This window comes from Staphylococcus canis (assembly GCF_016238445.1).
Classification (GTDB): Bacteria; Bacillota; Bacilli; order Staphylococcales; family Staphylococcaceae; genus Staphylococcus; species Staphylococcus canis.
In genome coordinates this window covers 1-57,671 of the sequence record NZ_JABANU010000010.1, presented here as the reverse complement: position 1 = coordinate 57,671, position 57,671 = coordinate 1, and the positions used below count along the sequence as shown (strand labels likewise).

The window sequence follows — 57,671 nt, the reverse complement described above, 5'->3', positions numbered from 1 at the left end:
AATTGACTGCTATTTTGAACATCCTGTGTACTTTCAGGGCCACTCTCTGTTTTCATTCTATAGCCGACAATCATGTGTTGCACATGTGCAAAATCAACTGCATTATTTTCAATTAATCCAGCTCGTACTTTTTCTACGGATTCTAAATTTTTCTCACCATTATCAATTGTTACATTCGTCTTTAATAATCCGCGATTATACTCTGAGATACCACGTTCGCCCCAAATCATGCGAATTTGATTGAGTGGACTATCATAAAAAACCGGTCGTCCGTCTTGAAACATTTGATACGTAATTTCACCTTTTTTGGCATTGGTTTGGAATAAACGAAAATCGTCGGTAAATCCACCATGCTTATTAATAAAATCAATCGTACGTGGAATACTAACCGTCATATTTCGCATACTTAAATCATCTTCTGATAAGTTAGAGTAACTGTATGTTTGTTTTTCGATATCGTAATTCACAACACCTGTATTATTGTTGTACGTCATATTGCCACTATTTGCGGTACGGACAATCGGTGTATCATCGAATAAAATCGCATTTAAATCTTCAATGCTGATACTGTTAAAAATCGTACGATACGACTGAATATGTTTCGGCTTTTGTGGCGCATAGAGATACGTTGCTTCGTTCAACGTTGCGCGGTTTGTCATTACTGCGGTATATGGCACTAGATTCTGCTTCATGCCTTGAAGTTTTTGTTTCATCGTTTTAGTCGAAATGGATGTCGTCAGTTTAATAGCACGTTGACGATTTTCTTGTAAGGCATAGATTACCACGTCATCTCGACTATCTAAATCAAAGACCAGTCGATCGAACATGAATTGCTCCGGCACTTTGGCTGAAATATCAAATATATCATTCAGGTACACTGTCAGCGGGGTGTCTGTCGGGTAGTCTAAAACAAGCAAGTTATCACTTAATTCACGTAGTAAGATGACTTGCTCATTTTGAATATCCTCGACTTTGGTAATCTGTTGATCTTGTAATTCATTCAGCAGTTCATGAACCTGTTTATCTGCTGGAAGGCCATTAAATTTAGAGCCTGTGACATGAATCATTTGTAGCGGTGTGATCACCTCATCAAAATCATGATCAAACCTTGGCCCAATGGCTTTTGTTGTTTGATCTTGACTTGACGTATCCGCATCTGTTAAGTCCGGAGAAAAGTTCCATATTTTAAAAGTTAAAACCATACTTGATGCGACAAGAAGTATAAGCAGAATGGTTTTGATAATTTCTTTAGTCCGCATCCCAATCACCTTCATCTATCACTTCACATGGAAGTGTTATGAATACTGAAGTGCCTTGACCTTCTACACTATTCGCCCAGATGCGTCCATTATGTGCTTCTACGATTTCTTTTGAAATAGCGAGGCCTAGTCCTGTACCACCCATTTTTCTTGTTCGCGCTTTGTCCACACGGAAGAAGCGATCAAAGATTTTATCCACTTTATTAATTGGAATACCAATACCATTATCTTTAATTCGAATCGTCACGCGTTTATGCACTGGATTTTGTTTCACGTGAAACTCAACACGCTTTTGACCACGTGAGTATTTAATTGCATTCGTAATGACATTATCAAACACTTGCGTCATCTTGTCAGGATCAATTTCCGCAAAAATCGCTTGTTCTGGAATGTCTCGTACAAATGTAGTATCTTTGGTTGCCATTTCATGACGATTGATGATTTTTTGAATAAACATATTAAAGTCTATAATCTCTTTTGTGATAGATTCTGACTCATTATCCATTTTTGACAGATGTAATAAATCGTTAACCAAACGAATCATACGCTCTGTCTCTTCACGTGTCACAGATAAAAATTGTGGTGCGATACTTTCATCTTGCCAAGCACCCGCTTCAAGCGCTTCGATATAACTATTCATTGAAGTGAGTGGTGTACGCAATTCGTGTGAAACGTTTGCGACAAATTCACGACGTTCACGTTCAATTTGTTGTTGCTCTGTAACGTCATGTAATACTGCAATATACCCTGTAACAAATCCAGTATTTTGGACAATCGTACTGAAATTTGCACGGACAATAATGCCTTCTTCTTCATTAATATCTAGTAAGACGCTATCATTATTTTCATTTAAATCATCTAATGTAAATTCACCATGAACATCTAATACTTCGAATAAATGATGCCCTTTAACGTCTTCTTTCGCTTTTCCTAACATTTTAAGCGCCATATCATTAATAATACGTATACGGCCTCTGCGGTCTGTCGCAATGACCCCATCGCTCATGTGCGTGATTACAGAATCAAGACGGCGCTTCTCACTTTCGGTATTCGCTTGTGCTTCTTGAACACGTTTTGAGAGATTATTAAAAGCAAGGGCGAGTTCTCCGATTTCGTCATTACCGTAGATTTTCACACGTTGCGTATAGTTCCCTTTAGACATCTCTACGGTCTGATTACGCATGTCAGTGATAGGTTTTGTAATTGTACGTGCAATGAAAAATCCTAGAATAATCGTAATAAAGAGTGAAATCGCCGTACCTACAATGAAGATTTGATTAATGTCATTTAATTGATCGTAAACTTGATTAATATCCGATTCAATATAAATGTTACCAATTAAACCATCTTTCGTAATGACAGGGACGTTTTTAATCCATACACGTTGTTTGCCTTTACCATAGTCTTTTAACACCATATTCGCGTTTTCCTGTTTTAAAGACAGTGCTTTTTGAATCGAACTTTCATTTGCTTTTTGATTAATCAAATGACGGTTCGATTGTTTAGACGTTGCTAAAATGACTTGATCCGCATCAATAAAACGAATTTCAATCATTTCATTACGGTTGGCATATTCATTTAGTAAGTTTTGGACATCTCGCGTTTTCGTTGAGGAGTCGCTAGCATAAATTTTTTCAATACTTAACTCAATTTGTTTCGCATTTTGTGAAATATTGGTTTTGAATGTATTGGTCATTTCTTTTTCAAGACTGTTTGTAAAGTAAAGCCCAATAATTTGCATCCCAATTACAATCAATAATACATATACGACAACAAGTTTCGTGTGTAGCGATTGAAACTGTTTTAACCACTTCATACATGCGACCCTCTAATCATGTTGTTGCAAGAAATATCCGACACCACGGCGTGTCACGATATAATCTGGATGTGATGGATCATCTTCAATTTTTTCACGTAAACGGCGAATCGTCACATCAACGGTACGGACGTCACCAAAGTAATCGTAGCCCCAAACCGTTTGAAGTAAATGTTCACGTGTCATTACTTGTCCCATATGCTTTGATAAATAATGGAACAATTCAAACTCTCTATGTGTTAAATCAATATCTTCACCGCGTTTTTTAATTGAATAAGCGTCTGGATAAATGACAATATCTTTAATTTTGATTTCATTAGGTTGAGATGACGCTTCATGTGATGGTTGTGCATAATGACGACGAAGGTTCGCTTTGACACGTGCAATTAATTCACGCGTACTAAATGGCTTTGTCACATAGTCATCCGCACCTAGCTCAAGACCTAAGACTTTATCAATTTCTGAGTCTTTCGCTGTTAACATAATAATCGGCATATCGTATTTTTTTCGGACATCCCGGCAGACTTCCATACCGTCTTGACCTGGTAACATAATGTCGAGTAATACGATATCTGGTTCTTGTTCATAAATTAAATCCACCGCATCATTACCGTCATATGCGACGTGGACTTCATATCCCTCTTTTTTAAGATTAAATTCTAATATATCTGCAATTGGTTTCTCATCATCTACTACGACAATTTTTCTCGCCATAAGACATGACCCCATTTCTGTAAAAGTGCAATATTATACTATGACATTTGGCATAATACTCTATCTTATAATGTATCACTAAAATGTAATGAATTCTATCTTTTTACTATTACACAATCAAACAACCAATTTCTAAAAAAAGCCGTATACAATACACGCAATAAAAAGGCTAGACAGTGTTAAAAGATTGCTTAGAAATCCATTAACTTCGGCCTAACCTCGTTAAATACTATTCTTTTCGTTTCTCATCGTCGCTATCGACTAAAAATCCTTTTTCAGCTAAGTCATGCACTGCATTATCAAGTATTTTTTCAGAATCCGCTGATATGGTATGCAAGTGAATTAAATCTGTTAATCTCGCAAGCATTGTACCATCATACTTTTCCATATTATCAACAAATGTCGCTACGTGCGCTAATGTTTCAATCATCAACTCAGCTTGAATCGTACCGTATACAGGGTGTTCGACTGATACATTATCAATCATCGCCCCATTTTCAATAATGGTTGTTAATTCTTCAGTAATTTCACTTTTTTCATGTTGGCACATGATAATGCGTTTATACGGCTTTCCTTGTGGTTCTGGATTCATATAATAGCCTTTACTTGATGAGAAAATAGCGTGGTTTTGTGTTTTTAAATATGAAATATCTTTCACTATCACTTGTCTGGAAACGCCAAAATGTTGGCTTAATTCATGGCCTTTAATCGGTTGATCCGCTTCTTCTAAATAGCGTAACATAGCCATCCTTCGTGTATCTGCAGCATTCATTGGGGTCCTCCTTCATCCGTCCATTCTGCGCAATGCGTCAAAACATGCGTCAATGTCTTCTAATGTTGTCAAAGCTGAGAAAGACAATCGAATGTATTGATGCACTTCACCTTGTAACGCATTTATTTTTTGCGTGACACCTTCACTAAGTAGTATACCATGACCGCATGCTGTGCCTGTAGAGATACAAATATTTCGATTCGACAAGCTTTGCATCACATATTGTCCTTCGAATTTTGATGTCAGTAAGCCTAAAATGTGAGGGGCTTGTGTATCATACGATAACGCACGATATCCTAACGTTTGTGCCCTTTGAGACGCATGTTGATGTAATTGTGTTAAGTGCGTATCATCTACATCTTCTGAAAGTGCTTGTACAGTCGCAAGAATACTAGGGACGTCAATCGTGCCGTTACGTACACCTTCCTCATGAAAATAATGTTCACGTAAAGGATGAATGTAAGCATAATCTATGAGTAATATGCCGGTCCCTTTTGTACCATGAAATTTATGACCTGAAAAACTATAAGACGTCACACCGTTCAAATCAAGTGGCTTGACTTTATGCACTGCTTGTACGCCGTCAACATGAAGTGGAATATGGCGTGCTTCAGCAATTTGAGTTAGCGCAGGTATAGGCAGGATATAACCCGTTTCAGAATTGACATGTTGCGCAATAATCAACACTGTGTCTATTGTTAATGCAGTTTGAAATGCATCTAAGTCCAGTTCCCCATTTTCTAACATCGGTATCGTACGCACTGTAATATGCGTGTCGTATGCATCAAGAGCAGCTGCTATGGAAGGATGTTCATATGGCGATACCCACACTTCGCCTGACGTGACGTCTTTTAAATATAAATCTATCGCAATTTGATTCGCATGTGATCCACTCGTTCCGAATAAACACGTTTGTTGTGTTTGAAAATATTGCTGAATGTACTCACGTGCGTTACGCAGTGCATCTCTCACTTGTTCTCCACCAATATGTAAACTCTCACTATTAAAAAACAGCGCTTGTTGTGCTTGAGTATATACGTCTAATGCACGTTTAGACGGCTGTGTCGTTGCCGCATTATCTAAATATATCATGTTTATAATCCCCTCTTGCCTTTACATTTTAAATATGTGAAAATCATTGTATACTTTTATGTTAACACAATTGTAAATCTTATTGTAAATAGAGGTGTAAACTATGCACGTTATTGTAATTGGAAGTGGCATCGCGGCATTAGCTTGTATAAGACAATTGCCTAAAGACGTTCATGTCACTTGCATTACGCAAACACAACATACTCAAAACAACAGTTATACGGCTCAAGGTGGTATATGTTTTTCAAAATATGAAGGAGATAACGGTCATGCGCACTGTGAAGATACGTTTTTAGCCGGCCATCGCTATGGTGACCGCATCGTCATCCAGTCTTTCATTACGAAAAGTCACGCTATTATTCAAGACTTAATCGATGAAGGTCTACCCTTTGACCGTGATGCGTTTGGCGAATTGACATACGGTATGGAAGGAGCGCATAGTCAAGCACGTATATTGCATGCAGGTGGGGATGAAACAGGTCGTCAGATTATGACACATCTGGCTTCACATCTTGATTTAGAGCACCTTACGCTTTACGAAAATGGAACTGTTGTCGATATTTTGAAAAATGAAGCTGGTGAAGCATGCGGTGTACATGTGTTAGATGCTAAGGGTGAGCGTCACGATATTGAAGCTGATGCTGTTGTATGTGCAACAGGTGGCGTGAGTCATTTATTTACACCAAACTCTAACCCAAATGCCTCACTATCCACTGGGGCAATCCTTGCGTTTCATCACGATATACCGCTTCACAATATGGAACTCATTCAATTTCATCCCACACTCCTCGGCACACCTAAACAAGCCTATGGTTTAATATCTGAAGCAGTTCGAGGAGCTGGGGCGATCCTTGTTAATGACGCAAACGAACCATTTATGAATCACGTTCATCCTATGCAAAGTCTTGCACCAAGAGATATTACGAGTCGAGCTATTGTCGAACAACAAACGAAAGGTCATCAATGCTATTTAGACATTCGTCCAATCACAAACTTCAAGAAGCAATTTCCGACCATTACACGTGCACTAAACGCATATGATTCTAAACTATTAACGACACAACGTATTCCTGTTACACCCGGCGCTCATTACACAATAGGCGGTATTAGCGCACAACTTAACGGGCAAACCACGCTACCGCGATTTTTTGCGATAGGTGAAGCAGCATGTACACATTTCCATGGTGCCAATCGTTTGGCAAGTAACTCTTTATTAGAAGGTTTAGTTATGGGAACAGCATGTGCAGAGTTTATCGATTCAACCCTTACACCCGTTGCGCAACCCACACACCATGATTCACTTAAAATTCCAGATATTTCATCTGATATCGTAAATGCCCTACAAGCTCAAAGTTTTTCAGTACTTGGCGTGATGCGTAATGGCACTTCAATGCGAACATTTTTAGACCGTCTCGACACTACCCTCGATGACGCGCCACTTACTGAAACTATTACAAAAGCACGATGGGAACGCTACTGTACAGTAAAACTGATGCAAATCATTACACAAGCTGCATTAACACGATCCATATCATGTGGCGTACATTATCGCACAGACGCAACATCACATCATGATAATCATTTTAATGAAATCACTGAAGTTATAAATGGAGGAAAAAGACATGTTAAATCGACTACTCGTCAGAGAGAAGTTGCAACAATTTTACATTGAAGATAATCAACAAGGCGATCTTGCTATTCGTATTTTTGATACGCATGAAACAGGGACTTTAACACTGTTAGCTAAAGAAGCAGGTATTTTTTGTGGTACTACAGTGATAGAAGAAGGGTTTCGTTTACTTGAACCACAAGCCGATATTACATTTGAAGTTGAAGAAGGTGAAATTCTTACACCAAATACCATTATTGCGCATATTAAAGCACCAGTTTATGTATTACTGACTATGGAACGCATTGTTTTAAATTTAATTCAACGCATGTCCGGTATCGCAACAGCTGCACATCACCTAACATCTCAAATCAAACATACATCAACGCGTCTTGTTGACACACGTAAAACAACACCGGGACTTGCAATATTTGAAAAGTATGCTGTAACGGTTGGTGGAGGACTCAACCACCGTCGTTCACTGAATGATGGCTTAATGTTAAAAGACAATCACATCGCGTATAGCACATCTATGAATGAAGCCATCGACAATGCTCGAAAACATCTCGGGCCGATGGATAAAATCGAGGTCGAAATCGAGAATGAAACCATGCTTCAAACTGCTATTGAAGCAAACGTGGACTTGATTATGTTTGATAATCAAACGCCTGAGTGGATTCAGTCTCACATCCATCTCGTCCCAAATACGATTCAAACCGAAGCCTCTGGCAATATTAATGAAACGAATATTAAAGCTTACGCAGAAACTGGCGTAGATTTTATTTCTGTTGGCGCACTGTTTTATGGCCAAAAAGCACTCGATATTTCAGCAAAGGTTGTGATATAAATGTTTAATCCAGTACAAACTACTATTCAATCCATTCCAGAACGCTATTTAAAAATGTCTCAAGATGAATTAGTCGAACATATCCGTCAAATTAAAGAGGATTTAGGTCCCCGTTTATTTATGCCAACACATCATTATCAAAAAGATGAAGTCGTGCAGTTTGCTGATATTACAGGAGATTCATTAGAACTTGCGCGTATTTGTAAAGAGAATGACGAAGCGGAATACTTTGTGTTTAACGGTGTTCATTTCATGGCAGAAACCGCTGATATTTTAACACATGCCCATCAAAATATTTATTTACCAGATCTTACTGCTGGATGTTCAATGGCCGACATGGCTAACATCAATCAAGTATTACATTGCCATGACGTTCTTACTAATACCTATCACTTTGACATTTTACCTTTAACCTATGTAAACTCAACGGCTGCGATTAAAAAATACGTAGGTCAACATGATGGTACGTGTCTAACCAGTGGTAACGCAAACGCTGTTGTTCAATGGGCACTCGATCAAAACAAAACCATTCTCTTTTTACCTGATCAACATTTAGGTCGTAACACAGCTTATGCCCTTGGTGTGCCTTTAGAACACATGGCAGTATGGGATCCTATTCAAAAACGTTTAGAATATGACGGTGATCTCAAAGACTTACGCATTATTTTATGGAAAGGTCATTGCTCAGTACATGAAAAATTCCATAAAGTGCATATCGATCAAGCACGTGAAAAAGATCCAGAAATTAATGTGATCGTTCATCCAGAGTGTACTTTCGATGTCGTCCAAGCAGCAGACTATGCGGGCTCTACACGATATATCATTGAAACCATTAAAAACGCACCTAAAGGCTCTCGTTGGCTTATCGGTACCGAGATGAATCTCGTCAATCGCTTAAAAGCGACCTACACGGACATTGAAATCGAATCATTGAATCCATTAATGTGCGCTTGTTTAACGATGAACCGCATTGATTTGCCACATCTTGCATGGTGTCTAGATAAAATACTCGCTGGCCAACACGATAACATCATTAAAGTAGATGAAGAAACAACATATTACGCTAAAAAAAGCTTAGATCGCATGTTAAGTATCGTTTAATTAGCAATAAAAGAGTATACGAAACGGTCTAAACAAAGGGAAAAGAAAGGAGTTAGGCATCATCACCTAGCTCCTTTTAAACTTCTATTTTAAAACTCTATACTTTTAACGGTTGGTGAAATATTCACTAGCCGTTATTTTCATTTTTGAAAGACTAATATTTAAATATGAAAATAATAACGTCTTTATTAAACAACATTTTTTGCTTTAATTGCATTATCTCCTTGCCAACCACCGTTGACAAAAGAGCCAACATATAAAAAAAGCGACAAAGCTATTCACATAACTTTGTCGCTATTGTAGCGGTCCCGACGGGAATCGAACCCGCGATCTCCTGCGTGACAGGCAGGCGTGTTAAACCGCTCCACTACGGGACCAAAAATGGTGACTCCTACGGGACTCGAACCCGTGTTACCGCCGTGAAAGGGCGGTGTCTTAACCGCTTGACCAAGGAGCCTCTCTCAAACACAAGATTGATTATAGCATCCCTATTTTGAATTGACAAGCCTTTTTTGATTTTTTTTGCATAATTTTTTATAGTATCTTTAAAGGAGGACAATATATGATTGCACAATCCGATTCAGACATAGCGTATAAACCTGAAAAACCCCGTAAGATAAAGCAACTGAGTAAACGTTTCTTTTTTATTACGTTAGGTGCATTGCTTATGGCAGCAGCTTTAGAATTATTTTTAGTACCGAATGAAATTTTAGACGGGGGGATTGTTGGTATCTCGATTATTTTATCTCATCTTATCGGATGGAAATTAGGGATTTTTATTTTCATTCTCAATCTACCTTTTTTCTTTCTAGGTTATAAGCAAATTGGTAAAACTTTTGCGATATCAACACTATATGCCATTGCAGTGTTATCGATAGGCACTGTATTACTGCATCCTATTCCACCAGTCATTGATGAGAAATTTCTCGTTACGATTTTTGGTGGTGCCATTCTTGGTATCGGTGTAGGTATCGTACTTCGTTATGGTGGCTCTCTAGACGGTACTGAAATATTATCAATTTTAGTTCAATCTCGCTTACCGTTTTCAGTCGGTGAAATTGTAATGATCATTAATTTTTTCATCTTTACAGTTGCAGGCTTTGTTTTCACATGGGAAAGTGCCCTTTTTAGTGTTGTTTCCTATTTTATTGCGTCTAAGATGATTGATACTGTTTTACTCGGTTTCGATGAATCGAAATCAGTGTGGATTATTAGTGATGCTTATCAGGAAATTGGAGAAGCCATTAATTCACGCCTAGGACGTGGTGTAACGTATTTGTATGGTGAAGGCGCATATACTGGCGAAAATAAACGTGTCATTTTTTGCGTAATTACACGATTAGAGGAAGCAAAATTGAAAGATATCGTAACAGATATTGATCAAAGTGCCTTTTTATCGATTGGTAATGTTTCTGAAGTACGTGGTGGTAACCACAAAAAACGTGATATTCATTAATCAAAGTAATGCATATCATATCTAATGACTCGTATGTTTGATGCTTCTATATGATGTTTATGATGACTATGATGATAGACATGATGTAGAAGGATTCAATCAATTAAAGAGCGGTGAAGTTGGCTTCTTAGTGCCTTACTTCACCGCTTTCCTTATATATAAATTGGTACAGGTTAGTCTTCCCGGACTATTGCCGTCAGTCTAACCTCATACTTATTAAAGCCATAATTGCTCAACAACATTAGTCTGACTACGGTCTGGGCCTACTGAGAAGATAGAAATGTGCACACCACATAATTCTGAAATGCGTTCTAAATAGCGTCTCGCATTATCAGGAAGTTCGTCTAATGATTTAACACTTGTAATATCTTCTTCCCAACCTGGTAGTGTCTCAAAAATTGGTTTACAACGTTTAAGATCATTTAAATTCGCTGGGTATTCAGTGATTTCTTTACCATCTAATTCATATGCTGTACAAATTTTAACTTCTTTTAATCCTGTTAAAACATCGATAGAGTTAATAGATAAATCTGTAATACCACTTACACGGCGTGAATGACGTAACACTACTGAATCAAACCAACCTACACGACGCGGACGACCTGTAGTTGTACCATATTCACGACCGACTTCACGAATGTGATGACCATCTTCATCAAATAATTCTGTAGGGAACGGTCCATCGCCGACACGTGATGTATAAGCTTTACATACACCTACAATTTTAGATACACATGTTGGTCCTACACCAGCACCTACTGTTACATTACCTGCAGTTGGGTTACTTGATGTTACGAATGGATATGTACCGTGGTCGATGTCTAACATCACACCTTGTGCGCCTTCAAATAATACGCGTTCATTAGCAGCAATCGCATCATCCAATACTTTTGCTGTATCTGTCACATATGCTTTAAGACGTTGACCCGCTTCATAATATGTTTCAAAAATCTCGTCAAATGATGGTGCAGCTTGATTAAACATCCCTTTAAAGTAATCGTTTTTATATTCTAAGTTAGCTTTTAAACGCTTTTCGAAAATTTCTTTATCGAGTAAATCCGCCATACGAATTCCAATTCTTTGTGCCTTATCAACGTAAGCTGGACCAATACCTTTTTTAGTTGTACCGATTTTATTATCACCACGACGTTCTTCTTCAAGTTCGTCTTGTTTAATGTGATAAGGTAAAATCACGTGAGCTCGGTTTGAAATACGTAAGTTGTCTGTTGTAATACCACGTTCATTTAGACCGTCAAGTTCTTTTAATAATGCGACTGGATCGACGACCACACCATTTCCAATTACGGCTAACTTATCTTTATAAAAAATACCAGATGGTACAAGATGTAATTTATACGTTTCACCGTTAAATTTGATTGTGTGACCTGCATTGTTACCGCCTGAAAAACGTGTAATCACATTTGCTTGTTCTGCTAAAAAATCAGTTATCTTACCTTTTCCTTCGTCTCCCCATTGTGTCCCAACTACTACGATTGATGACATAAGAGCACCTCCAAGTTTTCTCAATTAACCAAAGTGTATTTTACCAGTAGCTTAACAGGAATGCAACTCAAAAAACGAACATTATAAAAGTATATCAATTTATATTTCATGAATATATAAAATATCTTATAACCCAAGAGACATCAACGTTTTAGCGTAATTTCAACACTTTTTTTAAATAGTTAAAGACAAACATAACCAAATTCAAGCGGATAAAACAGAAATAAAAACCGTACATTTTTAACGAATAGTTATAAATAGTACGGTTTTAACGATATAAAATATTTTTTATGCCATGTCTGCATGTGCATAATCGATGTCAGTAAATTTGTTATATTGTTTCATAAAGTGAAGTTTTACAGTGCCGGTTGGACCGTTACGCTGTTTTGCGATAATGATTTCAATTTCACCATTTTCATCATTAGTTTGAGGTTCAAAACCACCATCATCATCGTCCTCTTCATCGTCACCTCTATTGTAATAATCATCGCGATATAAAAAGGCAACGATATCCGCATCTTGTTCAATTGATCCAGATTCCCGAATATCACTCATCATTGGACGTTTATCTTGACGTTGTTCTACACCACGTGATAATTGACTTAATGCAATGACAGGACATTCAAGCTCACGAGCGATAGCCTTTAACATTCTTGAGATCTCTGATACTTCTTGTTGACGGTTATCTGAATAACGTGATCCACTTCCTTGAATCAGTTGCAAGTAGTCAATGACAATCATATCTAAACCGTGCTCTTGTTTGAGTCGGCGACATTTGGAACGAATATCAGTAATACGTATCCCTGGTGTGTCATCTATAAAAATTTTAGTTCTTGATAATTTTCCGACCGCAACGGTAAATCGATTCCAATCCTCTTCTGTCATCGTACCTGTACGTAAACGATTCGAATCTACATTCCCAGAACTACAAATCATACGCGTTGCTAATTGGTCCGCTCCCATCTCTAAAGAGAAAATCCCTACTGTATATTGATCTTCGTGTGTCGCTACTTTTTGAGCGATATTAAGAGCGAAGGCAGTCTTACCTACAGATGGACGTGCCGCAAGAATAATTAAATCATTACGGTTAAAGCCAGCAGTCATTTGATCAAGATCCCTATAGCCTGTAGGAATTCCTGGTGTTTGACCACTATTTTGATCGAGCATCTCTGCATTATCATAAACTTGACCTAAAACGTCACGGATATCTTTAAATCCTTCACTTTCACGTGTCGATGAGATTTCTAAAATACTGCGCTCAGCATCATTAAGTACGGTATCAAGATCTAACTCACTGTTATAACCGTCTTTGACAATGTTATCTGCAGTATGAATCAATTTACGCTTAATCGCATTTTTAAATACGACATCTGTGTAATATTGAATATTTCGTGTTGTCGGTACATTCGAAGTGATTTCTGCGAGATACTGTGGTCCGCCTACTTCTCCAAGTACGCCATCTTGTGTGAGACGATCCAACACTGTCACGATATCAATATTATGGCCGTCTTCACTCAAATTCATCATGGCACGGAAAATATGTTGATGCGCTGCACGATAAAAAGACTCTGGTAACAATATTTCCTGCGTCGATGACATTAACTCAGGATCAAGAAATATAGCACCGAGTACAGATTGCTCCGCTTCATGGCTATGCGGCATTTGGTTATTTTCAAACGAACCGTCCATGTTCAGACCTCCTCATACAATTCATTCTCTTTATTTTAACATTTTTTAATAGCTCATATTATCATAATTTATAACACTCTTGTATCAAAGTATCATGTTAACGGATGAACCAATGATAACTGCATTTAAAAAATGGATGCATCATCCATATACATTTAAGCATATGGGATGATGTCATCCATATATGATGATCAGTTATTTTTCAACTGTGTGAACACGAATCGTACCTTCAACGTCTTTGTGTAGTTTTACAGGCACGTTTGTATATCCTAATGCATGAATTCCATTTGGTAAATCCATTTTACGTTTATCAAGTTTAATACCGTGTTGTTTGTTTAAAGCATCAGCAATTTGTTTTGTACTTACTGAACCAAACAATTTACCACCTTCACCTGATTTAGCTTCTACTTCAACTTCAAGTGATTTTAATTGTTCTTTTAATGCTTTTGCATCTTCAAATTCTTGTTGTTTTTCTTTTTCAATACGTTTATTTTTTTGTTCTAATTGTTTAAGGTTACCTGGTGTTGCTTCAACCGCAAAGCCTTTTTTCAATAAGAAGTTTTTAGCATAGCCTACAGGGACTTCTTTAACTTCACCTTTTTTACCTTTACCTTTGACGTCTTGTGTGAATATTACTTTCATGTTTCGTCACTCCTATCCAGTTGTTCCTTAATTGCGTCTTGTAGTTGTTGGATTGCTTCTTCTACTGTTACATTTTTAAGTTGAGTTGCAGCGTTTGTAAGATGACCACCGCCACCAAGCGCTTCCATCGTTAATTGAACATTAAAGCCACCTAATGAACGGGCAGAAATACCTACAAGATGGTCTTCACGCTTTGCAATCACATACGATGCCTCAACACCATCTAAACTTAACAGTTCATCCGCTGCTTGTGCAACAGTAACAGGGTGATAAATTTTATCTTCAGGACCATGAGCAATCGCAATACCATGATCCTGTAACTTAACCGTTTGAATTAACTCAGAACGATTGATATAAGTTTCAATGTCATCTTTTAAGAAATGTTGTGTCAATATCGTATCCGCACCATGTGCTCTCAAGTAACTTGCAGCATCAAATGTACGAGAACCTGTACGTAATGTAAAGTTTCGTGTATCAACAATAATACCTGCGTACATTACTGTTGATTCTAAACGTGTGAGACGTTGTTCTGTTGGTTGATACTCAAGGAGCTCTGTCACAAGCTCAGCAGTTGAACTTGCATAAGGTTCCATATAAACCAACAATGGGTTCGCAATAAATTGTTCACCACGACGGTGATGGTCTATAACTACTTTACGATTTGCTTTATTTAAAATGTTTTCATCAATTACCATCTCTGGCTTATGCGTATCTACAATGACTAATGTTGTTTTAGAAGTCATCATATTCCATGCATCATCTGATGTAATAAAACGCTCTTTTAATTCAGGTTTTTGGTCGATTTCGTCCATCACACGTCTTAACGTTGGATCAATATCAGATTCATTTAGAACAATGTATGCGTCTAAATTATTCATCATCGCAAAACGCGTCACACCAATCGCGGCACCAATAGCATCTAAATCAGGACGCGTATGCCCCATCACAATCACGCGGTCACCTTCAAGTAAGATATCTTTTAACGCGTGTGAAATAACACGAGCTCTTACGCGTGTTCGTTTTTCCATTGGGTCAGTCTTACCACCATAAAATCGAACGTTGCCATTAATATTCTTAATCGCCACTTGGTCACCACCACGACCTAACGCTAAGTCTAAACCAGATTGAGACAACTCACCTAAATCAATAAGATTTTCAGAACCTTCACCGATACCGATACTTAACGTCAGTTGTGCACGGTAACCCACGCTTTTTTCACGCAATTGACTCAGAATATCAAATTTCGATGCTTCAAGTTCTTCCAAAATATGCTGGTTTAAATAAGCTACAAATTGGTCTGAACTGTATCGTTTAAAATATACATTATGCTCTTGTGCCCATCGACTAATCACACGTGTGACCATTGAGTTAATTTCTGAGCGTTGTGTATCATTCATATTTTGTGTGATTTCATCATAGTTATCTAAGAATAATGTCGCAATAATTGGCTGTGAATCATCAAATGCCTTTTGGATTTCCGCTTCTTCTGAAATATCAATGAAATATAGAATGTTTTCATCTACTGAATGTTGCACACGATACATGTGTCCACCATCTTCTATTTCAACTTCTTTCATTTTATCCAACTGTTTTAAAATATTAGGGTACACTTCATTGATGGGATCAGTAATGACATTACGTTCAATACGGTCTGCCATAAACTGATTAACCCAATCGATTTGATTATTGTCATCTAAGATAATTAAACCAATCGGCAACTCTTTAACAGCTTTATCACTTCCAGCTGAAATCTTACCACTCAAATGATCTAGATACCGATCAAAGCGATGTAACACTCCTCTTAATAAAAAGGCACCCGCAACCAACATGATAAACATCACAATGGTAGCAATCGTCGCATACAATTGATTAAAGAAAAATGCGGCGCCGACAAGTACAATAGCGACGAATGCGATAATGATAAAAGGGATCGCTATTGCTTTTTTCATAGAATGACGATTCATTTTGTCACCTCTTATTATTTTTAATCATACGTTTTAAGTTCAATCCTAAATCTAGTAATCCAATTAAACGTGTCAACGGATAGAATATAATACCTACAATAATAAAGATAACTGACACAGCTTTTGGCATACGTTTTAACATGCTCACATAATGGATAAAGCTAAGTCCTTGAATTACCATTAATAGTCCTAGCACAATTTGAAAGTTGAGACTAATACTATTAGCAGTTGTTCCAGATTCCGTCAAAATACCAACTAATAATGCTAAAGCATAAATACCAAAAACTGAACGCTTCACTTGCCAAAAATAAAGCGGTCTAAAAACTGGTGTTGCAATTTTGAACTTACGCAAAATCGGAAACACAATTAATAATGAAATAATAAAAAATATTGCAATCATAACAACAATAAGGCCAGGTAATTGAATCGCTAATTGTTGAATTGAAGTTTGCAACATTTCTTGTGTTTGCGCGTCCAAACTTTCAATTTGTGTTGTTTGCTCTACAGCATTTTTATATGGTGTTAATAATTCATGCGCATAAGGTAATTGCCGCATACTCTGTAAAATCATCATTGCGATAAGTGTTAAAATACTTGTCACTAACGTTGATATATATAAAATACGCTCTTTAGATGCACGTTTTTGTAAAAGATAACCTATTATAGCACTCACAACTAATACAATAATCATGAATGTCATTAAATAAAGATTACCCGTCAATGTTGATACAACAATTGTGATTAACGCTGCAATGCCGAATGACTGCACTGAGCGGTGCCATAAAATAATACCAGGTAATGTTGCGAATAGTGTAAGTACGATACCTAGTACTGGCACGAAATACATTGCTAAAACTACGACTATTAACGCTAATGTTCCTAAAATCGTTGCTTTAGGCTTGATTTGTGAAAACAATAATGCCACATCCAAACTCGTTTATAGTATAAATTTTATTTTACAAGATTTGTAACATGAATACAATTGCTTGTTATTTTATTACAATACTGTCATAAGCTGTTACAATATCTGTATTTGTAAGTTAAAACGAATAGGTACCAGTGTAATCTAAGTTTCTTTAAAATTAGTTATTCGCATGTCCTAAAAATAATACGCTAACACACGTTAAAGAGGTTGGATTTAAAGTGATGCCTCTGTGGCAACGTGCCATTAGCTACACTATACCCGACCTCTTAACACAATATACCTATTGTCGCTTACAATTTGATATATAAGATTATAACAAAATTGTAATATTCAAGTCTAAGTTTAACGTCGAAATCTCGAAACTTTTAAGAAATGGTAAAGATAGGGTGCCCAATCATTAAAATTCAATAAAAATCCATCATGTCCCACGTTATCTGTTATAAAGAAGTGTCTATGATATTGAAAAGATTCCCCAAGTTCCATGATTTGATCGTTTGGATAAAGTAAATCATCCTTAAACCCGAGTGTGAGCACTTTTGTATCTAGCGATTGAAATGTTTCTGTAACGTCATGACGTCCCCGGTAGATATTATGACTGTCTAACACACCAAGTAACGATAAATAACAATTAATATCGAAATTCTTTTTGAATTTATCACCTTGATATTTTTGATACGATACGACTTCATCAGGATTAAATCGCGTATCATAATTTTTAGAAGATCGATAAGTTAAAAACCCGATTTGACGCGCGATACTTAACCCTTCCTTACCGCCAATATGTATCGCTTGGCGTGCAATTTCATTAAACGCACGACTGTAAGCTGACGTCTTTGCTGTCGCTGCTAAAATCACCGCTTTTTTCACTTCAAATGTTTGATTGTATAACAGTTCTAAGACTTGCATACCACCTAAAGAAGCTCCGATTAAAACGTCAATTTTTTCAAATCCTAATGCTTTTAAACCGAGTTCTATTGCACGCACGATATCACGCATCGTAATGTCTTTTGGAAAATCAGGATCAGTTAATGAAGAACTAGAACCAAACGGACTGCCAATCACATTAAAAGTTAAAAATTGATAGTCGTGAAGCGGCATATAGCCTCCATCAATAATTTCACGCCACCATCCCGGATTATCATGTGTGCCATAAGTAAGATGATTGCCAGTTAAAGCATGGCAGACTAAAACTAAAGGTTGTCCACGATAGCCCACATATTCATAACGTAATTGTAAATCTTCAATACGTTCACCAGATTCTGTTTCAAACGGACCAAGGTGTAACGTATCTACTGTATAATTTGTCACAGTACAACGCCTCCTTAATTCAATAAAAAAGTTGTATACCTATTAATACGGCATACAACTTAAACAGTGTAAAATCTATTATGACTTATCATTCGAATCATCGTTGGTTGTAGCACCGTACTTATATTCATAAGTGGTTGCTGAAGTGTCATCAGGCCAAATCCCTCAACTTCTCTTAATAAGTATATGTTATTGTTATCTCCCTATGATACATGACATTCTCTTGTTTTTCAATCTATTTTCTGAATTCACTGAAATCAACTTATAAGTCACACTACCTTCATAGTGACCGAACTGTAACTTCCGTGTTATAAACATTGTTATATCAAGGATTTTAAGCTTTACTTGATTATTTACATCCGAGTTTTTGAAGGTAGTCTAAACACACAAAAAAGAGGCCGAGTATCACTCAACCTCTTAAGAATATATTATTTTGGTTCGATTTTTGTTTGACCACCCATAAACGGTACAAGTGCTTCTGGAATAGTAATAGAACCATCTTCATTTTGGTAGTTTTCAACAATAGCTGCAAATGTACGACCAACTGCTAAACCTGATCCATTTAATGTGTGTACATATTCTGGTTTTGCATCTTTGTCACGTTTGAAACGGATGTTCGCACGGCGCGCTTGGAAGTCTACACAGTTTGAACAAGAACTGATTTCTTTATAGTCATTATAACTTGGTAACCAAACTTCTAAGTCATATGTTTTACTTGCGCCAAATCCAATATCACCTGTTGATAAGATCACACGACGGTATGGTAAGCCTAACTCTTCTAAAATTGCTTCTGCGTTACCAGTCATTTCTTCTAATGCATCCCATGAATCTTCAGGTTTTTCAATACGAACCATTTCCACTTTATCGAATTGGTGTAAACGGATTAAACCACGAGTATCTCGACCAGCAGAACCCGCTTCACTTCTGAAACATGCTGATTGACCTGTGAATTTTTCAGGTAATACACCTGGTTGGATAATTTCTTCTCTGTAGTAGTTTGTTAATGGAACTTCTGCTGTTGGAATTGTATAAAGCCCTTCTTTTTCAACTTTGAATAAGTCTTCTTCAAACTTAGGTAATTGACCTGTTCCATACATCGCATTGCCATTCACAAGTTGAGGCACCATCATTTCAGTATAGCCATGTTCTGTTGTATGTTTTGTAATCATATAGTTCATTAAAGCACGCTCTAATTTCGCACCTTCATTTGTTAAGAATACAAAACGCGCCCCTGATACACGTGCTGCACGGTCAAAGTTAGCCATTTTTAAGTCTTCAACTAAATCCCAGTGTGCTTTTGATTCGAAATCAAATTCACGTGGTGTACCCCATTTTTTAACTTCAACATTGTCAGAATCATCTTCACCTTCTGGTACATCGTCATGAATTAAGTTTGGAATACGTGATAATTGATCTGTTAATTTTCGTTCTGTTTCTTTCAATACATCGTCAATTTCTTTAATTTTATCGCCAACTTTACGTTGCGCTTCGATAGCGTCATCTGCATTTTCTTGATTACGTTTCTTTTCAGCAATTTCTTGAGATGCTTTATTACGTTCTGATTTTAATTCTTCTGTTTGTTGAATAAGTTCTCTTCGTTTTTCATCAAGTGCAATGACTTCATCAACGACCTTTGGATCGTCTCCACGTAACGCAATTTTTTCCTTTACTTTTTCAGGTTCATTTCTAAACAATTTGATATCTAACATTGATTTGACATCCTTTCACTCATTATCAAAATTTATAATCAGGTGAAACAAATAAAAAAACCACATCCCTCGCACAAGGGACGTGGTTTGACGTGTTGCCACCCTATTTAACAGACTTATGTCTGCACTCTCACAAAGTTAACGGTTTGACCCGAATTGTTCACTAAAGTGGGTAGATTTCATATAGTTATGTCTATTTGTTTTCACCGGCCACAAACTCTCTGTATTCGTAACTATATTACTTAGTCCACAAACAATTAATTATTCTGAATTTAATTTAAATATATCAGAGAACATCTCTTTTAGCAAGTTTAATTTGAATATGCTAATTTTTGTAAATACTTCGCCACATTTTCGATATCTTGATGAAATTGGCGATCTTCTGTAATAGATGGTACCACTTTTCGGAATTCCTCATATTTATCTTTTGTAGGTGGAGATAATTGTGCGACTCCTTTAAGTTCAACTGCTTGTAACGCAATAATTGCTTCAATTGAAAGCACACGACGTACATTTTCTAAAATTTGATAACCATGTCTAGACGCAATCGTTCCCATTGACACATGATCTTCTTGGTTAGCAGAAGACGGAATGGAGTCTACACTTGCTGGATGCGCTAATGTTTTATTTTCTGATACTAAACTTGCGGCTGCATATTGCATAATCATTGCACCACTTTGTAGGCCTGGTTCTGGACTTAAAAAGGCAGGTAAATCTCCATTTAACTGTGGATTGACTAAACGTTCAAGACGACGTTCAGACACATTAGCAAGTTCACTTAAGCCAATCTTTAAAAAGTCTAACGCAAACGCTACAGGTTGTCCGTGGAAATTTCCGCCAGATATTACGAGTGTTTCATCATCTTCATCAAATATCAGTGGATTATCATTCGCTGCATTCATTTCAAATTCTAACTTCTCACACACATAATTCAGAACTTGAAAACTTGCGCCATGAATTTGTGGAATACAACGTAAAGTGTAAGGGTCTTGAACGCGAATTTCACCTTGTCGTGTTGTGAGTTTTGAATCTTCTAGCCAGTCTGACATACGTCTTGCCACTTCTGTTTGTTCATCAAAATTACGGACACGATGTACCGCTTCATGATATGCATCTGTAATCCCATTAAGCGCTTGATGGGTAAGTGCTGCAATCCACTCTGATTGATACGCTAAATCTTCTGCTTCAATATATGTAATTACGCCTTGTGCAGTCATTGCTTGTGTACCGTTAATAAGCGCTAATCCCTCTTTTGCTTGTAGTTGAAGCGGTGGTTGATTTAATTGTTTTAAGACATCCCGGCTGTCTAACTGTTCCCCATGATAGATCACTTGTCCTTCTCCAATTAATGCGAGTGCAAGATGTGACAGAGGTGCTAAATCACCTGAGGCACCCAGTGACCCTTGCTGTGGAATAACTGGAATAATACGTGCGTTAATAAAAAAGACCAGTTGATCAACGAGTGCTGTCGTTACACCAGAGTGGCCTTTAAGTAATGTATTTAATCGTAATACCATCATAACTAGCGCTACACGATTATCAAAAGGTTGACCCATTCCACATGCATGGGAACGAATTAGATTCATTTGAAGTTGATTATATTGTTCTGGATCAATACGAACATCACTAAATAAACCAAATCCTGTCGTAATCCCATAAACTGTTTCTTTGTTCTCGATAATACGTTCGACAGTCGCACGGCTTTGTTTGACACGCTGTCGTGCTTCTTCTGAAATGCTGACATGTTGATTTTCGCTTAAAAATCGACGTATTTCAGCTATCGTTAATTGTTCACCTGTAAGCATTAAAGACATGCTTTACCCCTCCATTTCTCTCTTTTAATTAAAACGCTTTCATTAATTAAGTATAAGGGTGCGAATAACGTTAAACAATAGGATGAGCGATATCCGTAACGCATTATCACGTTACCTGTTTAGTACCTTAAAATCCTGTATGTTCTCTATTGACGAAAATGAAATCCAGGTATAATATATCTTGTTGTAATAATTGAAAGACAGATAGGAGGGACAAACATGGAATCTTTATCAACGGTAAAAATTCCTAAACGTAAGCAAGAAACACATAAAGGAGACTATGGACGCATTTTACTTATCGGGGGTAACGCTAATCTAGGTGGAGCAATTATGCTTGCTGCACGCGCATGTGTCTATAGTGGAAGTGGTTTATTAACAGTAGCGACACACCCAACAAACCACGTTGCGCTACATTCACGTTGTCCTGAAGCCATGGTCATTGATATTAACGACACTAAAAAACTTACAAAAATGATTGAGGTTGCAGACTGTATCTTAATTGGACCCGGTTTAGGTCTTGATTTTAAAGGCAATAATGCGATGACATTTTTACTTCAAAATATCCAACCGCATCAAACGCTAATTATCGATGGCGATGCGATTTCAATTGTAAGTAAACTTAGACCAGAGAACCCTCCTTGTAATGTCATTTATACACCACATCCTAAAGAATGGGAGCGACTCAGTGGTATTCCAATTGAAGAACAAACATACGAACGCAATCGCGAAGCTGTGGATCGTTTAGATGCGACAGTGGTGCTAAAAAAACATGGGACTGAGATTTTCTTTAAAGAGGATGAGTATAAACTAGAAATAGGGAGTGCCGCTATGGCAACAGGCGGTATGGGCGATACACTTGCTGGTATGATTACGAGTTTTGTCGGTCAATTTGACGATCCCATTGATGCTGTAACGAGTGCAACTTATACACACAGTTATATTGGCGAAAAATTGGCTCAAGATATGTATGTCGTACCACCTTCAAAACTTATCGATGAGATCCCATACGCTATGAAAAAGTTAGAACAAGATTAAATGATGATAGATGAAAAAAAACGAGGTCTGAGACAACTTCTGTCTCTGTACCTCGTTTTAAATTTAAAAGATATTTATGATTCTGTATCTTCTTGATCTGCCGCTTCAATGTCTTCATTCACTCGATCCATGAAATCTTGACGTAATTCACGTGGTGCTTCATCGTCTGACTCTGTATGAATCGTCTGACCTGGTGTATCCGCATCTTCAACAACCTGTTCATCTGATGTTGGTCCTAAATGTGGCTCACCTTCTTGCACTTCTGGTTCTTCAATATCTTCAGGTTCTTTTTTAACTTTTGCCACTGTTGATACAAATTGGTCCTCATCTAAACGAATTAAGCGTACCCCTTGAGTTGTACGTCCAATTGATGAAATATCTTGTACTTCCATACGAATAATGACACCATGATCAGTAACAATCATAAGGTCTTCGTCACCTTCTACGGTAGTAATACATACTAATTTGCCGTTACGCTCATTCAATTTAGCTGTTTTCGTACCAAGACCACCACGTTTAGCTAAACGATACGCCTCAATTGGTGTACGCTTACCATAACCTTTTTCAGTCACAACTAAAATTTCATCCGAATTATCGTCATCTGCAACACCTAGACCAATGACTTCATCGTCCTCACGTAAACGAATACCAATCACACCTGCTGCTGTACGACTCATCGCGCGAACTTCAGTTTCTTTAAAACGCACTAATGAAGCTTGCGCTGTACCAATAACAATATGTTTTTCGCCATCTGTTAATCGCACTGCAACGAGTTCATCATCTTCACGGAATTTAATCGCAATTTTACCGTTTCTATTAATACGATTAAAATGATGGAGTTCAGAACGCTTAATATAACCTTTCTTCGTTACAAAAACTAAGAAGTCTTCAGCTGAGTCGAGATCTTTGACGGCTATCATAGTACTGATAGATTCATCTGGATCAAGCTCAATCACGTTTACAATTGGTATCCCTTTAGACTGACGGGAGAGTTCCGGCACCTCATACCCCTTCAACTTATACACGCGTCCTTTGTTCGTAAAGAAGAGAACATGGTGATGTGTGCTTGTTGTCACAACTTGACTCACAAAATCATCTTCAAGGGTGTTCATACCTTGTATACCTCGACCGCCACGATGTTGTGAGCGATAAGTTGATACTGGAAGACGCTTGATATAATTATTATGACTTAATGTAATCACAATTTGTTCTTCTGGAATAAGATCCTCATCTTCAAGATGATCAATACCACCAAGTTGAATTTCAGTACGGCGTTCGTCACCATACTTTTCTTTAATTTCGATTAATTCTTTACGTACAAGATCTAGCAATTTTTCCTCATCAGCGAGAATGGCTTCTAATTCCGAAATATAAGCAAGTAGTTCGTTATACTCTTTCTCAATTTTATCTCGTTCTAAGCCTGTTAGACGTCTTAAACGCATATCTAAAATCGCTTGCGCTTGACGTTCAGACAATGTAAAACGTGACTGAAGCTCTGCCATCGCCGTTTTATCAGTGTCTGACTCTCGAATGATTGTAATGATTTCATCAATGTGGTCTAAAGCAATGCGTAAACCAGCTAAAATATGTGCACGATCTTTCGCTTTTTTCAAATTGAATATTGTACGACGGCGTACAACTTCTTTTTGATGTTCTAAGTAATGATGTAAAGCTTGTTTCAAATTAATCAGCTGTGGACGTCCATTCACAAGCGCAATCATATTTACACCAAATGAGGATTGGAGTGGTGTTTGTTTATATAAATTATTTAATATCACACTTGCATTGGCGTCTTTACGGACATCTATTACAATGCGGACACCTGTTCTTAAACTTGTTTCATCACGTAAATCTGTGATGCCCTCAATTTTCTTCTCACGTACTAAATCTGCAATTTTTTCAATCATACGTGCCTTGTTAACTTGGAAAGGAATTTCAGTTACAACGATACGTTCACGACCACCGCCACGTGATTCAATCTCAGCTTTTGCGCGCATTACAATAGAACCACGTCCTGTTTCGTAAGCGCGACGAATACCACTCTTACCTAAAACGAGACCTGCTGTTGGAAAATCAGGGCCTTGAATACTTTCCATTAACTCTGTAATCGTGATTTCTGGGTTATAACTTAAATTCAAGACACCATCAATCACTTCCGTCATGTTATGCGGTGGGATGTTTGTAGCCATCCCAACCGCAATACCAGAAGCACCGTTGACTAATAAATTTGGAAAACGAGAAGGGAGTACCACTGGCTCGCGCTCGTTTCCGTCATAGTTATCCGTGAAATCAATCGTGTCCTTATTGATATCACGCAGTAGCTCTAAAGCAAGTTTTGTCATACGCGCTTCAGTATAACGCATCGCAGCTGCACCATCGCCATCCATTGAACCAAAGTTACCTTGTCCATCTACTAGTGGATAACGGTAACTGAAATCCTGAGCCATACGTACCATCGCTTCATAAATAGATGAGTCACCATGCGGGTGATATTTACCCATAACATCCCCAACGATACGCGCGGACTTCTTATAAGGTTTATCCGGTGTCATACCTTGTTCATTAAGACCGTACAAAATACGTCGATGTACCGGCTTCAAACCATCTCTTACATCTGGCAATGCACGAGATACAATTACACTCATCGCGTAGTCTAAAAACGATTCTCGCATCTCTTTGCTGATATTTCGTTCATTAATTCTTGATTCAGGTGTTTCAGCCATCAAGAGGTCCTCCTTCTCATATTGCTATGCATTCTAAAAATCTAGGTTCGCATAGACCGCATTATCTTCAATGAATTGACGTCGATTTTCTACAATATCCCCCATTAACATTTCAAACGTTTGGTCCGCCTCAATCGCATCTTCTAAACGCACTTGCAACATCGCACGATTTTCAGGGTTCATCGTTGTTTCCCATAATTGATCCGCGTTCATTTCTCCTAAACCTTTATAACGCGCAATAGACCATTTTGGAGTCGGATTCAACTCTGCTTTTAACTTTTCTAATTCTCTATCGTTAAACACATAATACTTTTGCTTACCTTGTGTTAACTTGTATAACGGTGGTTGTGCGATGTACACATAGCCCGCTTCAATCAACGGACGCATAAAACGATAAAAGAATGTTAATAACAACGTACGGATATGGGCACCATCCACGTCCGCATCTGTCATAATGATAATTTTATGATAACGTGCTTTTGAAATATCAAATTCCCCACCAATACCTGTACCAAAAGCTGTTACCATCTGACGAATCTCATTATTATTTAAAATCTTATCTAGACGTGCTTTTTCAACATTCAAAATCTTACCACGTAACGGTAAAATCGCTTGCGTACGTGAATCACGACCGGACTTTGTAGACCCCCCGGCAGAGTCACCTTCGACTAAGAAAATCTCACTTTCAGATGGATCCTTACTTGAACAGTCCGCAAGCTTACCTGGTAAACTCGAAATATCTAACGGAGACTTACGTCGCGTAACCTCACGCGCTTTTTTCGCCGCAATACGAGCACGAGAGGCCATAATACCTTTTTCGACAATCACACGACCCACTTGTGGATTTTCATATAAAAAGCGTTCAAATAGCTCTGAAAAGATACGATCAACAATTTGGCGTACTTCTGAATTACCGAGTTTTGTTTTTGTTTGTCCTTCAAACTGTGGATCTCCATGCTTAATGGATACAACAGCAGTTAAACCTTCTCTCGTATCTTCACCTGATAAACGCTCTTTATCATCTTTAATAATTTTACTTTGCGTACCGTAGCTATTTAATACACGTGTCAGTGCGCGTTTAAATCCATCCTCATGCGTACCACCTTCATATGTGTGAATGTTATTCGCATACGTTAATAAATTCGTTGAGTAACCCGCGTTATATTGTAGCGCAATCTCAACTTCTACATCATCACGTGTTTCATGAACATAAATAGGCTCATCATGCAATGGTTCTTTCTTTTCGTTTAAAAGATCTACGTAAGACTTAATCCCACCTTCATAGTGGTATGAGTCTTCTCGAATCTCTTCATCGTCACGTTCGTCTCTAAGCGTAATTTGAATACCTTTATTTAAAAACGCTAACTCACGAATACGTTTTTGTAATGTTTCGTAGTCATAAACAGTAGTTTCTTGAAATATCTCTTTATCCGCTTTAAATCGAATCACTGTACCTGTTTTTGATGTCTCTTCTATCTGCTTTAAATCAAACGCAGGTACGCCTCGCTCATAAGCTTGATGATGTACGTGACCATCACGATGTACAAACACTTCTAAGCGTTCACTGAGCGCATTAACGACTGATGAACCTACACCGTGGAGACCTCCAGATACTTTATAACCGCCTCCACCAAACTTACCTCCAGCATGTAGTACAGTCAGAATAACCTCAACCGCTGGACGTCCCATTTTTTCTTGAATATCGACAGGGATACCACGTCCATTATCAGTTACTTTAATCCAGTTATCTTTTTCGATGACGACATTGATTTCGTCGGCATAGCCCGCTAATGCTTCGTCAATACTATTATCTACAATCTCCCAAACAAGGTGATGTAATCCACGTTCTGAAGTTGAACCGATATACATTCCTGGTCGTTTTCGTACCGCTTCTAAGCCTTCTAAGACTTGAATCTGACTTGCACCATAACTTTCTGAGTTGTTCACATCAGCCAATGCTTTCACCTTCACTTTCTAACTAATTCATTATATTTCCACTCGAAATTCTATATATTTTTGCATTTTTCATAATTTCATGATCAATTCCATCAACAGAGGTCGTCGTTACAAATGTCTGTACCTTATGTTGAATCGTACTAAGCAAATGTGTTTGTCTAGAGTCGTCTAATTCACTTAAAACGTCATCAAGTAATAAAATGGGGTATTCCCCCACTTCCTGATGCATTAATTCAATTTCTGCTAATTTGATTGATAGCGCAGTTGTGCGTTGTTGTCCTTGTGAACCATATGTGTGTGCATCCATATGATTCACTTGAAACGATAAGTCGTCCCGATGCGGTCCATGTAGACTCACACCACGCTCGATTTCACGTGTAAGATACTCATCTAACAGCGCTACCACATCTCGAACTAAGACTTCCTCGTCATCCGTACCCTCTTCTAACTTAAGACTTGGTAAATATTTTAAGGTGAGTTGTTCATTATCGTTCGTAATTCCTTGATGAATCGGCATCGCGAGTTGTTCAAGTTCTTTAATAAACTGCGCACGTCGCTTTGTTACTTTAATGGCATAAAGTGCAAACTGTTGATTTAAGACTTCAAGCATGGTCGTATCTTTAGTTTTATTGAGCTGCAATTGCTTTAAATAATGATTACGTTGCTTGAGTATGCGTTGATATTGTGATAAATCATTTAAATATAGATTTGAAATTTGACCTAACTCCATGTCTATGAAACGTCGTCTTACTTGAGGGGAACCTTTTACGATATTCAAATCTTCCGGCGCAAATAACACAACGTTCAAATGTCCAATGTATTGCGTGAGTCGACTTTGTTCTAAGTGATTCACTTTAACTTTCTTGCCTTTTTTTGTGATAAACATTGTTAACGGCATTAAACCATGACGAAAATTGAGTTCACCTTCTATTTTAGCATATTCCGCATCGAAGCGAATCAACTCTCTGTCATTTGTAGTTCGATGACTTTTGGCGAGTGCGAGCATGTAGATAGATTCTAATAAATTCGTTTTACCTTGTGCATTTTCGCCAATTAATATATTGACATCTGGATGACATTGTAGGGTGATGCTTTCATAGTTACGATAGTTCTCTAATTGGAGTGTTTTCAGTTTCATTGTTCACCAAATTGAATAATATAAGAACCTACTTCAGGAATTTCAATCATGTCACCGTGATCGAGCTTTTTTCCACGACGCGTTTCATGTTCGCCATTTAAATAAACGTCATATTCTTTTAGGAACCATTTGGCTTGTCCACCTGACTCAATAATGCCTTCATAGTTTAAAAATTGTCCTAAAGTCAGTTCGCCATCAACGATTACTGTTTCAGCCAAAACCATCACTCCATTCCATAATTACTCACTTATATATTATACCGTTTTATGATTAAAATTTCATGTCCTAGCCCCCATATTTTCATGGATTTACAAAATAAAAATGTATCGAAAAAAGACGCATATCGTTTAAATACAAACGAGCGTCTTTTTCGTTAAAAATACAAAAGAAATTCTGATAAACGGGACTTCTTAATACTTTATTTTTTTAGCGCTTGATTGATAGCGTCCTTTACATTTTGATAATTTGTCACGTCTTCCACAGGTTTACCATCAACATAAAGTGCTGGAACTTGCGGAACGTCGTTTGATTTGGCTAATTTATGGTCTGCTTTGGCACGTTTGGCCGCTTCACCATGATCGTTTTTATACGCTGCTATAATTTCCGACTTTTGTGCTTGAGTGATATCAAGTTGACGAATTAATCGATCAACTAAATCTTCTGTAAGCCATTCTTTTTGTCCGACATCATCCATTTTTTTAGGTTGTGCTTTAAATAATTGTTGATGGAATGTCCAGTACTGCTTTGGTGCAATCATATTTACCGCATGTGCTGCACGAGCGCCCCGTTCAGATTCTTGACCATGAAGTAGAACATTAACGTAACGCAATTCAATTTGATCGTTATCTAAAAATTCGCGTTCTAATTTTGGTTTTATCTCTCGTTCAAATTGACCGCAATAAGGACACTTAAAATCGCCAAATTCGACGATTAAGACCCGACCGTTACTTTTCCCTTGTAGAGGCTGATTCTGTGTCTCATGACGCAATTTTTGAGCGTCTAGTGGTTTAAATTTTGAATTCTGTGTTGATGCGAATATAAAATACGCCGCAACTGCAATGAGTACTGCAATTAAAATAATTATCCATTTTTTATTTTTCATAGTTTCCTCCGTCATTTCCTAAGTAACTCTTGATTTGAAGGTGTGTGAATGTCACCTTTTATAATCTTACACGTTAGTAGTACCTCAATGACTTTAAAAAAATGAGGTTAATCTATAGGTACGCACTTTTGTCGTTAGATCAACCTCACTTTGTATGAATATTAAGTTCTAGTAAGTTCGAATTGGTAAGATAAGTTGTGTAACAGAGTCGTCATCTTTACCTTTTAAGATAAATGGTTTCATCGTGCCGAAAAATTCAACTTCAACATCATCATGATCTATTGCTTTTAATGCGTCCATCATATATTTTGAGTTGAAAGAAATTTTTAAGTTGCCACCTTCTACGTCGTTCGCACTCACATCTTCTTTTACTGTTCCAATTTCAGGTGAAGTTGAAGAAAGTTCAACACGGTTATCACCTGTGCTTAACTTAATGACGTTATTACCACCTTCACGTGCCAATAACGATGCACGATCAATGGCATGATAAAAGTCACTGTTATTTAGGCCTAATTTAATTTCATAGTTTTCTGGGAACAATCTTGATGTATCTGGATAATGGCCTTCTAAAAGACGTGAAATAAAGTTAATATTGCCTACTCTAAATAAAACTTGGTTTGAAGCAAAGAATATATCGATAGAGTCATCATTGTCTGACATGATTTTATTAAGTTCTGATAAAGCTTTACCTGGAATGATGACATTTTTATTTGCAATGTCTTCATCTTCAAGCTTAAGTTTACGTACAGCTAAGCGGTGCGAGTCTGTTGCTGTGCATATTAATTCATTATCTTGTATAAGCCAGTTCACACCTGTAAGTACTGGACGTGTTTCTGAGGTGGACACTGCAAAATTAGTTTGTGCGATGATGTTTTTTAAAACTTTAATTGGTAATTGCAATGCGTCTTCACTTGAAACTTGAGGTAGCAATGGATATTGGTCAGGATCTAAGCCACTCAGGTTGAATTCAGAGTGACCTGAAGTAATCAATGTTTGAAATTGTTCATTTGTTGAAAGTTTAACATCTTTGCCTGGTAGTTTTTTGATAATATCAACAAAAAAGCGACCTGGTAACACAACAGAGCCTGGTTCTGTAACAGTGACAATCTCTTCACCGTCTACTTGATTTGGAATTGTGATTTCAATTGATATTTCAGAATCTGATCCTGTTAGGACAATGCCTTCATTTTTGGCATCTATTTTTATACCAGTAAGAATAGGTAGTGTCGTTCTAGGTGAAATAGCTTTTAATGTATCGTTTAATTGAGTAATAAAATAATCGCGTCGTATAGAGAACTCCATCATTTTATAAACTCCTTTCAGTCGTTTATATATTAATAGTTATTATTAAAATCGTCATAATAGTCATAGGGGCTGTGGATTAGTGGATAACTCTAAAAAACACTGATGATATCAAGTTATACACATGTGGATAAAGTGTGTATGATGTGTATGAGTTTTGCACATTATCCACAATCCTAACTCCGGATGTCTTTTTCGAGTGCCTCAATTTCCTGTTTTAACGTTGCATCATTTTCGATGTCATTTTTTATTTTATCATATGCATGAATGACTGTTGTATGATCTCGGCCACCAAATTCTTCACCAATTTTCGGCAATGAAAAATCTGTAAGCTCACGAGAGAGATACATTGCGATTTGTCTTGGATAAGCAATAGATTTTGTTCGTTTTTTTGCGACAAAATCTTCTATGCGTACGTTGTAGTAGTCACCTACAACTTTTTGAATATCTTGAATGGTGATTTTTTTAGATTTAGTGACTTGAATGATATCTCTTAAAGCGTCAGCTGTAAGTTCTGTTGTAATTGGCTTGCCTTGTAATTTGGAATAGGCCAATACGCGTGTAAGTGCACCTTCTAATTCACGTATGTTCGTTTGAATTTGATTTGCGATATATGTCAATGATTCAATCGGAATATCTAAGTTTTCTTCTTCAGATTTTTTTTGAAGAATTGCCATACGTGTTTCAAAATCAGGAGGTGTGATATCCACAATTAAACCCCATTGGAAACGGGATTTCAAGCGTTCTTCTAATGTTGAAATTTCTTTTGGAGGACGATCACTTGAAATTACAATTTGCTTTTTATTTTGATGTAAATCGTTAAATGTGTGGAAAAATTCTTCTTGTGTTTGTTCCTTTTTTTGAATGAATTGAATATCATCAATTAACAATATGTCGATGTTACGATACTTCTCACGGAATGCTTCAGTATCGTTATTACGAATAGATTGAATAAATTCATTCGTAAACTTTTCACTGGATGTATAAAGTACACGGGCATCTGGATTGTTTTCCATGACATAATGTCCAATCGCATGCATTAAATGTGTTTTACCAAGACCAACGCCACCATAGATAAATAGTGGATTGTAAGCATTCGCTGGTGACTCAGCGACAGCAAGGCTTGCTGCATGAGGGAAGCGGTTGCCTGGTCCAATTACGAATGTTTCAAAAGTATTATTGGTATTAAATTGTTCACTCGACGTCACACTCTCGATAGATTGAGGTTGTGGCTTGGATGCTTGACTAGATTCAAGATCTTTTAAATCTTCTTCTGTTACAAAATTAATCGTTTCAATACGTTGATTTGTAACAGCTTCTAAAAAGTCACGGATTAAATCCGTATAGTTAGAAGAAAGCCATTGTGCAACAAAGGATTGCGATGCAATCACAATTGCTTCGTCCTGCTTTAAGGCATGAAGCTTTGTATCTTTGAGCCAAGTGTCGTATGAAACTTTTGTGATTTGTTCTTGACATAACTTAAGAACGTGTTCCCATATTTCTTGTTCTGACATAATTAACTCCATCTTCCTAAAATTTTTTATTTGCAGTTATACACAGTATCCCCGGTTGTGTATAATATTAATCACAGGGTGTGAATAATTATCCACAAGATAATCACAAGCTGTGGATGAGTATCATATATTTAAGTATTATGCACAGACATTTGTGAATAAACCACTATTTATAACCTATGTAGTATAAGGGTTTTGAACACTTATCCACACAATTATACTTTTTCACAGTCTCTCTGTCAAACGGGTGTGAATATGTTGTTAAACAAAAGCACAACGTGTGGATTATAAAATAATTATCCACAGTTTGTTATCATAAGGATGTGTATAAGTGGATAACTTTATATCAATCCTCACTAGGTAAAATTACAAAACACGCTTGATTTCAAAATGTGTTTTTGGTATATTGTAGTAGTTGCTTGAAATGTAGACATTTCATTTTATAGAGAAACGACTATTTTAAAGACAAATGAATGCAAATAATCTATATGATGATTAATGAATTGATGAAAATGAGATGGAGGTGTTTTGCATGGTAAAACGTACTTATCAACCAAATAAACGTAAACATAGTAAAGTTCATGGTTTCAGAAAACGTATGAGCACTAAAAACGGCCGTAAAGTATTAGCGCGTCGTCGTCGTAAAGGTCGTAAAGTTTTATCAGCATAAGATCACTGACTCTCTCAGTGGTCTTTTTTTTGGTCTAGGTGATTCAAAACAAACTAAAACTAAGATTAAAGGTTTATAAAGTGCAGCGTTAAAAAGGAAGTTTCGATAAAAGTTTATGATAGGTCGTTACAAATGAACAAATGCGTACAAAATGCATTTGTAAGAGCCACTAACGCCTGGAGATTGAGTATGGTCACTAATCTTTTGAAAAGTGACTCCATCTGAAGTGGTTCTTTAGAATTCAAAGCGCTCTCTCAGTGACCTTATGCGTTATACGGTGGGAATTGATGAACGGCATTTCGGAAGCAGGATTCTCGACAGAATTACATAATACGCTAAAATTAAAACCCAATTTTTGCGTATTATTCCATTCTGCTTGAATCCTAAGCGCTTCCTCAATGACCTTTTTTGGAGTTGGTGTGTATGGAGAAGGCATATCGTATTAAAAAGAATTCGGATTTTCAGTTGATCTATCGTAAGGGTAGGTCGGTTGCGAATCGTCAGTTTGTTGTGTATACCTTTAATAATCGTAAAAGTACTCATTTTCGTTTAGGGATTAGTGTTTCTAAAAAGTTGGGTAATGCGGTGACTCGTAATCGTATTAAGCGAAGTGTGAGAGAGTGTTTTAAGGTGCATAAACAAAATGTGATCGCGAAGGATATTATTGTGATTGCACGTTTTCCTGCAAAAGATATGTCGACGAAGGAAATTCAAAAGAGTTTAGAACATGTATTAAAAATTGCGAAGGTCTTTAACAAGCGAATACAGTAAGATTTTAGACTTCGGTTTGTGTGACGTCAGACACCCCGAAGTCTAACTTTTAATCATTTATTCCCATATAATCACGAAACTCGCGATTTATGGTGAAATATTTTACAATAACGTAATCATGTGATTTAAGGAGGCACGAAAATGGTAGAACAACTGGACACAATAACAAGTATCTCTACGCCAATGGGGGAGGGTGCGATTGGTATTGTACGTTTATCTGGTCATGATGCGGTTGCGATAGCAGATACACTATATAAAGGAAAGCATTCGTTACAAGAAGTGGATTCTCATACGATTCATTATGGCCATATTATTGATCCTTCTACACAGGAAGTGGTTGAAGAAGTGATGGTGTCAGTACTGCGCGCACCTCGTACATTTACGCGAGAGGATATTGTGGAGATCAATTGTCACGGTGGTATTTTAACGATTAACCGTGTTCTAGAACTGACAATGACTCACGGCGCAAGATTGGCAGAGCCAGGTGAATATACTAAGCGTGCCTTCTTAAATGGACGTATCGATTTATCGCAAGCTGAAGCGGTTATGGATTTTATTCGTTCAAAAACAGACCGTGCTTCTAAAGTTGCGATGAACCAGATTGAAGGACGCTTAAGTGATTTGATTAAACGCCAACGTCAATCAATTCTTGAAGTATTAGCACAAGTTGAAGTGAATATTGATTATCCAGAATATGATGATGTAGAAGATGCGACAACTGAATTTTTATTAAAGCGTGCGAAAGAAATTAAGCATCAAATCCAACAATTACTTCAAACAGGTGCGCAAGGTAAAATTATGCGTGAAGGTCTATCTACCGTGATTGTAGGTAAACCAAACGTTGGAAAGTCTTCAATGCTTAATAATTTAATACAAGATAATAAAGCGATTGTAACTGAGGTCGCAGGTACGACACGTGACGTGCTTGAGGAGTATGTGAATGTGCGTGGTGTACCATTACGTTTAGTAGATACAGCTGGTATTCGTGAAACAGAAGACGTTGTAGAACGTATTGGTGTCGAGCGTTCACGCAAAGCATTAAGTGAAGCGGATTTAATATTATTTGTATTAAATTATAACGAACCGCTGACTGAAGAAGATTATAAACTGTACGAGGTCATTAAGCATGAAGATGCGATTGTAATTATCAATAAAACAGATTTAGAACAACGTCTTGATCTTGAAGAAGTTAAACAAATGGTAGGCGATATGCCAATTATTCAAACATCAATGTTAAAACAAGAAGGTATTGATGCATTAGAATTACAAATTCGCGATTTGTTCTTTGGTGGCGATATTCAAAGTCAAGATATGACATATGTCTCTAATTCACGTCATATTTCACTTTTAAAACAAGCAGATCAAGCGATACAAGATGCGATTGATGCGGCAGAGATGGGTGTACCTATGGACATGGTGCAAATTGATTTAACACGAACTTGGGAAATTTTAGGAGAGATTATCGGTGAATCAGCGAGCGAAGAACTGATTGATCAACTCTTTAGTCAATTCTGTTTAGGAAAATAAAAATTGGAGGTATCAAATATGACAAAAAACTATGATGTCATCGTCGTCGGAACGGGTCATTCTGGTATTGAAGCAGGGCTTGCTGCGGCGAGACGTGGCGCTGAAACGTTAATGCTCACAATTAACTTAGATAATATTGCGTTTATGCCATGTAACCCTTCAGTAGGGGGACCGGCAAAAGGTATTGTTGTTCGCGAAATTGATGCGCTTGGTGGTCAAATGGCGAAAACAATTGATAAAACACATATTCAAATGCGAATGCTAAACACAGGTAAGGGACCAGCAGTCCGAGCATTACGCGCGCAGGCTGATAAAGTCATGTATCAACAAGAAATGAAAAATGTACTCGAAAATGAACCACATTTAGATATTATGCAAGGCATGGTGGATGAATTAATTATTGAAGATGATACAGTTAAAGGTGTACGTACAAATATTGGTACAACTTATATGGGTAAAACAGTCATTCTAACAACAGGTACATTTTTACGCGGTGAGATTATATTAGGAGACTTAAAATATTCAAGTGGTCCGAATCACCAACTCCCATCTGTAACTTTAGCGGATCATTTAAGAGACTTAGGCTTTGAAGTCGTTCGTTTCAAAACAGGAACACCACCACGTGTGAATGCGAAAACGATTGATTATAGTAAAACAGAAATTCAACCAGGTGATGATGTAGGTCGCGCATTTAGTTATGAAACGACAGAATATATTTTAGATCAATTACCATGTTGGCTAACATATACAAATGGAGAAACACATCAAGTTATAGATGATAATCTACATTTATCAGCTATGTATTCAGGTATGATTAAAGGGACAGGCCCACGTTATTGCCCATCGATTGAAGATAAATTCGTAAGATTCAACGATAAACCACGTCATCAACTCTTCTTAGAACCAGAAGGACGTCATACAAATGAAGTGTATGTTCAAGGTCTATCTACAAGTTTACCTGAACATGTACAACGTCAAATGCTTGCGACAATCCCTGGACTTGAAAAAGCAGATATGATGCGTGCTGGTTATGCGATTGAATACGATGCTTTAGTGCCAACACAACTGTGGCCAACACTTGAAACGAAAAAAATTAAAAACTTATATACAGCTGGTCAAATTAACGGTACATCAGGTTATGAAGAAGCGGCTGGACAAGGTTTAATGGCAGGTATCAATGCTGCAGCTCGTGTATTAGGTCGTGAAGAAACCGTGTTAAGTCGTTCAGATGCGTATATCGGAGTATTAATTGATGATTTAGTGACAAAAGGCACAAACGAACCTTATCGTCTTCTAACATCTCGTGCTGAATATCGTCTACTTTTACGTCACGACAACGCGGATTTACGTTTAACAGATTTAGGGCATGAATTAGGATTAATTTCTGATGAACGTTATGCTCGCTTTAATGAAAAACGCCAACAAATTACAGATGAAATTGATCGTTTAGGCTCAATTCGTATTAAGCCTAAAGCAGAAGTTCAAGCAATCATTAAACGTGAAGGCGGTTCTGAGCTAAAAGATGGTATTTTAGCTAAAGAATTATTACGTCGTCCAGAAATGACGTACGATGTCATTTTAGAAATTTTAGGCGAAACAACAGAACTTTCAGCAGACGTCACAGAACAAGTTGAAATTCAAACAAAATACGAAGGTTACATTAAAAAGTCGTTACAACAAGTCGACAAAGTAAAAAGAATGGAAGAAAAGAAAATTCCAGAAGACCTAGATTATAGTAAAATTGATAGTCTGGCAACTGAAGCGAGAGAAAAACTGGCAGAGGTCAAACCTTTAAACATTGCACAAGCTTCACGTATTTCAGGTGTCAATCCAGCTGATATCTCAATTTTATTAGTATATTTAGAACAAGGAAAACTTCAAAGGGTGAAATAAATGACAGTAGAATGGCTCGCAAATCAATTAAGTGAACATGGTATAACATTATCTGATCAACAAAAACAACAATTTGAAACATATTATGAGATGCTTGTTACATGGAATGAGAAGATTAATTTGACGAGTATCACAGAAGAGCATGAAGTGTATTTAAAACATTTCTATGACTCAATTACACCAAGCTTTTATCAAGACTTTAATCAACCTTTGCGTCTATGTGATGTAGGTGCAGGGGCTGGTTTTCCGAGTATTCCTTTAAAAATTGTTTTCCCAGAAATTCAAGTTACAATTGTTGATTCTTTAAATAAACGTATTCAATTTTTGAATCAGTTGGCCAATGCATTAGAGCTTGAAGGCGTTAACTTTGTGCATGAACGTGCTGAAAATTTAGGTAAAAATCAAGACTACCGGGCGTCTTTCGATATTGTTACAGCGCGTGCTGTTGCAAGATTATCGGTATTAAGTGAATTGTGTATACCACTTGTCAAAAAACACGGTGTTTTCCTTGCATTAAAGTCGTCAAAAGGGAAAGAAGAATTAGAAGAAGCGCGCTTTGGTATTGGCATATTTGGTGGACGTGTGAGCGATATATATACTTTTGAATTACCTGAAGATGCAGGTGAGCGTCAAATTATTAAAATCGAAAAACGCAGCCAAACACCGAAAAAATATCCAAGAAAAGCTGGCACTCCGAATAAATCACCGTTACTCGAATAAACATAAAATGGTTAACTATTATTTGTGAGAGATAGCGTGTTTGAGGACTTGACATAAAGTGATATGATTGAACTGTGTAATTGATGTACTAACTTTGACTGTAAATCACAAAAGGGAGCGGAATGGTCATGAAAAAACCATTTTCAAAACTATTTGGACTAAAAAATAAAGATGAGCTACTAGAGGTATCGGAAAAAGACCGCCAAGGCGTGCAATCCATTAAAATGGAGCGTATTGTACCTAACCGTTATCAACCGAGACAAACCTTTGATCCTAATCGGATTGAAGAGTTAGCGGAATCGATACAAGCGCATGGGTTATTACAACCTATTGTTGTGCGTCCTATTGAAGAAAACATGTTTGAAATCATCGCGGGTGAACGTCGATTTCGTGCCTTACAATTAAATCGAATGACAGAAGCGGATGTTATCGTCCGTCAATTAGACGATGAAGAAACGGCTGTTGTTGCGCTTATTGAGAATATACAACGTGAAGACTTATCTGCAATTGAAGAAGCGGAAGCCTATAAAAAATTACTGGCATTCGAAGGTATCACACAGTCTGAACTGGCGCAAAGTGTTGGAAAAAGTCAAAGTTTTATTGCGAATAAATTAAGATTATTGAAATTAGAAGCACCTGTGATTGAAGCGGTGCGTACACATCAAATCACAGAACGTCATGCGCGTGCGTTAATCAGCTTATCTCCATCACAACAACTTGAAATGTTAGAAACGATTTTAAAAGAAAATTTAAATGTGAAACAAACAGAAACACGTATTAAACAAGCTCAAGCTCTTGAAACTGAAACCAAAGAGAAAGTCGTCGCAAAGCCGCCAAGCTTTACACGAGATATTTCAGCAGCTCGAGATATCATCGCAGACGGCTTATTAGAAATTCGGGCAAATGGTATAGAATATGAACAAAAAGAAAAAGAACATGATGACTATTATGAAATAAATATAAAAGTGTATCGAAAATAAGAGATGACATCTAAAAAATGTCAACTTATTAAACACCTAAAAATTAGCTTTAAAGGGTTAATTTTTAGGTGTTTTTTTATAGTAAAATGCTCTTAAACTTGAGATACACAAGTCATGAAGATTCCAAATATCTACACTATTATATAAATAATACATATCTACATTTGTTTCATAATATATATTTAAAAATTATATATTAGGCTTTGAAACCCTTTACAAAGTGAATCAATCTCGATATACTTTAAGTGGTTATAACCAGTTAGGAGTGAAAGAGATGAAAATAGAAAGTGCTCCTCTGTATTTCCAAGTTTATGAGTCCCTTCACAACGAAATAAAGTCTGGACGCTTTCAAGAAGGGGATAAGTTACCTTCAGAACGAAAGTTATGTGATACCTATAATGTGAGTCGTATTACAGTGAGAGAAGCATTAAATCGACTTGAACAAGAGCGCTTAATTAAACGAGAGCATGGTAAGGGGTCTTTTGTTTTAGGTAGTCAGTATACTCAATTTTTAGACAAACTTTATAGTTTCAAAGATGAAATTGAAAAAAACGGTGATCAACCTAGTACGCGTATGTTGAATATTACGTTACAGCCTGTGACACCGATTTTACAAGAGAAAATGAATTTAGAAGCCTTTCAATATGTCTATGAGTTGAAACGTTTAAGATTATCTAACGGTACACCCTTGATTTATGAAGTGAGTTATTTACCGATGCATTATTGTGAAGGTCTAGATCGCTTTGATTTTAATCATGTCTCATTATATGAAACACTCAATCAACATTACAACATTCAAATTTCAAATGCTTATGAAAACCTAATGGCAAGTAAGCTCACAAAAGAAAGTGCAGCATTATTGAATGGTGAAGTTGATGAGAGTTGCATGTATATCGAGCGCTTTAGTTACTTTAATGACGCTATCATTGAATACACTCAAAGTATCGCAAGTGGGCATAAATACAAATACACAGTGAAGTTAATGTAATCACAGTGAGGAGGTTATTTACGTGTTGAAAGATACACATACTTATAGAGAAATTAAGCAACAACCTGAAATGTGGCGAAGAACGAATGATATTGTTTGTGCTCAACAATCTGCCTTTGAAACATTCATTCAAAACATAGTGCGCGACAATCCAAATAAGCGTTTGAAAGTAATGTTTACAGGTGCAGGGTCGAGTGCGTATGTGGGTGATGTTGCACGTATGGCACGTCGAAATGATAGTTTTAAAAATTTTGACTTTGAATCAGTACCAACAACACACCTTGTAACAAATCCAGAAGTGTATATTAACGACGAAACAGCATATTTGATTGTGTCTTTTGCGCGTTCTGGTAATAGTCCTGAGACGAAAGCGACGGTTGAAATTGCGAATCAGTTAACACATCATGCGTACCATTTGTATATCACCAATAATAAAGATGGCTTTTTAGGTCAATCTGAAGAAAGTAATCATGTCTTTAAAATCGTGTTACCTGATGAGACGAATGATCAATCTTTAGCGATGACTTCAAGTTTCTCATCGATGTTATTTGCAGTATATGTGTTATTTGGTGGTCAGTTTTATGACACATTTTTTGATGTAGCATCAAATCATTTCGATTGGATTGAGGATCAAGCTGATCAAGTTAATGCTGTTGATTTTTCAAAGGTGTTTTATGTCGGTACGGGGCTGATTGGCGAATTAACGAAAGAAGTGAGCCTAAAGTTAAATGAATTAACAGCAGGTCAAATTGAAATTGCACGTGAAACAACACTTGGTTTTCGCCATGGACCTAAAGCAGGATTAAGTGATGATGCTATTTTTATCATGTTGCGTAGTAATGAAGCGTATATTCGCCAATATGAAGCGGATATTATTTCAGAAGTGACGCAAGTAAAAGATAGATATCACGTTTTAGTATTAGATGGCCAAGAGCAGGATGATACACATACAATCACACTGCCAGAAGCTCAAGAGTTGAATGACTTAGAGTTAGCGTTACTATATTTGATGTTTGGTCAATTATTAGCTGCTAAAAAATCAGTGTCATTAGGATTAAACCCTGATAATCCAAGTCCAGACGGATTTATTAATCGCGTTGTGAAAGGTGTTACCATTTACCCATTAGAATCAACAAAATAGGAGTCGATAATTATGATAGCAACCCATACTTTTAACCCATCAATTGATATTACGTATAGTATTGATCCAATTCAAGTCGGTGAGGTTAACCGTGTGAAAGATATGATTAAAAATCCAGGAGGCAAGGGGATTAATGTCACAAAAGTACTTGATATTCTAAACGTCCCTTATCGTGCTTATGGCTATCTAGGTGGTAGCCATGGTGAATGGATGAAACAAGCTTTAAAGGATAAACACATCGAAACAGCGTTTACTGATATTAAAGATGAGACACGTCAAAGTCTTGCGATTAATGATGGTACATCTCAAACAGAAGTGTTAGAACAAGGACCAACGATTTCTAAAGCAGAACAAGAGGCCTATATTGAAACTGCTAAAAAAGGTTTAGCGGAAACGACTGTAGTGACGATTAGTGGTAGTTCACCTAACTTAGAAGATACTTCTAAATTTTCACATATGCAGCGCGTTTTAGAGTTATATCAAAATAGCTATAACCTCGTAGATACGAATGCTAAGGAATTGAAACAATTATTAGAGGAACATTTACCAATTCATTGTATTAAACCGAATCAATCCGAGTTTGAAATGTTAATCGATGCGTCAGACCTTTCTATTGATGCGTGTATTCACGAATTAAAAACACATGCATTCTTTAAAGATATTGATGTCTTTTTAACATTAGGTGGAGACGGTGCAATCATTAAATGGAAATCAGATGTTTATCGCGCAACGCTTCCTAAAAAAGATATCATTAATCCAGTCGGGTCGGGCGATTCAACAGTTGCAGGTATTGCATATAGCGTCCATGAACAACTTGAACCTGAAGCAATGATTAAACTGGCTTTAGCATGCGGGACGTCTAACGCATTACAAGCACAAACAGGTCACATTGATTTAGAGCAAGTTGAAACAATTAAAAAAGAGATAGAAGTGGAGCGAGTATAATTGGCAATCAAGGATTTGAGTCGATTAGTCGATAACCGTGGTATATATGCGGCAGTTGCAGTCGATCAACGCGGGGCAATGCGTAAGCTTTTAGGAGATAAAGGTACACCTGAAAATTTAGCATGCTTTAAAAAACTTGTGGCAGAGGTACTAACACCAGAGGGGTCTAGCTTTTTAGTAGACCCCGAGTATGGCCTCGATGCTGCTCAAGCAAAAGCATCTCATGCAGGTCTCATTTTATCTTATGAACAAACCGGTTATATCAAAAATCAACCAGGTCGTCTTCCAAGATTAATTGAAAATCAGAGTGTTCAAAGATTGGCTAAACTTGGCGCAGATGCTGTTAAGTTTCTATTGTACTATGATGTTGACGAATCAGATGAGATTAATCAAAAGAAACAAGCCATCATCGAACGTGTAGGATCGGAATGTAGAGCTGAAAATATACCATTTTTATTAGAAATTTTAACTTATGACGATACGATTGGTGATGAAAAAGGTGAGGCTTTTGCTAAAGTCAAACCTCGAAAAGTCAATGAAGCCATGAAAATCTTTAGTGAAGCACGATTTGGTGTTGATACGCTAAAAGTAGAAATACCTGTAAATATGAACTATGTTGAAGGATTTGGCTCACATGTGGTGATGACTGAACAAGAAGCGGCCGAAGCCTTTAAAGCTCAAGCAGCATCTACACATTTACCTTATATTTATTTAAGTGCGGGTGTGACGGCACAATTATTTAATGATTCACTCGTTTTTGCTGCAGAACATGGGTCAAAATTTAATGGTGTCTTATGTGGACGTGCAACTTGGAAAGGTGCGACAGAAGCACTGTTAACAGATGGAGAAGATGCAGCACGAAAATGGCTTCAAACTGAAGGATTAGACAATCTCAATGCACTAAATGCAGTGAATCAACAAACAGCGACACCTATTCAGTAGATTGGAGGAAGTGTCATGGCTCGATTTAAAATTGATACAGAGTTTTTGTTAGACGATCAACCTTTTAAGATTTTATCGGGTGCCATTCACTATTTTAGAATGCCAAAAGAGGATTGGTACCATTCGCTTTATAACTTAAAAGCACTTGGTTTTAACACTGTTGAGACGTATGTACCTTGGAATTTTCATGAAACGATTGAAGGCCAGTTCGATTTTGAAGGTCATAAAGATGTAGGAGCTTTTTTAAAGACAGCTCAAGCGTTAGGATTGTACGCCATCGTGAGACCATCTCCTTATATCTGCGCTGAATGGGAATTCGGTGGACTGCCAGCATGGTTATTAAACGATCGTAATATGCGCATACGTTCAAGAGACCCGAAGTATCTAGAGAAAGTACAAGTATACTATCATGAACTATTTAAAATTTTAACACCACTCCAAATTGATAATGGTGGGCCAATTATTATGATGCAAATCGAAAATGAATATGGCTCATTTGGAGAAGATCATGACTATCTTAAATCTATACAACAGATGATGATAGATGAAGGGGTGACGGTTCCTTTCGTTACATCAGATGGTGCGTGGGCGCAATGCTTACGTGCAGGTAGTATGATAGAGCATAATGTATTACCAACCGGAAACTTTGGTTCAAGAACGAAAACCCATTTTAGTAATTTAAAAGATTTTCATGTTGAACATGGTAAAACATGGCCTCTCATGAGTATGGAATTTTGGGATGGATGGTTTAATCGCTGGGGTGAGGACATTATTAAACGTGACAGTTCAGACCTTGCAAGTGAAGTACAAGATGCCATCAAACTAGGTTCTGTCAATTTATACATGTTTCACGGCGGTACCAACTTTGGATTTTGGAATGGTTGCTCAGCAAGAGGGACGAAAGATTTACCTCAAATTACATCTTATGATTACCATGCACCACTGGATGAAGCGGGTAATCCGAATGATAAATATGAAGCGTTGCGAGCTATGTTAAAAGAGACGTTACCAGAGGTCGAACAACATGATCCACTGGTTAAAACGTTCACAGAAAAGAAAGCGGTTCCATTATCTGGTAAGGTAAGTTTGTTTTCGATTTTAGAAGATATTTCTCACAAGACAACGAGCTTTTATCCTCAAACTATGGAAGAGGCTGGAACTGGATATGGTTATATGCTCTATCGCACATCGATAAAAAAGGAAACAGAAGCGGAACACTTTCGTATAGTAGATGCAAGGGATCGCGTTCATTTTTTCGTAGATCAAGTGTTAAAGTATCAAGCTTATCAAGAAGAAATAGGCGAACGATTTGAAGTGACATTAGCACATGATGCTACGGTTGATATTCTTGTTGAGAATATGGGACGTGTGAACTATGGTTATAAGTTATTAGCACCAACACAACGTAAAGGATTAGGTCAAGGCTTGATGCAGGACTTACATTTTGTGCAAAACTGGGAGCAATTTGATATTGATTTTGATTTGCTTGAAGCGGCGCATTTTGAGAAGTCGTGGGCCGAGGAACAACCTGCTTTTTATAAGTATATCGTTAATTTTGAAACGCCGGATAATACCCATATTGATATGAGTGGGTTTGGTAAAGGTGTTGTACTTGTAAATGGTTTTAACATAGGGCGTTATTGGAATGTTGGACCTACGCAGTCGATCTATATTTCAAAAGCATTATTAAACGAAGGTGATAATGAAATTATTATCTTTGATACTGAAGGACAATATCAAGAAACAATTGATTTTGTTAAAACACCACAATTTTCATAAAACAAGTTAGAGGAGAGATACATTATGGCAATTATTGGAAACAGAATTGATGGAAGATTAATACATGGACAAGTCGCAAATTTATGGGCTACAAAATTGAACATTAGTCGTTTTATGGTGATTGATGATGAAGTCGCACAAAGTGATATTGATAAACAAGCACTTAAACTTGCCACACCTGCAGGTATCAAGTTGAGCGTTTTACCTGTGGAAAAAGCAGCCAACAATATTAAAAATGGAAAATACGATTCTCAACGTGTCATGATTATTGCCAAACGTCCAGATCGTTTTGTCTCTTTAGTCAATCATGGTGTTCAAATTGAGGAATTGAACGTAGGAAATATGTCTCAAACAAATGAAACACGTACTATTACAAATTCAATCAACGTAACGGATGAAGATGTTGAGCACTTTAAACAACTTAAAGCACAAGGCGTACGTATCATTTCGCAAATGGTTCCTAATGATAAAGCTGTAGACTTTATGACATTAATTAATGAATAGATAAGGAGGCGTTCACCTTGGAAATTATGTGGTGGCAAATACTATTATTGACGCTCTATGCAGGATATCAAATATTAGATGACTTACAATTTAATATTTTTGGACACCCTGTTTTTGCGGGTATTATTTCTGGATTAATTATGGGTGATATTACAACAGGCCTCATTATTGGTGGAGGAATGCAATTAACGATTCTTGGTGTCGGTACTTTTGGTGGGGCATCACGTATCGATGCAAACTCTGGTACAGTGCTAGCTGTTGCATTTTCAGTAGCTTTAGGCATGAATCCACAACAAGCTTTAGCTACACTTGCAGTTCCTGTTGCAAGTTTAATGATACAAACAGATATCCTTGCACGTTTTACGAATACATTTTTTGCACATCGTATCGACGCTAAAATTGAACAAATGGATTATAAAGGAATTGAGCGTAACTTTTTATATGGTGCGATTCCTTGGGCTTTATCTCGCGCGATTCCAGTATTTTTAGCATTAGTATTTGGTGGTAGTGTTGTAAGACGTATTGTAGATTATCTCAACGGTGATTTAAAATGGTTAGGCGATGGTTTGACCGTAGCCGGGGCAGTCTTACCTGCAGTAGGTTTTGCGATATTACTACGTTACTTACCATTAAAGAAACATTATCCTTACTTTATTTTAGGTTTTATTATTACGGCAATCATGGTGACGCTATTTGATGGATTATCCGGTTTAGGTACAGCAGTATCTGGGTTAGATAAACAATTTGATATGTCATTTTCATCATTGCCAATGCTTGCGATTGCGGCAATCGGTTTTGCATTTGCAGGTTTAGAGTATAAACGTACATCAACGCCAAAAGCAGCAGAGACATCAGCTTCAAATAGTCATAATACGGCAGATGACGATGAAGGAGAGATTGATGATGACGAACTATGATCAAAATAAAATCAATATATCCCAAACTGCTGATACTGAAAATATGAAGCACACAGAAAACTTAACTGGCACGCGACCAACAACACCATATCAATTAACAGATAAAGATTTTAGACAAATCAACATCAGAAGTTTATTCTTCTTCCAATGGGGTTGGAACTATGAGCGTATGCAAGGTTCTGGTTATTTATTTACGATACTACCACAACTTCGTAAAATATATGGTGATGATACGCCAGAACTCAAAGAAATGATGAAAACACATGCGCAATTCTTCAATACAAGTAACTTCTTTAACACGTTGATTACTGGTATCGATATTGCGATGGAAGAAAAGGAACAATTTAAATCGAAAGAATCGGTTAAAGGGATTAAAGTAGGTTTAATGGGACCTTTCGCGGCAGTTGGAGATGCTATATTTGGTTCATTAGTCCCAACGATATTTGGTGCGATTGCTGCGAACATGGCACAAGACGGCAATCCATTCGGAGCACTACTTTGGTTTATCGCGATGCTTGCTATTATTGTCTTTAGATGGAAACAACTGAAATTCGCATATAAAGAAGGAATCTCTCTCGTAACAACAATGCAACATCGTTTGGAAGCGCTAACAAATGCTGCGACATTACTCGGTGTATTTATGGTTGGAGCTTTAGTCGCTACAATGATACGTGTTAAATTTGCATGGGCACCTAAGATTGGTGATTTAACAGTTAATATCCAAGATAATGCAGATATGATATTACCACGTTTATTACCATTATTGATTGTTTTTGCAGTGTACTGGTTACTCGGTCGCAAAAATATGAATTCGACACGCGCGATATTTATTGTAATTATCGTTTCAATCATTTTATCTGCATTAGGTGTAATCACAAATATTTAAAAGGAATGAATTAAGCATGGAAAAATTAATTTTAGTGAGTCATGGTTCATTTTGTGAAGGCATAAAAGATAGTGTTGAAATGATTTTAGGGCCTCAAGAAAATATTCATACTGTAGCCTTAAGACCAGAACAAGGGCAAGAGGACTTTGAAAAAGCATTTAAGTCACTTATCGAAGACGATGATAAGGTTATCGTTTTTGCAGATTTACAAGGTGGAACACCAGCGAATACCATTTCAAAATTAATCATGAAAGGTGAACCGTACCAGTTATACACAGGGATGAACTTGCCAATGATTATCAGTTATATTAACGCACAAATGATTGGCCAACCAGAAGACTATGCACAAAAAGCAAAAGACGGTATCATCAATGTGAATGAGTTATTATCTAACATCGATGACGAAGATGAATAAGTCATCTAAACTGAAGTAAAGAAGGTATACTATGTCTTACGCAATTGTAAATGGGACGATTTACACTGATTCAGGTGTGATTTCAAAAGGATACATTATTATCGAAAACGGACGCATCGCAGCAATTGAATCAGGTGATTATGAAGGTACACTTGAAACATTAGATGCTCAAGGTCAAAACATCTTACCAGGATTTATTGATATGCATATTCATGGTGGTTACGGTGAAGACACAATGGATGCATCGTATGAGGGGTTAATGCATCTAGCACAAAAATTATTATCAGAAGGGACCACATCCTTTTTACCAACAACTATGACACAATCAAATGAAGCGATTGAAAAAGCATTAGACAATGTTGTTAAAGTTCAAGCACAACAACAAGGAACAGACTCTGCAGATATTGTAGGTGTACATTTAGAAGGTCCATTCATATCTGAAAATAAAATAGGTGCACAAAATCCGAAATACATCCAACGCCCATCGATTAAACAATTAGAACATTTTCAGCAGGTTGCACATCATCTTATAAAGATTGTGACGATAGCACCAGAAGTTGACGGGGCAGAAGAGACGATTCAAGCGTTAAAAGAAGATATTATCTTCTCAATGGGGCATTCCGAAGTCACATTCGATCAAGCAAATCATGCGGCTGATATTGGTGTACAACATGTGACACACTTATATAACGCGGGTACACCATTTCAACATCGAGACCCAGGTATGTTCGGTGCTGCCTGGACCAATCCGAATATTAACACAGAAATTATTGTAGATGGCATCCATTCACATCCAGCAAGTGTACAAATTGCTTACCAACAAAAAGGGAATACACACATGTACTTAATTACAGATGCCATGCGCGCAAAAGGCATGCCTGACGGACAATATGAACTCGGTGGTCAACCGGTCATCGTTAAACAGAATGAAGCCCGTTTAGAAAGTGGTTCTCTAGCAGGAAGTATTTTAAAAATGAATGATGGTCTACGTCATTTTATGAATTTTACTGGTGATACGCTAGCGTCATTATGGCGTGTTACGAGCTTAAATCAAGCAAAAGCTTTAGGTATAGACCATGAAAAAGGTAGTATTGCAGTAGGTAAAATAGCTGATCTTGTAATTGTCGATGAGGATATTCAAGTCAAACATACAATTAAAAAAGGTCATATTCATACATTTTAGTTCAATTAAAGGCTAGGTCAACGCTAATCTTGACCTAGCCTTTAATATACATATTAAAATCAAAAACCTATAATTTAGCGAATTTCATTATTGTTAGTTTAAAATGTATTAAATTAGCTTTTAGAATAACTGTAAGAACCTATCAGTAAGCCCACAGGAATTCCGATAAATGGTGTGAAAATCATACTTAAAATAATCATAGAAATAATCATTATAAAGAAACTTTTAGAGCCTATCTTCATATTTAAGATATTTTCTTTCACATTCATAATATAATTTCTAATATCCATTATGTCCACCTCTTTAATATTCTAATTTTTTAAATTGATATATGCTAATCGCATAGAAAATCAATGCATATATCAAAAATATCACAGTAATTATTAAAAATATAGAGCTAAACTGATGATGCACCAGTTGTTCCTGATAGCCATTAGGAAATATGAATTTTAATGACTTTAAAAATGGCGCAATTGAACTTACAATGAAAAAACCTAAAACGCCTAAAATTGTGTATCCATTAGGAAAGTGGATTGACAGTAAAACCGCTAATAAAATACATAAAATTTGTACAAAAAATGTTCCGAAAAATTCTATAATCACATATTGTAAATCACTTTGTGTTTGTGGTAAGAATTGATGTGCCGACAGTTCCATGTGATTGATATGGAAGAGATACAATATTAAAGCACAGATAAAAAGTACGACTATAAATAAAAAATATAATAGTATTAAAGCAAGTATCTTACTATTACATAATTGAACTCTTGGAAGATCTTTATAAAAATACATTTGTCCCTTTACTTTTTCAGAATAAAAGTTAAGTCCAATGATATACGTTAAGATGACTAATGGTATCACAGCGTTATTTTGAATAACAAATACAGAAGAAAAGAATTCTAAGAAACTTAATGAGTGCTTCTCACCACTTAACTGCATAAAATTTGTATTAAATAAAGCGACGATGAAAAGGATTAACGGAAATAAACCAAAAGCCAAATATAACCAAGATGCTTTCATTTTAAGCAAATTTTTAAAAATAGGTTGGAATTTCACCATATTATACGATATCTCCTTTGAATTTTTGTTGAATGTGATCTGTTTTGTCTTTTAAATTTAGAATTTTATATTCTTTGATGAGATCTGAGATCAAATCGTTCAGTATATCTTCGCTATTCGATACTTCAATGACTTCACTTTTAGAAGTTAATGTAATAAAATCACCATATTTCTCCTTATAATTAGGAGTAAACTCAAACGGCTTGTTAAGTGTGATAATGGTTGTATTATTTTGATCCAATAAAAAGTCTTCTTTTAGTTCTCCGTTTTCAATGAATAAATATCGATTACAGATTTCTTCTAATTCACTCAATTGATGACTTGAAATAATAATCGCAGTATCCTTTTTCTGCACCCATTGTTTCAAAGTTTGAATTAATTTTTCGACACCATTAGGGTCTAAACCAACAAAAGGTTCGTCTAATATCAATATTTTTGGTTCTGTGACTAAACAAACAGCTAAGGATAATCTTTGTTTCATCCCAAATGAGAAGTGACTCGGATTGACATGGCGCTTTTCCCATAAGTCTACAAGCTTTAATACATTTTCTATATTGTCATAATGTTCTTTTTTACCATTTAAACTAATAAAAAATTTCAAATGTTCAATGGCATTTAAATGGTTAAATAAAGAACCTTCTATCATAAAACCAAAGTCATTTAAAGAGTTAGGCGCTTTTAATATACTTTTATGATTAATTAATATATCACCATCAGTAGGTTTAATCGCCTTAGCTATAAGTTTCATTAAAGTTGTTTTACCAGCTCCATTTTTTCCAATTAACCCTACAATTTCTCCTTGATCGACTCTAAAGTTGACATTTTTTAATGAATATTGATCATTATTTTTAAATTTTTTACTTAAATGAGTTACTTCTAGCATTGGATCCCTCTTTTCTCATGAATAATCCTATTAAAAACATAGATACAAAATTTAATAAAAAACAAAAATCAATTGTTCTAAATTAGCAAGACCTGTATTGGTAACATTGCCAGTTTCTCTTCGATTCGTTTCGATAAATTTAGAAAAACTAGGACGTGAAATAAAATGTATTTAAACATATAACTTATAATATATATATATATAATGTATTTTATTGTAAGTGTTTGTATGAATAAAACATTAACCTATTTAATACGTTTTAACTATACATTAAAGGTAGTTTTATGTAAAGGTATATTTAATAATCTATAATTGACGATAAAACCCATAATAACAAGCTTTGAAGTCCTCTAATTTCAAAATATTACCTTTAAATTATTTTGAATTTCTGATGTGAAAATGGTTGAGAATAGATAACTGTTATTAGCTTTTAAATACAGCGTTTCAACAATTAAAATTACTAGCAATATTATCATTTGGTTTCATGTCATTCGTATAGGAGATCTTATACCGTTTCCGTTGTTTTTTTCATTATATTCAAAATTAATATCTATAGGTGTAAAATTTTGTTAAAAAACTTAAAATAATATATGATTAAGTTAACAGTTGAATTTTTTAAAAGGATTTGATTTATCTAGACATATCTCAAAAATTTTAATGCATCTTGAATTTTTAGAATTGTTAGATATTTTTAGCTAAAATTGAAATAAAGGTAGGTGAGGGACTTAAAAGTCACTTTAAAATCATCAAAACATCAACTCACATGTAAGACTAACGTGAGTCTAACACGGTAAGAAAAATGTAAATTAACAATTAAAATGTTACTAGAGTTTTTAAAAGATTAAATTCACATAAAATTTCATGATAAATAATAAAATTTGTTGATAAGTATAATTTTACATGAGAAGATAAAAGAAAAAGGAGTGTAGCGAGATGTATTTTACACAAAGGGAAGAGGATAAGTTAATGTTGGTCGTTGCGGCTGATTTAGCTCAACGCAGAAAAGACAGAGGACTTAAGCTCAATCATCCAGAAGCAGTTGCGTTAATTAGTTATGAAATTTTAGAGGGTGCGCGAGACGGAAAGAGTGTTGCGGAACTGATGAGTTATGGTCGTGAAATTTTGTCGAAAGATGACGTAATGGAGGGAGTAGAAGCGTTAATTACAGATATTGAAATTGAGGCAACTTTCCCAGATGGAACAAAACTTGTCACAATTCACCATCCTATCGTATAAAAATATAAAAATTGGAGGAAATGATTATGAAACCAGGAGAAATTATTGTTAAAGATACAGAAATTATTATCAATAAAGGTAAACCTAAAACTGTAATTCCAGTTAAGAATGAAGGAGACCGTCCTGTTCAAGTCGGATCACATTATCACTTTTTTGAAGTAAATGATGCTTTGAAATTTGATAGAGAACTCGCATATGGAAAACATCTTGATATTCCAGCAGGGGCATCTGTCAGGTTCGAACCCGGAGATGAAAAAGAAGTACAGCTCATTGAATATGGTGGCCGTCGTCATATATATGGATTCAAAAATAAAGTAGATGGTCCAATAGATGAATCACGCGTTCACAAAGCTTCCTTTGATCATCAAGACGACAAAGATGAACATTCAAATAAAAACAAAGAAAGTGGGTATAAAAAATGAGTTTTAAAATGACGCAATCTCAATATGAAAGTTTATACGGTCCAACTGTAGGCGATTCCGTACGTTTAGGTGATACGAATTTATTTGCGCAAGTTGAGAAAGATTATGCTTCATTTGGAGATGAGTCAACATTTGGTGGCGGTAAATCGATTCGTGATGGCATGAGCCAAAACCCTAATGTTACTCGAGATGACCCTAAAGTAATGGACCTCGTAATTACTAACGCTCTTGTTATTGATTATGATAAAGTTGTAAAAGGGGATGTCGGAGTTAAGAACGGTTATATCGTTGGCGTAGGCCGTGCAGGTAACCCAGATATCATGGATGATATTGACTTTGTTATTGGTGCATCTACAGATATTATTTCAGGAGAAGGGCGTATCGTGACAGCTGGTGGTATTGATACACACGTTCACTTTATTAACCCTGAACAAGCGCAAGTGGCACTTGAAAGTGGTGTAACGACACATATCGGTGGTGCAGCTGGTGCGTCTGAGGGTGGTAAAGCAACGACAGTGACAGCTGGTCCATGGTATATTCATCGTATGCTAGAGGCGGCTGAAGAGCTACCAGTCAACGTGGGTTTCTCAGGTAAAGGTCATGCATTGAACCATACTGCTTTAATGGAACAAATTCATGCAGGTGCGATGACATTAAAAGTTCATGAGGACTGGGGTGCGACACCTTCTGCGTTACGTACTTCATTAGAAGTTGCAGATATGTTCGACATTCAAGTGGCATTACACGCAGATACATTAAATGAAGCGGGTCACTTTGAAGATACGATGAAAGCTATTGATGGGCGTTTAATTCATATGTACCATACTGAAGGTGCAGGTGGAGGACACGCACCAGACTTAATCAAAGCTGCCGGCTATTCGAACGTATTACCGGCGTCAACAAACCCAACATTACCATTTACACATAATACAATCGACGAGCATTTAGATATGGTTATGATTACACATCACTTGAATGCCTCTATCCCTGAAGATGTTGCTTTTGCGGATTCTCGTATTCGTAAAGAAACGATCGCGGCAGAAGACGTCTTACAAGATATGGGTGTATTTTCAATAGTGAGTTCAGACTCTCAAGCCATGGGGCGTGTGGGTGAAGTGATTACAAGAACATGGCAAGTCGCACATCAAATGAAAGCACAACGTGGCCCATTAGAAGGTGATAGTGAATATAATGATAACAATCGTATTCGTCGTTACATTGCTAAATATACAATTAATCCAGCTATTGCACATGGTATTTCAGACTATGTCGGTTCAATTGATGAAGGTAAATTAGCGGATTTAATTATTTGGGACCCTAAATTTTTCGGTGTCAAACCAGATATGATTATTAAAGGTGGTTTAATTAATACCGCTGTCAACGGAGATGCTAACGGTTCTATTCCAACATCAGAACCAATGAATTATCGTTTAATGTATGGTCAATATGGTACAAATAAACAACGTACATCTATTACTTTCGTATCTAAAAGTGCTTATGATAAAGATATTCAACGTACTTTAGGTTTAAAACGTTTAGTACGTCCAGTCCATGGTATCCGTAATTTAAAGAAAAAAGATATGAAGAATAATGATGCGACACCAAAAATTGAAGTGGATCCTCAAACGTATGATGTTATGATAGATGGCGAAGTATTAAAGAGTGAAGTTGCGAAAGAATTGCCATTAGCACAACGTTATTTCTTATTCTAGGAGATGAAGTCTTATGATAGTTGAGGAAATTCAAGGAAATATAGCGAATTTATCTCAAGATGAAAAAAATGTACACATTGAAAAAGTTTACTTAGAAAACTCAGATTTAGTTAAACGTATTCAACGTGTCAAATCCGATCACGGTACAGAAATCGGTATCCGCTTGAGCCAGCCGATTGATTTACAATATGGAGATATTTTATATCGTGATGATCAAAATATGATTATTATTGATGTGAACTCAGAAGATATTATTGCGATTAAACCACGTACAATTAAGGAAATGGGTGACATTGCGCATCAACTTGGGAACCGCCATTTACCTGCGCAATTTACAGATGATGATGAAATGCTTGTACAATATGATTATCTTGTAGAAGATTTACTGAAAGAATTAGAAATTCCTTATGCACGAGAAGATCGTAAAGTAAATCAAGCCTTTAAACATATAGGACACTCTCATGATTAATCAAGCTTATCTTAAATTATTTCAATTCTGTGATTCACAGTTTCCAACAGGTGCGTTTAGTCATTCATTTGGACTAGAAACGTATATCCAACGTGGAGATGTACATGACGGAGCATCATTTAAAAAATGGCTAGAAGTCTTTTTGACAGAACAATTGACTTATACAGATGGTTTGGCAATGCGTATGACATATCAAGCATTACAAGATAATGATCCTAAAGCGATAGAGCGTTTAGATCAATTACTATTTGTTCAAAATATACCAAGAGAAACACGAAATGGGACAAAACAGATGGGTAAGCGTATGATTAATCTTGCGCATCAGTTATATGATGACCCGTGGATCGATTGGTATTATGATAAAATGTCAAATTATGCAATACGTACGCATCCAGCAGTTGTATTCACGATACTTGGACATCATTTAGAGATGAGCATCGAAGAAACAATTGATTATTACTATTATCAAAACGTTTCAAGTCTTACACAAAATGCGGTGCGCGCGATACCATTAGGTCAGACGGAAGGTCAACAAATCGTCTCAGAAATGATTCCTTTTATCACAAAAACACGTGAAATGGCGATGCAACTTGAGGAATCTGATTTTGGCCTGACAGCACCAGGTATCGAAATGAATCAACTGGAACATGAAAATGTGAATGTACGTATTTTTATTTCTTAGGAGGAATGCGAAATGAAACCCATCAAAATTGGTGTTGGGGGCCCTGTCGGTGCAGGTAAAACGCAATTAATTGAAAAAATCGTAAAACGTTTAGCCGAAGAGAAAAGCATTGGCGTTATTACGAACGATATTTATACAAAAGAAGACCAAAAAATACTTGTCGATTCAGGTGTATTACCTGAAGATCGCATTATTGGTGTAGAGACAGGAGGATGTCCACATACAGCAATTCGTGAAGATGCATCAATGAACTTTGCGGCTATTGATGAGTTAATGGAGCGTCATCAAGATATTGAACTCATCTTTATCGAATCAGGTGGCGACAACTTAGCAGCGACATTCAGTCCTGAACTTGTGGACTTTTCGATATATATTATTGACGTAGCACAAGGTGAGAAAATTCCACGTAAAGGTGGACAAGGTATGATTAAATCGGATTATTTCGTAATTAATAAAACAGACCTTGCCCCACATGTAGGTGCGTCACTCGAACGTATGGCTGAAGATACTAAAATTTTCCGTAAAGATCGCCCATTTGCATTCACAAACTTAAAAACTGATGACGGCCTTGATGATGTTATCGAATGGATTCGTAAAGACATCTTTTTTGAAGGACTAGAATAATGGCAATTTCTGATTGGACAGGTGAGTTAGATCTTACATTTAAGCATGACGGCGAGCGCACAGTAAATGGTAAAACGTACTTCCAAGGTGGGCTCAAAGTCATGCGTCCAACTTATTTAAATGGTAGTCCGCATCCTACAATGTTTCTGATTAACTTAGGTGGCGGCTATGTAGACGGCGATCGCTATCGAACGGAAATTAACTATGAACCGAATGCTCATGCAATTTTAACCACGCAAGGCGCGACTATCGTTTTCAAGACGCTAAATGATAAAGTAGAACAGTATCAAACATTTCGTTTAGATGACCATGCGTTTATGGAGTTTATCAGTGATCCAGTTATTGGCTATACGCACGCAAAGTTTTTCCAGCATAACGTATTTCATTTAAAACCAACCGCATCTATGTTTTATACGGACATTTTAACGCCAGGTTATGATAAAGAAGGTAGAGTATTTAAATATGATTATCTTCATTTATTGAATGAAATCTATGTGGATGAAGAACTAGTGGTATTTGATAATCTGAAGCTCGATACACAGAAAAATCAAATTGCTGAAATTGGATATATGGAAGGCTTAACCCATATGGCTTCATGTTTTTATATTAGCCCAGGTGTGAATCAAAAAACTGTGGAAGCGGTACAAGAGGTAGTTGCACCAATGATTAATGAATCGTGTCGCATTGGGGTAACACTCTTACCTACACACGGTTTAACATTCCGTATTTTAGCGAACTCTACTGATGTTATCAAACGTGTGATTGATGCTGTACATCAATTTGTGATGCAAACATATCATGAAGAAGATGCACAATTTTTAAGAAAATATTAGAATCATCGTCTCTCAGAATAGGGAGACGATTTTTTTATTTGGCTCTTTGTCAACGTCGGTTGGTGAAGACAAAATATACTAAAATGCTATTTTTAGTGACTTGGTACGCTTTTTATGTTCACTTACAAACATCCTAGAAATAACTAATATTCTATTTCTGAAATTATAAAACTTTCTGTAACCGTAAGACATACGTTTAATAAGTTTAGTTTTATTGTTAATACCTTCAATTGGCTCATTTGTTATTAGATTTAAACAGATTCATAATACGAATATGACAACGATTAATCGCTTGAACAATATGAAATCGATCAATAATAATATCGGCATTAGGGAATAAAGATTCAATTAACGATATATAAGGTGGAAACATTGTACTGCACCCCAAAAGTTGAACCTACAAAATTCAACTTTTGGGGTGTTTAATTATGAATAAAAGTTATAGTTTAGATTTCAAACTTAAAATATTACAAGAATACAAAAGCGGGCAACTTGGTTAT

51 protein-coding genes, 2 tRNA genes, 1 pseudogene, 1 riboswitch and 1 other annotated feature (1 of these 56 running past the window's edge) are annotated in these 57,671 nt (G+C 36.6%); of the genes and pseudogenes, 28 read left to right on the top strand and 26 right to left on the bottom strand.

The window, feature by feature from the left end; genetic code table 11:
• The 5 genes from HHH54_RS05165 to HHH54_RS05145 all read right to left on the bottom strand — a co-directional run.
• Nucleotides 1-1,259, bottom strand: the 5' portion of a protein-coding gene (locus tag HHH54_RS05165) for a YycH family regulatory protein (protein WP_198617776.1). It extends 73 nt beyond the left edge of the window; only the first 1,259 of its 1,332 coding nucleotides appear in the window; the start codon lies at nt 1,257-1,259; its stop codon lies beyond the left edge, outside the window.
• Nucleotides 1,249-3,075, bottom strand: coding sequence for a cell wall metabolism sensor histidine kinase WalK (walK, locus tag HHH54_RS05160; RefSeq protein WP_198617775.1), 1,827 nt, complete (start codon nt 3,073-3,075; stop codon nt 1,249-1,251). Before walK ends, HHH54_RS05165 begins: the two co-directional genes overlap by 11 nt.
• 12 nt (nt 3,076-3,087) lie before the next feature.
• Nucleotides 3,088-3,789, bottom strand: coding sequence for a response regulator YycF (gene yycF / locus HHH54_RS05155; protein ID WP_198617774.1), 702 nt, complete (start codon nt 3,787-3,789; stop codon nt 3,088-3,090).
• A gap of 229 nt (nt 3,790-4,018) precedes the next feature.
• Nucleotides 4,019-4,561, bottom strand: coding sequence for a 3H domain-containing protein (locus HHH54_RS05150; protein WP_198617773.1), 543 nt, complete (start codon nt 4,559-4,561; stop codon nt 4,019-4,021).
• A gap of 12 nt (nt 4,562-4,573) precedes the next feature.
• Entirely contained in the window at nt 4,574-5,653 is a 1,080-nt protein-coding gene (locus HHH54_RS05145) for a cysteine desulfurase family protein (protein ID WP_198617772.1), read from the bottom strand.
• Nucleotides 5,654-5,756: 103 nt separating this feature from the next.
• On the opposite strand from HHH54_RS05145, the gene HHH54_RS05140 reads away from it, so the two are divergent.
• Genes HHH54_RS05140 through nadA form a run of 3 tightly spaced genes read left to right on the top strand, consistent with a single transcriptional unit; the run spans nt 5,757 to nt 9,210 of the window.
• Nucleotides 5,757-7,325: an L-aspartate oxidase gene (locus tag HHH54_RS05140; protein ID WP_198617771.1), complete on the top strand. Its 1,569-nt coding sequence runs from the start codon at nt 5,757-5,759 to the stop codon at nt 7,323-7,325.
• Nucleotides 7,276-8,109, top strand: coding sequence for a carboxylating nicotinate-nucleotide diphosphorylase (gene nadC, locus HHH54_RS05135; RefSeq protein WP_198617770.1), 834 nt, complete (start codon nt 7,276-7,278; stop codon nt 8,107-8,109). Before HHH54_RS05140 ends, nadC begins: the two co-directional genes overlap by 50 nt.
• Nucleotides 8,110-9,210: a quinolinate synthase NadA gene (nadA, locus tag HHH54_RS05130; RefSeq protein ID WP_198617769.1), complete on the top strand. Its 1,101-nt coding sequence runs from the start codon at nt 8,110-8,112 to the stop codon at nt 9,208-9,210.
• A 303-nt stretch (nt 9,211-9,513) separates the two neighbouring features.
• Here nadA and HHH54_RS05125 read toward each other — a convergent pair.
• Together HHH54_RS05125 and HHH54_RS05120 are read right to left on the bottom strand one after the other, a co-directional pair.
• Nucleotides 9,514-9,587 (bottom strand) — tRNA-Asp (locus HHH54_RS05125).
• 5 nt (nt 9,588-9,592) lie between these two features.
• Nucleotides 9,593-9,667: transfer RNA gene (locus HHH54_RS05120), tRNA-Glu, on the bottom strand.
• Nucleotides 9,668-9,772: 105 nt separating this feature from the next.
• On the opposite strand from HHH54_RS05120, the gene HHH54_RS05115 reads away from it, so the two are divergent.
• Complete coding sequence (locus tag HHH54_RS05115; protein ID WP_198617768.1) at nt 9,773-10,666, top strand: YitT family protein; 894 nt, start codon at nt 9,773-9,775, stop codon at nt 10,664-10,666.
• Between the two features lie 216 nt (nt 10,667-10,882).
• Here the strand turns inward: HHH54_RS05115 and HHH54_RS05110 are convergent, their stop codons facing one another.
• The 8 genes from HHH54_RS05110 to hutH all read right to left on the bottom strand — a co-directional run bounded on the left by HHH54_RS05110 (nt 10,883) and on the right by hutH (nt 22,220).
• On the bottom strand, nt 10,883-12,169 hold the full coding sequence (locus tag HHH54_RS05110; protein WP_198617767.1) for an adenylosuccinate synthase: 1,287 nt from the start codon (nt 12,167-12,169) through the stop codon (nt 10,883-10,885).
• Nucleotides 12,170-12,457: 288 nt separating this feature from the next.
• Nucleotides 12,458-13,858, bottom strand: a complete 1,401-nt coding sequence (gene dnaB / locus HHH54_RS05105; protein ID WP_198617766.1) for a replicative DNA helicase — start codon at nt 13,856-13,858, stop codon at nt 12,458-12,460.
• A 195-nt stretch (nt 13,859-14,053) separates the two neighbouring features.
• Nucleotides 14,054-14,500, bottom strand: coding sequence for a 50S ribosomal protein L9 (gene rplI / locus HHH54_RS05100; protein ID WP_198617765.1), 447 nt, complete (start codon nt 14,498-14,500; stop codon nt 14,054-14,056).
• Nucleotides 14,497-16,464: a DHH family phosphoesterase gene (locus HHH54_RS05095; protein ID WP_198617764.1), complete on the bottom strand. Its 1,968-nt coding sequence runs from the start codon at nt 16,462-16,464 to the stop codon at nt 14,497-14,499. Before HHH54_RS05095 ends, rplI begins: the two co-directional genes overlap by 4 nt.
• A gap of 4 nt (nt 16,465-16,468) precedes the next feature.
• Nucleotides 16,469-17,389: a DUF2232 domain-containing protein gene (locus HHH54_RS05090; RefSeq protein ID WP_349771833.1), complete on the bottom strand. Its 921-nt coding sequence runs from the start codon at nt 17,387-17,389 to the stop codon at nt 16,469-16,471.
• Between the two features lie 342 nt (nt 17,390-17,731).
• Nucleotides 17,732-18,697 (bottom strand): homoserine O-acetyltransferase MetX, encoded by a 966-nt coding sequence (gene metX / locus HHH54_RS05085; protein WP_198617763.1) that lies wholly within the window; start codon nt 18,695-18,697, stop codon nt 17,732-17,734.
• An 82-nt stretch (nt 18,698-18,779) separates the two neighbouring features.
• Nucleotides 18,780-18,882, bottom strand: a riboswitch (SAM riboswitch).
• Between the two features lie 243 nt (nt 18,883-19,125).
• A complete protein-coding gene (gene serS, locus HHH54_RS05080) occupies nt 19,126-20,406 on the bottom strand; it encodes a serine--tRNA ligase (protein ID WP_198617762.1) in 1,281 nt (426 codons plus the stop codon).
• Between the two features lie 73 nt (nt 20,407-20,479).
• Nucleotides 20,480-20,668: a binding site (T-box leader), on the bottom strand.
• Nucleotides 20,669-20,717: 49 nt separating this feature from the next.
• Nucleotides 20,718-22,220, bottom strand: coding sequence for a histidine ammonia-lyase (gene hutH, locus HHH54_RS05075; protein WP_198617761.1), 1,503 nt, complete (start codon nt 22,218-22,220; stop codon nt 20,718-20,720).
• Nucleotides 22,221-22,439: 219 nt separating this feature from the next.
• Here hutH and HHH54_RS05070 point away from each other — a divergent pair, with 219 nt between their 5' ends.
• Nucleotides 22,440-23,255 carry an NAD(P)H-hydrate dehydratase gene (locus tag HHH54_RS05070; RefSeq protein ID WP_198617760.1) on the top strand — a complete coding sequence of 272 codons (816 nt, stop codon included), beginning with the start codon at nt 22,440-22,442 and terminating at the stop codon, nt 23,253-23,255.
• Nucleotides 23,256-23,329: 74 nt separating this feature from the next.
• Here HHH54_RS05070 and gyrA read toward each other — a convergent pair whose 3' ends face one another.
• From gyrA to dnaA, 7 genes are all read right to left on the bottom strand, one after another.
• A complete protein-coding gene (gyrA, locus tag HHH54_RS05065) occupies nt 23,330-25,978 on the bottom strand; it encodes a DNA gyrase subunit A (protein ID WP_198617759.1) in 2,649 nt (882 codons plus the stop codon).
• 33 nt (nt 25,979-26,011) lie between these two features.
• A complete protein-coding gene (gyrB, locus tag HHH54_RS05060; RefSeq protein ID WP_198617758.1) occupies nt 26,012-27,943 on the bottom strand; it encodes a DNA topoisomerase (ATP-hydrolyzing) subunit B in 1,932 nt (643 codons plus the stop codon).
• 13 nt (nt 27,944-27,956) lie between these two features.
• Nucleotides 27,957-29,072 carry a DNA replication/repair protein RecF gene (gene recF, locus HHH54_RS05055; RefSeq protein WP_198617757.1) on the bottom strand — a complete coding sequence of 372 codons (1,116 nt, stop codon included), beginning with the start codon at nt 29,070-29,072 and terminating at the stop codon, nt 27,957-27,959.
• Complete coding sequence (gene yaaA / locus HHH54_RS05050; protein WP_198617756.1) at nt 29,069-29,299, bottom strand: S4 domain-containing protein YaaA; 231 nt, start codon at nt 29,297-29,299, stop codon at nt 29,069-29,071. Before yaaA ends, recF begins: the two co-directional genes overlap by 4 nt.
• Before the next feature lie 191 nt (nt 29,300-29,490).
• Nucleotides 29,491-30,174 (bottom strand): DsbA family protein, encoded by a 684-nt coding sequence (locus HHH54_RS05045; RefSeq protein WP_198617755.1) that lies wholly within the window; start codon nt 30,172-30,174, stop codon nt 29,491-29,493.
• A 168-nt stretch (nt 30,175-30,342) separates the two neighbouring features.
• Nucleotides 30,343-31,479, bottom strand: a complete 1,137-nt coding sequence (gene dnaN, locus HHH54_RS05040; RefSeq protein ID WP_198617754.1) for a DNA polymerase III subunit beta — start codon at nt 31,477-31,479, stop codon at nt 30,343-30,345.
• Between the two features lie 173 nt (nt 31,480-31,652).
• The gene (gene dnaA, locus HHH54_RS05035) at nt 31,653-32,990 is read right to left on the bottom strand and encodes a chromosomal replication initiator protein DnaA (RefSeq protein ID WP_198617753.1); all 1,338 of its coding nucleotides are present in this window, start codon (nt 32,988-32,990) and stop codon (nt 31,653-31,655) included.
• A 532-nt stretch (nt 32,991-33,522) separates the two neighbouring features.
• On the opposite strand from dnaA, the gene rpmH reads away from it, so the two are divergent.
• From rpmH to nagA, 16 genes are all read left to right on the top strand, one after another.
• Nucleotides 33,523-33,660 carry a 50S ribosomal protein L34 gene (gene rpmH, locus HHH54_RS05030; RefSeq protein ID WP_000240855.1) on the top strand — a complete coding sequence of 46 codons (138 nt, stop codon included), beginning with the start codon at nt 33,523-33,525 and terminating at the stop codon, nt 33,658-33,660.
• Nucleotides 33,661-34,077: 417 nt separating this feature from the next.
• Nucleotides 34,078-34,431, top strand: coding sequence for a ribonuclease P protein component (rnpA, locus tag HHH54_RS05025; protein ID WP_198617752.1), 354 nt, complete (start codon nt 34,078-34,080; stop codon nt 34,429-34,431).
• A gap of 141 nt (nt 34,432-34,572) precedes the next feature.
• Nucleotides 34,573-35,958 carry a tRNA uridine-5-carboxymethylaminomethyl(34) synthesis GTPase MnmE gene (gene mnmE / locus HHH54_RS05020; protein ID WP_198617751.1) on the top strand — a complete coding sequence of 462 codons (1,386 nt, stop codon included), beginning with the start codon at nt 34,573-34,575 and terminating at the stop codon, nt 35,956-35,958.
• Nucleotides 35,959-35,976: 18 nt separating this feature from the next.
• Complete coding sequence (mnmG, locus tag HHH54_RS05015) at nt 35,977-37,851, top strand: tRNA uridine-5-carboxymethylaminomethyl(34) synthesis enzyme MnmG (protein ID WP_198617750.1); 1,875 nt, start codon at nt 35,977-35,979, stop codon at nt 37,849-37,851.
• The gene (gene rsmG / locus HHH54_RS05010) at nt 37,852-38,571 is read left to right on the top strand and encodes a 16S rRNA (guanine(527)-N(7))-methyltransferase RsmG (RefSeq protein WP_198617749.1); all 720 of its coding nucleotides are present in this window, start codon (nt 37,852-37,854) and stop codon (nt 38,569-38,571) included.
• A gap of 128 nt (nt 38,572-38,699) precedes the next feature.
• The gene (locus tag HHH54_RS05005) at nt 38,700-39,551 is read left to right on the top strand and encodes a ParB/RepB/Spo0J family partition protein (RefSeq protein ID WP_198617748.1); all 852 of its coding nucleotides are present in this window, start codon (nt 38,700-38,702) and stop codon (nt 39,549-39,551) included.
• A 274-nt stretch (nt 39,552-39,825) separates the two neighbouring features.
• A complete protein-coding gene (locus HHH54_RS05000) occupies nt 39,826-40,539 on the top strand; it encodes a GntR family transcriptional regulator (protein WP_198617747.1) in 714 nt (237 codons plus the stop codon).
• Between the two features lie 22 nt (nt 40,540-40,561).
• Entirely contained in the window at nt 40,562-41,680 is a 1,119-nt protein-coding gene (locus HHH54_RS04995; RefSeq protein ID WP_198617746.1) for an SIS domain-containing protein, read from the top strand.
• A 12-nt stretch (nt 41,681-41,692) separates the two neighbouring features.
• Nucleotides 41,693-42,625: a 1-phosphofructokinase family hexose kinase gene (locus HHH54_RS04990; RefSeq protein WP_198617745.1), complete on the top strand. Its 933-nt coding sequence runs from the start codon at nt 41,693-41,695 to the stop codon at nt 42,623-42,625.
• Nucleotides 42,626-43,567: a tagatose 1,6-diphosphate aldolase gene (locus tag HHH54_RS04985; RefSeq protein WP_198617744.1), complete on the top strand. Its 942-nt coding sequence runs from the start codon at nt 42,626-42,628 to the stop codon at nt 43,565-43,567.
• 15 nt (nt 43,568-43,582) lie between these two features.
• Nucleotides 43,583-45,346: a glycoside hydrolase family 35 protein gene (locus HHH54_RS04980; protein WP_198617743.1), complete on the top strand. Its 1,764-nt coding sequence runs from the start codon at nt 43,583-43,585 to the stop codon at nt 45,344-45,346.
• Between the two features lie 24 nt (nt 45,347-45,370).
• Complete coding sequence (locus HHH54_RS04975) at nt 45,371-45,850, top strand: PTS sugar transporter subunit IIB (RefSeq protein WP_198617742.1); 480 nt, start codon at nt 45,371-45,373, stop codon at nt 45,848-45,850.
• Nucleotides 45,851-45,867: 17 nt separating this feature from the next.
• Entirely contained in the window at nt 45,868-46,767 is a 900-nt protein-coding gene (locus HHH54_RS04970) for a PTS mannose/fructose/sorbose/N-acetylgalactosamine transporter subunit IIC (protein WP_198617741.1), read from the top strand.
• On the top strand, nt 46,754-47,653 hold the full coding sequence (locus tag HHH54_RS04965; RefSeq protein WP_198617740.1) for a PTS system mannose/fructose/sorbose family transporter subunit IID: 900 nt from the start codon (nt 46,754-46,756) through the stop codon (nt 47,651-47,653). Before HHH54_RS04970 ends, HHH54_RS04965 begins: the two co-directional genes overlap by 14 nt.
• Nucleotides 47,654-47,669: 16 nt before the next feature.
• The gene (locus HHH54_RS04960) at nt 47,670-48,068 is read left to right on the top strand and encodes a PTS sugar transporter subunit IIA (RefSeq protein WP_198617739.1); all 399 of its coding nucleotides are present in this window, start codon (nt 47,670-47,672) and stop codon (nt 48,066-48,068) included.
• 31 nt (nt 48,069-48,099) lie between these two features.
• Entirely contained in the window at nt 48,100-49,251 is a 1,152-nt protein-coding gene (gene nagA / locus HHH54_RS04955) for an N-acetylglucosamine-6-phosphate deacetylase (RefSeq protein ID WP_198617738.1), read from the top strand.
• A 113-nt stretch (nt 49,252-49,364) separates the two neighbouring features.
• On the opposite strand, the gene HHH54_RS04950 is transcribed toward nagA, so the two are convergent.
• From HHH54_RS04950 to HHH54_RS04940, 3 genes are read right to left on the bottom strand one after another with little or no spacing between them, the layout of a single operon-like run.
• A complete protein-coding gene (locus HHH54_RS04950; protein WP_198617737.1) occupies nt 49,365-49,541 on the bottom strand; it encodes a VraH family peptide resistance protein in 177 nt (58 codons plus the stop codon).
• 13 nt (nt 49,542-49,554) lie between these two features.
• A complete protein-coding gene (locus HHH54_RS04945; RefSeq protein ID WP_198617736.1) occupies nt 49,555-50,310 on the bottom strand; it encodes a hypothetical protein in 756 nt (251 codons plus the stop codon).
• A gap of 1 nt (nt 50,311) precedes the next feature.
• Complete coding sequence (locus tag HHH54_RS04940) at nt 50,312-51,193, bottom strand: ABC transporter ATP-binding protein (RefSeq protein ID WP_198617735.1); 882 nt, start codon at nt 51,191-51,193, stop codon at nt 50,312-50,314.
• A gap of 933 nt (nt 51,194-52,126) precedes the next feature.
• Between HHH54_RS04940 and HHH54_RS04935 the strand changes: the two genes are divergently transcribed.
• The 7 genes from HHH54_RS04935 to HHH54_RS04905 are packed head-to-tail and all read left to right on the top strand — an operon-like array spanning nt 52,127 to nt 57,171.
• Nucleotides 52,127-52,429, top strand: coding sequence for an urease subunit gamma (locus HHH54_RS04935; protein WP_198617734.1), 303 nt, complete (start codon nt 52,127-52,129; stop codon nt 52,427-52,429).
• 26 nt (nt 52,430-52,455) lie between these two features.
• Nucleotides 52,456-52,851, top strand: a complete 396-nt coding sequence (gene ureB / locus HHH54_RS04930; protein ID WP_198617733.1) for an urease subunit beta — start codon at nt 52,456-52,458, stop codon at nt 52,849-52,851.
• The gene (gene ureC, locus HHH54_RS04925; RefSeq protein ID WP_198617732.1) at nt 52,848-54,563 is read left to right on the top strand and encodes an urease subunit alpha; all 1,716 of its coding nucleotides are present in this window, start codon (nt 52,848-52,850) and stop codon (nt 54,561-54,563) included. The genes ureB and ureC overlap by 4 nt, the downstream gene beginning before the upstream one ends.
• A gap of 13 nt (nt 54,564-54,576) precedes the next feature.
• On the top strand, nt 54,577-55,032 hold the full coding sequence (gene ureE / locus HHH54_RS04920) for an urease accessory protein UreE (RefSeq protein WP_198617731.1): 456 nt from the start codon (nt 54,577-54,579) through the stop codon (nt 55,030-55,032).
• Nucleotides 55,025-55,714, top strand: a complete 690-nt coding sequence (locus HHH54_RS04915; RefSeq protein WP_198617730.1) for an urease accessory protein UreF — start codon at nt 55,025-55,027, stop codon at nt 55,712-55,714. The genes ureE and HHH54_RS04915 overlap by 8 nt, the downstream gene beginning before the upstream one ends.
• Nucleotides 55,715-55,726: 12 nt before the next feature.
• A complete protein-coding gene (gene ureG, locus HHH54_RS04910; RefSeq protein ID WP_198617729.1) occupies nt 55,727-56,338 on the top strand; it encodes an urease accessory protein UreG in 612 nt (203 codons plus the stop codon).
• The gene (locus tag HHH54_RS04905) at nt 56,338-57,171 is read left to right on the top strand and encodes an urease accessory protein UreD (RefSeq protein ID WP_198617728.1); all 834 of its coding nucleotides are present in this window, start codon (nt 56,338-56,340) and stop codon (nt 57,169-57,171) included. The genes ureG and HHH54_RS04905 overlap by 1 nt, the downstream gene beginning before the upstream one ends.
• Nucleotides 57,172-57,249: 78 nt before the next feature.
• Here the strand turns inward: HHH54_RS04905 and HHH54_RS04900 are convergent.
• Nucleotides 57,250-57,544: pseudogene (locus tag HHH54_RS04900) on the bottom strand (transposase); the annotation flags it as partial.
• Nucleotides 57,545-57,671: the final 127 nt, after the last annotated feature.

What these genes read in the sequence shown, in the direction of transcription:
- walK (WP_198617775.1), bottom strand. Translation starts at nt 3,075, where the DNA reads ATGAAGTGGTTAAAACAGTTTCAATCGCTACACACGAAACTTGTTGTC.
- yycF (WP_198617774.1), bottom strand. Translation starts at nt 3,789, where the DNA reads ATGGCGAGAAAAATTGTCGTAGTAGATGATGAGAAACCAATTGCAGAT.
- HHH54_RS05150 (WP_198617773.1), bottom strand. Translation starts at nt 4,561, where the DNA reads ATGAATGCTGCAGATACACGAAGGATGGCTATGTTACGCTATTTAGAA.
- HHH54_RS05145 (WP_198617772.1), bottom strand. Translation starts at nt 5,653, where the DNA reads ATGATATATTTAGATAATGCGGCAACGACACAGCCGTCTAAACGTGCA.
- HHH54_RS05140 (WP_198617771.1), top strand. Translation starts at nt 5,757, where the DNA reads ATGCACGTTATTGTAATTGGAAGTGGCATCGCGGCATTAGCTTGTATA.
- nadC (WP_198617770.1), top strand. Translation starts at nt 7,276, where the DNA reads ATGTTAAATCGACTACTCGTCAGAGAGAAGTTGCAACAATTTTACATT.
- nadA (WP_198617769.1), top strand. Translation starts at nt 8,110, where the DNA reads ATGTTTAATCCAGTACAAACTACTATTCAATCCATTCCAGAACGCTAT.
- HHH54_RS05115 (WP_198617768.1), top strand. Translation starts at nt 9,773, where the DNA reads ATGATTGCACAATCCGATTCAGACATAGCGTATAAACCTGAAAAACCC.
- HHH54_RS05110 (WP_198617767.1), bottom strand. Translation starts at nt 12,169, where the DNA reads ATGTCATCAATCGTAGTAGTTGGGACACAATGGGGAGACGAAGGAAAA.
- dnaB (WP_198617766.1), bottom strand. Translation starts at nt 13,858, where the DNA reads ATGGACGGTTCGTTTGAAAATAACCAAATGCCGCATAGCCATGAAGCG.
- rplI (WP_198617765.1), bottom strand. Translation starts at nt 14,500, where the DNA reads ATGAAAGTAATATTCACACAAGACGTCAAAGGTAAAGGTAAAAAAGGT.
- HHH54_RS05095 (WP_198617764.1), bottom strand. Translation starts at nt 16,464, where the DNA reads ATGAATCGTCATTCTATGAAAAAAGCAATAGCGATCCCTTTTATCATT.
- serS (WP_198617762.1), bottom strand. Translation starts at nt 20,406, where the DNA reads ATGTTAGATATCAAATTGTTTAGAAATGAACCTGAAAAAGTAAAGGAA.
- hutH (WP_198617761.1), bottom strand. Translation starts at nt 22,220, where the DNA reads ATGTCTTTAATGCTTACAGGTGAACAATTAACGATAGCTGAAATACGT.
- HHH54_RS05070 (WP_198617760.1), top strand. Translation starts at nt 22,440, where the DNA reads ATGGAATCTTTATCAACGGTAAAAATTCCTAAACGTAAGCAAGAAACA.
- gyrA (WP_198617759.1), bottom strand. Translation starts at nt 25,978, where the DNA reads ATGGCTGAAACACCTGAATCAAGAATTAATGAACGAAATATCAGCAAA.
- recF (WP_198617757.1), bottom strand. Translation starts at nt 29,072, where the DNA reads ATGAAACTGAAAACACTCCAATTAGAGAACTATCGTAACTATGAAAGC.
- HHH54_RS05045 (WP_198617755.1), bottom strand. Translation starts at nt 30,174, where the DNA reads ATGAAAAATAAAAAATGGATAATTATTTTAATTGCAGTACTCATTGCA.
- dnaN (WP_198617754.1), bottom strand. Translation starts at nt 31,479, where the DNA reads ATGATGGAGTTCTCTATACGACGCGATTATTTTATTACTCAATTAAAC.
- dnaA (WP_198617753.1), bottom strand. Translation starts at nt 32,990, where the DNA reads ATGTCAGAACAAGAAATATGGGAACACGTTCTTAAGTTATGTCAAGAA.
- rpmH (WP_000240855.1), top strand. Translation starts at nt 33,523, where the DNA reads ATGGTAAAACGTACTTATCAACCAAATAAACGTAAACATAGTAAAGTT.
- mnmE (WP_198617751.1), top strand. Translation starts at nt 34,573, where the DNA reads ATGGTAGAACAACTGGACACAATAACAAGTATCTCTACGCCAATGGGG.
- mnmG (WP_198617750.1), top strand. Translation starts at nt 35,977, where the DNA reads ATGACAAAAAACTATGATGTCATCGTCGTCGGAACGGGTCATTCTGGT.
- rsmG (WP_198617749.1), top strand. Translation starts at nt 37,852, where the DNA reads ATGACAGTAGAATGGCTCGCAAATCAATTAAGTGAACATGGTATAACA.
- HHH54_RS05005 (WP_198617748.1), top strand. Translation starts at nt 38,700, where the DNA reads ATGAAAAAACCATTTTCAAAACTATTTGGACTAAAAAATAAAGATGAG.
- HHH54_RS05000 (WP_198617747.1), top strand. Translation starts at nt 39,826, where the DNA reads ATGAAAATAGAAAGTGCTCCTCTGTATTTCCAAGTTTATGAGTCCCTT.
- HHH54_RS04990 (WP_198617745.1), top strand. Translation starts at nt 41,693, where the DNA reads ATGATAGCAACCCATACTTTTAACCCATCAATTGATATTACGTATAGT.
- HHH54_RS04980 (WP_198617743.1), top strand. Translation starts at nt 43,583, where the DNA reads ATGGCTCGATTTAAAATTGATACAGAGTTTTTGTTAGACGATCAACCT.
- HHH54_RS04975 (WP_198617742.1), top strand. Translation starts at nt 45,371, where the DNA reads ATGGCAATTATTGGAAACAGAATTGATGGAAGATTAATACATGGACAA.
- HHH54_RS04965 (WP_198617740.1), top strand. Translation starts at nt 46,754, where the DNA reads ATGACGAACTATGATCAAAATAAAATCAATATATCCCAAACTGCTGAT.
- HHH54_RS04960 (WP_198617739.1), top strand. Translation starts at nt 47,670, where the DNA reads ATGGAAAAATTAATTTTAGTGAGTCATGGTTCATTTTGTGAAGGCATA.
- nagA (WP_198617738.1), top strand. Translation starts at nt 48,100, where the DNA reads ATGTCTTACGCAATTGTAAATGGGACGATTTACACTGATTCAGGTGTG.
- HHH54_RS04950 (WP_198617737.1), bottom strand. Translation starts at nt 49,541, where the DNA reads ATGGATATTAGAAATTATATTATGAATGTGAAAGAAAATATCTTAAAT.
- HHH54_RS04945 (WP_198617736.1), bottom strand. Translation starts at nt 50,310, where the DNA reads ATGGTGAAATTCCAACCTATTTTTAAAAATTTGCTTAAAATGAAAGCA.
- HHH54_RS04940 (WP_198617735.1), bottom strand. Translation starts at nt 51,193, where the DNA reads ATGCTAGAAGTAACTCATTTAAGTAAAAAATTTAAAAATAATGATCAA.
- HHH54_RS04935 (WP_198617734.1), top strand. Translation starts at nt 52,127, where the DNA reads ATGTATTTTACACAAAGGGAAGAGGATAAGTTAATGTTGGTCGTTGCG.
- ureB (WP_198617733.1), top strand. Translation starts at nt 52,456, where the DNA reads ATGAAACCAGGAGAAATTATTGTTAAAGATACAGAAATTATTATCAAT.
- ureC (WP_198617732.1), top strand. Translation starts at nt 52,848, where the DNA reads ATGAGTTTTAAAATGACGCAATCTCAATATGAAAGTTTATACGGTCCA.
- ureE (WP_198617731.1), top strand. Translation starts at nt 54,577, where the DNA reads ATGATAGTTGAGGAAATTCAAGGAAATATAGCGAATTTATCTCAAGAT.
- HHH54_RS04915 (WP_198617730.1), top strand. Translation starts at nt 55,025, where the DNA reads ATGATTAATCAAGCTTATCTTAAATTATTTCAATTCTGTGATTCACAG.
- ureG (WP_198617729.1), top strand. Translation starts at nt 55,727, where the DNA reads ATGAAACCCATCAAAATTGGTGTTGGGGGCCCTGTCGGTGCAGGTAAA.
- HHH54_RS04905 (WP_198617728.1), top strand. Translation starts at nt 56,338, where the DNA reads ATGGCAATTTCTGATTGGACAGGTGAGTTAGATCTTACATTTAAGCAT.